Genomic DNA, 54,658 nt, shown 5'->3' on the forward strand with positions numbered 1-54,658 from the left:
GTGGGGTGAGGAATTCGCAACGTGCCGTAAACACGCCGAGTCTGCTTCCTTAACGCGGAGGACGTATACAAGAGTCTGATTCGAGGGTGTTTTCCGCTGTCGCCGAAACTCCTTCCGAAAACGGATCGCGGGTTCGCGGATACGGAAAAGGAAAAGCCCGCCCGGGTGTTCCGGGCGGGCCCTTCGGTGTGGCCGGTTCCGTCGGTCAGACGGTCAGACGGTTTCGGGAAGCTCCTCGAGCCCCTCGGAGACCAGCTTCGCCAGCCGGTCGAGGGCGGCGTCCGCGCCCTCGGCGTCGGAAGCGAGGACGATCTCCTCGCCGCCCTGGGCGCCGAGGCCGAGGACGGCCAGCATGGAGGCCGCGTTGACGGGGGAGCCGTCGGCCTTGGCGATCGTCACCGGGACGCCTGTGGCCGTGGCGGCTCGGACGAAGATGGAGGCGGGGCGGGCGTGGAGGCCCTCGGCCCAGCCGACGTTGACGCGGCGCTCAGCCATGTGATGCTGCCCTTCAGGTGTTCAAGGTTTCATGTTGTCTAGACCAGTCTTGTCTAGACCAGTTTCCCACATCGTGAAGCATGCCGGGACGGCACCGTGCGCCGTCCCGCTGGTCGTCGGACCGCGGCCTCGGCCCGACCTTCCGTCCCCCACAGACTGCCTCGCGCCGTTGCCGTACGCGAGCCGTACTCTGGGGCCCATGCAGACCTCGGACCGGCACGAGTATCCCGCCCACTGGGAGGCCGACGTGGTGCTGCGCGACGGCGGCACCGCGCGCGTCCGCCCCATCACCGTTGATGACGCCGAGCGCCTGGTCAGCTTCTACGAGCAGGTCTCCGACGAGTCGAAGTACTACCGCTTCTTCGCGCCGTACCCTCGCCTGTCCGCCAAGGACGTCCACCGCTTCACGCACCACGACTTTGTGGACCGGGTGGGACTCGCTGCCACCGTCGGCGGCGAGTTCATCGCCACCGTACGCTACGACCGGATCGGCCCCGGTGGAACGCCCGCCGGCGCACCCGCCGACGAGGCCGAGGTCGCCTTCCTCGTGCAGGACGCCCACCAGGGGCGCGGGGTGGCCTCGGCGCTGCTGGAGCACATCGCCGCCGTCGCCCGAGAGCGCGGCATCCGCCGCTTCGCCGCCGAGGTGCTGCCCGCCAACACCAAAATGATCAAAGTGTTCATGGACGCCGGGTACACCCAGAAGCGCAGCTTCGAGGACGGTGTGGTCCGCCTGGAGTTCGGGCTCGAACCGACCGACCGCTCGCTCGCCGTGCAGTACGCGCGCGAGCACCGCGCGGAGGCGCGTTCCGTGCAGCGGCTGCTGCAGCCCGGCTCGGTCGTGGTGGTCGGAACCGGCCGCACGCCGGGCGGGGTCGGCCGCAGCATCCTCGGCAACATCCGGGACGCGGGCTACACCGGCCGGCTGTACGCCGTGAACAACGCCTTCCCCGAAAACCGGAAGGAGATCGACGGGGTGCCCGCGTGCCGCTCGGTGCGCGACATCGACGGACCGGTCGACCTCGCCGTCGTCACCGTCCCGGCCGACCGCGTCCCCGACGTCGTCACCGAGTGCGGCGAGCACGGGGTGCAGGGCCTGGTGGTGATCTCCGCCGGATACGCCGACAGCGGCACCGAGGGACGCGAACGCCAGCGCGCCCTCGTGCGGCAGGCGCGCACCTACGGCATGCGGATCATCGGACCCAACGCCTTCGGGATCATCAACACCTCCGCGGACGTGCGGCTGAACGCCTCCCTCGCCTCCGAGATGCCCCGCACCGGCCGGATCGGCCTGTTCGCCCAGTCCGGCGCCATCGGCATCGCCCTGCTCTCCCGGCTGCACCGGCGCGGCGGCGGAGTCACCGGCGTCACCGGCGTCTCGACCTTCGTCTCGTCCGGCAACCGCGCCGACGTCTCCGGCAACGACGTCCTCCAGTACTGGTACGACGACCCGGAGACCGACGTCGCGCTGATGTACCTGGAGTCCATCGGCAACCCCCGCAAGTTCACCCGCCTCGCCCGGCGTACGGCGGCCGTCAAGCCCCTGGTCGTGGTGCAGGGCGCCCGGCACGGGGGCGTGGCGCCGCAGGGACACGCGGTGCGGGCGACGCGGCTCCCGCACGCGACGGTCTCCGCGCTGCTGAGGCAGGCCGGCGTGATCCGGGTCGACACGATCACCGACCTGGTCGACGCAGGACTGCTGCTCGCCCGCCAGCCACTGCCCGCCGGGCCGAGGGTGGCCATCCTGGGGAACTCTGAGTCCCTGGGACTGCTGACGTACGACGCGTGTCTCTCCGAGGGGCTGCGGCCGCACCCCCCGCTGGACCTGACAACGGCCGCCTCGGCTGACGACTTCCACGCGGCGCTCTCCCGCGCGCTGGCCGACGACACCTGCGACGCGGCGGTGGTGACCGCAATCCCCACGGTGGGGGAGGTGCCGGGGGCGGCCGGTGATGCCGAGCTGGCGGAAGCCCTGCGGTCGGCGGCCGCCGCGGTGCCGACGAAGCCGGTCCTCGTGGTGCACGTGGAGCTGGGCGGCCTCGCGGAGGCCCTGTCCGCGGCGGCGAGTACGGCACCACAGGCGGCCGCGCCCGCCGAGACCCTGCCGAGCCCGGGCGGGCCGGAGCACGCCGGGCCCCAGGCAGCCCCCGCCCCCCACGCCACACCGGCCACCGAGCCCCGGACGCCTCCCACGGCAGGTGCCGCCCGACCCGACGCCCCTACCCAGCCGCCCGCGACCGGACCCGCCACCCCTGCCGCTCCCGCCTACCCCACCGCACCTGCCCCACCAGCCGCCCCGGGCACACCCGCCGCATCGCTCACGCCGCCCACCGACCGCGGCACCCGCCTCATCCCCGCCTACCCCGCCGCCGAACGCGCCGTCCGAGCCCTCGCCCAGGCCGTCTCCTACGCCCAGTGGCGACGCGACACCGCCGACCCCGGCAAGGTGCCGGAGTACGAGGACATCGACGAGAAGGGCGCCGCCGGCCTGATCGCCGGGCACCTCGCGCGCGGGCAGGGACTCACCCTCGGCGACGCGGAGACCTGCGAGCTGCTCGCCAAGTACGGCATCCACGTCCACCGCGCCCTGCCCGCCCCGACGCCCGACGACGCGGTGGCCGCCGCGCGCACCATCGGCTACCCCGTCGCCCTCAAGGCCACCGCTCCGCACCTGCGCCACCGGGCCGACCTGGGCGGCGTACGCCTCGACCTGGCGGACGAGGACCAACTTCGGCGGGCCTACGCGGAATTGACCGAGCTGTTCGGGACTCCCGCGGAGCTGCGCCCGGTGGTGCAGGGCATGGCGCCGCGCGGTGTCGACACCGTCGTACGTGCGGTCATCGACCCGGCGGCCGGCGCCGCGCTCTCCTTCGGGCTCGCCGGGGCGGCCACCCAACTGCTAGGCGACATGGCGCACCGGCTGATCCCGGTCACCGACCGCGAGGCGACCTCGCTCATCCGCTCGATCCGCACGGCGCCCCTCCTCTTCGGCTGGCGCGGCTCGGCCCCGGTCGACTCCGCCGCACTGGAGGAACTGCTGCTGCGGGTCTCCCGGCTGGTCGACGACCATCCGGAGGTCGTCGCGGTCACCCTGGAACCGGTCGTCGTCGCCCCGCGCGGCCTGAGCGTCCTCAGCGCCTCCGTCCGCCTCGCTCCCCCTCCCGCCAGAGACGACCTGGGCCCGCGGACACTGCCCGCTTACTGACCGCGTACCGCCGGGACGGGTGCCGCACAGGCGTCCCGCGCAGTCGGTGGGCCCCCGTAGGATGGACGGCATGGCCAAGACCAGTACGACGACCCAAGGGCTGCGAGCGGCGATCGAGCGCAGCGGCTACTACCCGGCCCTCGTGGCCGAGGCGGTGGAGGCCGCCGTGGGCGGCGAGCCCGTGCGGTCGTACCTGGTCCACCAGGAGACGACGTTCGACCAGAACGAGGTGCGCCGGCACGTGACCGTGCTCGTGCTCACCGGCAACCGCTTCATCGTCAGCCACACCGACGAGCAGGCCGCCGACGACACCTCCCCGACGCCGTACGCCACGACCTCCACGGAGTCCGTCAAGCTCGGCCGGATCTCGTCCATCGTCGTCAGCCGCGTCGTCGCCAACCCGGAGCAGTACAAGCCGGGCACGCTGCCCCGCGAGATCGTGCTCACCATCGGCTGGGGCGCCGTCTCCCGCCTCGACCTGGAGCCCGCCGCCTGCGGCGACCCCAACTGCGAGGCCGACCACGGCTACACCGGCAGCTCGACCGCCGACGACCTGAGCCTGCGCGTCAGCGAGGCCGGGGACGGTCCGGAGACGGTGCGCCAGGCGCTCGCCTTCGCGCAGGCCCTCTCCGAGGCGACGGCGGACTCCCGCTGATGGTCCAGCCCGCCGCCTGGGACACCGACCCCGAACCGCTCCCCGTCGACTCCGCCCCTGTACCCGAGTACGGCACGGGCTCCCTCGCCGACCTGCTGCCCACCCTGGCCGCGGGCCTCGGCGTCCCCGGCGCGACCGCGGGCATCACCGAACTGACCCCCGCCGACCGGAACTGCGTGTTCCTGATCGACGGCCTCGGCTGGGAGCAACTGCGCGCCCACCCCGCGGACGCCCCCTTCATGACCTCGCTCCTGGGCAGCTCGCGCGGTGGCACCGGCCGCCCGATCACCGCCGGCTACCCGGCGACCACCGCGACCTCCCTCGCCTCCGTCGGCACCGGCCTGCCGCCGGGCGCCCACGGCCTGCCCGGATACACGGTGCGCAATCCGGACACCGGCGAGCTGATGAACCAGCTTCGCTGGCAGCCGTGGACGACGCCGGGCGCCTGGCAGCCCTACCCCACCGTCTTCGACCTCGCCCACCGGGCGGGTGTGCACGCCGCCCAGGTCTCCTCCCCGACCTTCGCGAACACCCCGTTGACCAAGGTCGCGCTCAGTGGCGGCACGTTCCACGGCCGGCTGTCCGGCGAGGACCGCATGGACCTCGCCGCCGAGCAGCTGGCCGGCGCCGACCGCGCGCTCGTCTACACGTACTACGCCGAGGTCGACGGCGCCGGCCACCGCTTCGGCGTCGACTCCGACACCTGGCGCGGCCAGCTCGCCCACGTCGACCGGCTCGTCCAGCGCCTCGCCGAGCAGCTGCCGCCGCGCAGCGCCCTGTACGTCACCGCCGACCACGGCATGATCGACGTGCCCTTCGACGAGGATCACCGCATCGACTTCGACGAGGACTGGGAGCTGAAGGCGGGCGTCGCCCTCCTCGGCGGCGAGGGCCGCGCCCGGCACGTGTACGCGGTCCCGGGCGCGCACAACGACGTGCTGACCTGCTGGCGCGAAGTACTCGGCGAACAGTTCTGGGTGGCTTCGCGCGACGAGGCGATCGAGGCGGGCTGGTTCGGCCCCCGCATCGACGACCGGGTGTACGACCGCATCGGCGACGTGATCGCCGCCGCGCGGGACGACGTCCTGCTCATCGCCTCGGAGCGGGAGCCGAAGGAGTCGTCGATGGTCGGCAACCACGGGTCGATGACCCCTGCCGAGCAGCTCGTCCCCCTGCTCGAAGTACGCTCCTGATCCCCTCCGCCATATCGATCTCGCTGTCGAAAGGTGCTCAACCCCTCATGCCCGAGCTGGTCTTCTTCTCCGGAACGATGGACTGCGGGAAGTCGACGCTGGCTCTCCAGATCGAGCACAATCGCTCGGCGCGCGGCCTGGTCGGCATGATCTTCACCCGCGACGACCGTGCCGGCGAGGGCAAGCTCTCCTCACGCCTCGGCCTGGTCACCGACGCGGTCGAGGTCGAGGACGGCCAGGACCTGTACGCGTACGTCGTCGACCACCTCTCCCGGGGCGGACGCGCGGACTACGTGATCGCGGACGAGGCGCAGTTCCTCGCTCCGGAGCAGGTAGACCAACTCGCCCGCGTGGTCGACGACCTCCGCGTCGACGTGTACGCCTTCGGCATCACCACCGACTTCCGCTCCAAGCTGTTCCCCGGCTCCCAGCGCCTGGTCGAACTCGCCGACCGAGTCGAGGTGCTCCAGGTCGAGGCCCTGTGCTGGTGCGGCGCCCGCGCCACGCACAACGCCCGGACGGTCGGCGGGGTCATGGTCGTCGAAGGTGCCCAGGTGGTCGTCGGCGACGTCGCGCAGTCCGCCGACGAGGTCGGCTACGAGGTGCTGTGCCGACGCCACCACCGGCGCCGGATGACGGCGGCGACGTCCCGCGCGGCGGCGCTGTCACAGGACGTGCTGCCGGTGTCCTCCGCGTGACGCTCGGCCTCAGCCGACACGGGCTCCCGCGCCCTCGACCCTGACCCGCCGATCGCCCGCGCGCAACGTCACCGTGAGTTCGCCCGGCCGGCCCAGGTCCTCGCCCTGGTACAGGGTGAGGACGGCGTCGTCGGGCACGAGACCGAGTTCACGGGCGTACGCTCCGAACGCGGCGGCCGCGGCGCCGGTCGCCGGGTCCTCGACGACACCACCGACCGGGAACGGGTCGCGGACGTGGAAGACGGTGGCCGACTCACGCCACACCAACTGGACCGTGGTCAGGTCCAGGCGGTGCATCAGGGTCTCCAGGCGTGCGAAGTCGTACGCCAGGTCCGCGAGGCGGGCTCGCGTCGCCGCCGCGAGCACGAGATGGCGCGCGCCGGCGAACGCGATCCGGGGCGGGAACGTCGGATCGAGATCGGCGGCCGGCCAGTCCAGCGCCGCGAGCGCCTCCGCGAGGTCGGCGTCGGCGACGTCCTCGACGTGCGGCTCGACACTGGTGAGTGTGGCCCGGACCGACCCGCCCTCCTCGGTCACCTCCACCGGCACGGTGCCGGCGCGCGTCGCGAACAGCAGATCCCCCGGCCCGATCCGCTCGGCCAGAGCCACGGCGGACGCGACGGTGGCGTGCCCGCAGAACGGCACCTCGGCCTTGGGACTGAAGTAGCGGATCCCGTACGCCCGCCCCTCCCGGCCGCCGAGCCCCTCCGGGGGCGGGGTCAGGAACGCGCTTTCCGAGTACCCGAGTTCGGCGGCGATGGCCAGCATGTCGCCGTCGTCCAGGCCGGCCGCGTCCAGGACGACACCGGCGGGGTTCCCGCCGTCGGGGGCACTGGAGAACGCCGTGTAGCGAAGGACTTCGGGCCGCGTCGCGTTTGTCGTCATGCTCGCGGCAACAGCGGGTGGAACGGGGCTATTCCGGCCCCGGCCGCACCTGGTCCGTCACCGACGCGGGCGCGAGATCCGCTCGTCCCGCTCGTCCGCGCCCCGGGGCCGTCCGCCCTGCAGCACCGCGAACCGCGCCCCTTCCGGATCCGCCACCATCGCCACCCGGCCGTGCTCGGTGTCCCCGGCCGGCTCGATGACGTGTCCGCCCAGACCGATGACGCGCTCCAGGGACTCCTCCGCGTCGGCCACCTGGAAGTACGTCACCCAGTGCGGCCCCCGGTCGCGCGGCAGGGCGTCGCCGACGCCGCGGATGCCGGCCACGGGGCGTCCGTCCAGGAGCAGGGTCATGTAGTCGACGTCGTCGGTGGTGACATCCGGGACCAGTTCGAAGCCGAACACGGTCTCGTAGAACTTGGCGACGCCCGCCGAGTCGTAGGTCATCAGCTCGTTCCACGCCGGTGTGCCGGGTACTCCCGTGACGGCCGTGCCGAGGTGGGCCGCCGGCTGCCAGACACCGAAGACGGCGCCCGACGGGTCGGAGCCGATGGCCAGGCGGCCGGCCTCGCCCGCGTCCAGCGGGCCCACGCCGATCGTGCCACCGCACAGGCGTACCGTTTCGGCCGTCCGGTTGACGTCGTCCGACGCGAAGTAGGGCGTCCAGGCGAGGGGGAGGTGCCGGTCCGACGGCAGTTGGCCGACACCGGCCACCTCGTGTCCGTCGAGCAGCGCCCGTGCGTAAGGGCCCAGTTGTTGGGGGCCGGGCCGGAACTCCCAGCCGAACAGCGCTCCGTAGAAGTCGTGGGTCGCGGCCGGCCCGTGCACCATCAGGCTCACCCAGCAGGGTGTGCCGGGCGCGCGCCGGGCGTTCGTCTCGCCGTTCCGGCCGGCCGACCCCCGTGCGTCGGTCATCGTCACTCTCTTCTCGGCCCTGCGCGGGCCGTGCGTCCGCTTGCGCTCCGACGGATTCCGTTCCGACGGACCTTCGCGCCGGTGCCGGGCCTTCGGGCTTGCCCGTGGGGCGGTCATGCTGTCCGGGTGGTACAGCATGTGCTCGAACCCGTACGCCTCGTGATCGGTGCTGCCCGGCGGGCAGAGTAGCCCGACATCGGCGCGGCGGCCACTCGGTACGCCAGGATGGGGCCATGAACGCCATCATCTCCGCATCCGAACTCGCGAAAGGACTTGCGGGCGGTGACCCGCCGGTCCTGCTCGACGTCCGCTGGCAGCTGAGCACCGCGGCGGCGGGCGGGGCCCCACCCTTCGACGGCCGGGCCGAGTACGCCGCCGGGCACCTTCCCGGTGCGGTCTTCGTCGACCTGGACGAGGAACTCGCCTCCACGCCCGGCGCCGGCGGCCGGCATCCGCTGCCGGACGTGGCGGAGTTCGGCGCGGTGATGCGCCGGGCGGGCGTGTCCTCGGGCCGGCCGGTCGTCGTGTACGACGGCGGACAGGGGTGGGCGGCGGCCCGCGCCTGGTGGCTGCTGCGCTGGACGGGTCACCCGAACGTGCGGGTCCTTGACGGGGGGTTGACGTCCTGGGAGGCGCCGTTGTCCACGGACGTCGCCGTCCCCGCGGAGGGCGACTTCGCGCCCGAGCCGGGTGGGTCGGGGTTGTTGGACGCCGACGGGGCGGCCGCGCTGGCTCGGTCCGGGGTGCTGCTCGACGCCCGCGCGGGGGAGCGGTACCGGGGTGAGGTCGAGCCGATCGACCCGGTCGGCGGCCACATCCCGGGGGCCGTGTCCGCGCCTACGGCGGAGAACGTGGCGGCGGACGGCCGCTTCCTGCCCGCGGAGGAACTCCGCGGGCGCTTCGAGGCGCTGGGCGCGACGGAGGACGAAGCGGTCGGCGTGTACTGCGGCTCGGGCGTGTCGGGTGCCCATGAGGTGCTGGCGCTGGCGGTGGCGGGCATCCCGGCGGCGCTGTACGTCGGTTCGTGGTCGGAGTGGTCGGCGGACCCGTCGCGACCGGTCGCGACCGGTCCCGAACCCCAGTAGACCCACCACGTGTGTCGGGGCACGCCCACGCGGGCGCGCCCCGACACACATGCACAAGACGTACTGCTCCTGCTACTCCTGCTTCTTCCGCCGCGTCCCGAACACGATCTCGTCCCAACTCGGCACGGCCGCCCGACGGCCCGGGCGTACCCCGTCGGCCTCGGCCTGGCGGTCGGTGGAGCCGGTGAGGCGGTCGCGGTGGCTGCCCACCGAGCGCGGCATGAGCACGTCGGCGTAGGCGGAACCGGCCGACGCGGCGGGGGCCGCCGGCTCCTCCACCTCGGGCTCCTCGATGGGCTCCTCGGCCGGTTCGGGCGCGCGTTCGGGCACCACCAGGTCGCCCCGGAAGCTCGGCACCGCCTCCAGCAGGCTGGTGAGCGAGTCGCGTTCGCGTTCGGCCGAGGCCGTGGCCGCGGTCTCCTCGGCGGGCTCCGACGGCGGTGGCGCGGGCAGGCTCGGCCGCTCCCGCTGCTCCCGGTCGAGAGTGCGGTCCAACGGCCGGTCGCGCGGCAGCCGCGCGATGCGCGGGACGAACGGGAAGCTGGGCTCGGGCGCGGCGAGGTCGTCGGACTCACCGATCAGCGTGCGCGCCTCCGCGTCGACGGCCTGGACGAGGCGCCTGGGCGGGTCGTAGGTCCAGCTCGCCGAGTGGGGTTCTCCCGCGACCATGTAGACCAGCAGCACTTCCCAGGTGCCGTCGTCGCGGCGCCAGGAGTCCCACTGGACGGTGTCCTTGTCGGCGCCGCGCAGCAGCAGCCGCTCCTGGACGGCCTCGCCGAGGGGCGGCCCGGAGTTCTCGCCGGGACGGCGGACGGGGGTCTTGCGGGCCCGTTCCGCCATGAAGGCGCGCTCGGCCAGCACGGGACCCTCGAACCGCCGCACGCGGTCGACGGGGATGCCGGCCATCTGGGCGACCTCTTCCGCGGTCGCACCGGCTCGTATACGCGCCTGGATGTCGCGGGGGCGGAGATGGCTCTCCACCTCGATCTCGATCTGGCCGAGGCGGGGACGGTCGCCGCGTACGGCGGCCCGGAGCCGCTCGTCGATCGGAAGCGTGTACTCCGTGCTGTCCGCAGCCTTCAGCACCAGCCGTGTGCCGTCATTCGAGACGGCCACGACACGCAGTTCGGGCATGGGGACCTCCCGGGTGGTGCCTGCCGACGTCACGTGCGTCGCTGCTTCCGCTCTGTCGAGTGTGGCCTGCCCGGGTGCAGCCTGCCACAACCTTGCCGAGTTGCCCGGCGTGTCGGGCACGGGCCCTGGATCGCCGTTATGGCACGGTTACCTGTTCGCAACGCTGGGTGACGACTTTCGTCACCCTGTGCAACTAGCCCCCTCTCGGCGGTCCTTCACGGTCCCGGGCGCCCTGTCGGGAGACCGGACCCAGGGCTCGCAACAGTACTCCATTCGGGCCACGTGCGTGGATCGGCGCGCCGTCCAACTTCTGGCAAGAGGTGACGCTTGGCCGTCCCTGGCGCGATTCCGCAATCTTGGCGTGGCGTACTTCACGCAATCACCAGAAACGGAACTAATGGATTCGTTCGCACGTCCCTTTCTCGTGCAGTTGATCGATCACGTACGGGAAAGACAGGCAAGGTCCGGGGATGCGTGAAATGTCCGATGATGCAGGTGAGACGGATACGCCGACGGAGGTGGGAGCCAGGCGGATCGACCTGAGCGTGCCCCAGGTCGCGGGCAGCGCCCTGGCCGCGGTGGTGGCGGCCGAACTCGCCTCGTCCTTCGGCGTGTACGGCACCATCCTCGGCGCCGGCCTGATCAGCGTCGTCGCCACCTGCGGAGGCTCGGTCCTCCAGCACTTCTTCAAGCGCACCGGCGAGCAGCTCCGGGTCAAACGCACGGGTGCCGCACGGACCGCACCGGTCGCGGCGTCGGGAGCCGTTCCCGCCAAGACCCCGGGGGAGTTCACCGAGGGCACCGTCTACCGCGCGCGGGCCAAGGGGTGGAAGCGCCCGCTGGTCGCGGCGGCCCTCGTCTTCGGCGTCACCATGGGCGGGATCACCGCGTACGAACTCGTCTCCGGCGAGAACCTGAGCGGCGGCCACAGCACCACCGTCGGCAGTGCCTTCTCCGGCCACGCCAAGTCCTCTCCGGACTCGGGGAAGTCGGGCGAGTCGGATGATTCCGACGACGGCTCCGGGGACTCGCGCAACCAGGACTCCGGCGATTCCGATGACTCCCACGCCCCCGGTTCCGGCGACGACACCCCGACGGCCACCCCGTCCGGGACCGCGAGCGGCACCGGCGGCGGCGACACGTCCTCGGGCGACACCTCCCAGGAGGACGGCGGTACGGCGTCCACCCCGACACCCACCCCGGACGCCACCGGGGACGACGGCTCCGGCGACGCCTCGAGCCCGGCCCCGGACGCCTCGGCTACGGCCCCAGAACCCGGCGCAAGTAGTCGTTCCGGAACAGACGATCAGGGTCAAGACGGTCCCGCAGCGCCGTGAACTCGCCGAAGCGCGGATACACCCGGGAGAAGTACTCGGCGTCCCGGCTGTGCAGCTTGCCCCAGTGCGGCCGCCCCTCGTGCGCCGTGAAGATGCGCTCGGCCGCGGTGAAGTACGCCTGGTAGGGCGTCCCCCTGAACATGTGGACGGCGACGTACGCGCTGTCGCGGCCCGAGGCGGTGGACAGCGTGATGTCGTCGGCCGGGGCCGTGCGCACCTCGACCGGGAAGCTGATCCGAAGCCGCGACCGGTCCACCATCGCCTTCAGTTCGCGCAGGGTCTCCCCGACGGCCTCACACGGAACGGCGTACTCCATCTCCACGAAACGCACCCGGCGCGGTGATGTGAAGACCTTGTAGGGAGTGTCCGTGTACGTCCGCGCGGAGAGCGCCTTGCTGGAGATCCGCGCGATCGCGGGAACGGCGGCGGGCACCGCGCGGCCGACCCAGTTGGCCGCCTGGAAGACGCCGTTGGACAGGAACTCGTCCTCGAACAAGCCCTTCAGCCGTCCCACAGGCTGCTCGGGACCGGCGCTGCGGTTGTTGCGCTTGGTGCTGGTGTTGCCGGTGTGCGGGAACCAGTAGAACTCGAAGTGTTCGTTCTCGGCCCGGAGTCCGTCGAACTCGGCGAGGACCCGCTCGAAGGGCATCGATTCCTCGCGGGCCGTGAGCAGGAAGACCGGCTCGACGGCGAAGGTGATCGCGGTGACGACGCCCAGCGCTCCCAGGCCGATCCGGGCGGCGGCGAAGACCTCGGGGTTCTCCCGTTCGGAGCAGGTCAGCACCGAGCCGTCGGCGGTGACCATCTCCAGGCCTCGGATCTGGGCGGCGATCGACGCCGAGTCGCGGCCCGTGCCGTGGGTGCCGGTGCTGGTCGCGCCCGAGACGGTCTGCTCCATGACGTCGCCCATGTTCGTCAGCGACAGGCCCTCCCGTGCGAGGGCCAGGTTGAGTCGCTTGAGCGGGGTGCCGGCCTCGACCGTGACCGTCATCGCCTCGCGGTCGACCCGGCGGATCCCGGTCATCAGGTCAGGACGTATCAGCACACCGTCCGTCGCCGCTATCGACGTGAAGGAGTGTCCGGTGCCGACGGCCTTGACCCGCAGCCCCTCCTCGGCCGCCTCGCGGACGGCTTCGGCCAGCTCGTCGACGGAGGCGGGAGCGACCTCCCGCGCGGGGCGCACGGAGACGTTGCCGCCCCAGTTACGCCATGTGCGGCTCTTCCCGTTCGCCGTCCCGCTTGCCGTGCGTGTGCTGCGCAACGGTTCCTCCTCGACGCTGAGCCGGCCGCTTGAGCCGGCGGTACCCGAGGAAACCGACCGCAACCGCGACGGCCCCGGCCACCGCCGGAACCCCGTACCCGGCACGCGCCCCGGAGGCGTCGATCACCCAGCCACCCGCGGAGGAGCCGAGTGCGACCCCGACCGCCAGGCCGGTGCTCACCCAGGTCATGCCCTCGGTGAGCTGCGTGCGCGGTACGTGCTGGTCGATGAGGGACATCGTCGTGATCATCGTGGGAGCGATGGACAGCCCCGCAACGAACAGCGCCGCGGCCAGAAACAGCAGGTTCCCGACCAGTAGGAGGGGGATCATACTCACGGCCATCGCACAGACGCCCAGCAGCCAACGCCGCTCGGGCGGCCCGGCGAAGCGCAGCAGCCCGAAGATCATGGCCGCCGTGCACGATCCGGCCGCGTAGAGAGCAAGGACGAGGCTGGCCGCCGCCTTGTGCCCCTCCTCCTCGGCGAAAGCCACGGTGACCACGTCGATGGCCCCGAAGATCGTCCCCGTGGCCACGAAGGTGGCGACCAGGACCTGGAGCCCCCGGGAGGCCAGCGCGGTGCCGCCGCCCTTGTCCTCGCGCGGGTGCGGCTCGGGCTCGGTGGCGCGCTGCGAGGTCAGCCAGAAGACGCCCGTCGCCAGGAAGCAGGCGGCCAGCAGCGGCCCGGCCTCCGGGAACCAGGCCGTGGACAGACCGATGGAGATGATCGGCCCGAAGATGAAGCAGACCTCGTCCACCACGGACTCGAACGAGTACGCGGTGTGCAGCTGCGGGGTGCCCCGGTACAGCGCCGCCCAGCGGGCCCGGACCATCGCGCCGAGGCTCGGCACGCAGCCGATGCCGACGCAGGCCACGAACAGCACCCAGTCCGGCCACCCGTAGTGCGCGGCCGGCAGCAGCACGGCCGCCGCGGTCAGTGACACCAGGGTCGCCGGGCGCAGCACCCGCCGCTGCCCGTACCGGTCGACCAGACGGGAGACCTGCGGTCCGGCCGCGGCGGCGGCGAGTGCGATGGTGGCCGACAGGGCACCGGCCAGCCCGTACCGCCCGGTGAGCTGCGAGATCATCGTCACCACGCCGATGCCCATCATCGACAGCGGCATCCGGCCGAGGAACCCCGCGGTCGAGAAGGCCTTGGTGCCGGGAGCGGCGAACAGGGCGCGGTAGGGACTGGGCAACGCGGTCTCCGGGAACGGCTCAGTGAAGTGCTCGGTAAGGTCCGAACGCAGTCGATACAGATTAGTCGTGCAGGCGTGCGGGAAACAGCCCGCAAGATGCCCGGAATCACGCCCGCGGCCTGTTGTGACGCGCGGCGTGACCCCACCGTTGGTCGGGTGTCAGTGGCGGGTGGCAGGATCGAGACATGCCAGACGTGCTCGATGCCAGCCCCTACGACGCCTTGCTCCTGCTCTCGTTCGGCGGTCCGGAGGGCCCCGACGACGTGGTCCCGTTCCTGGAGAACGTGACGCGCGGGCGCGGCATCCCCAAGGAACGCCTCCAGGAAGTCGGCCAGCACTACTTCCTCTTCGGCGGGGTCAGCCCCATCAACGACCAGAACAGGGCCCTGCTGGACGCCCTGCGCAAGGACTTCGCCGAGCACGGCTTGGACCTGCCGGTCTACTGGGGCAACCGCAACTGGGCGCCGTACCTGACGGACACCCTGCGCGAGATGGTCCGCGACGGACGCCGCCGCATCCTCGTCCTCGCCACCAGCGCCTACGCCTCGTACTCCGGCTGCCGTCAGTACCGCGAGAACCTCGCGGACGCGCTGGCCGCCCTGGAGGCCGAGGGGCTGGAGCTGCCGGAGATCGACAAGCTCCGGCACTACTTCAACCACCCGGGCTTCGTGGAGCCCATGGTCGACGGGGTCGTCCGGTCGCTCGCCGAGCTGCCCGATGAGGTGCGGGAAGGGGCTCACATCGCCTTCTGCACCCACTCGATCCCCAACTCCGCCGCGGACACCTCCGGCCCGGTCGAGGAGCACGGTGACGGCGGGGCGTACGTGCGCCAGCACCTGGACGTGGCGCAGGTGATCGCCGACGCCGTCCGCGAGCGCACCGGGGCCGACCACCCGTGGCAGCTCGTCTACCAGTCGCGGTCCGGCGCCCCGCACATCCCGTGGCTGGAGCCCGACATCTGCGACCACCTGGAGGAGCGGCACGCGGCCGGCGTTCCCGCGGTGGTGATGGCCCCCATCGGTTTCGTCTCCGACCACATGGAGGTCCTGTACGACCTCGACACGGAGGCCACGGCCAAGGCGAAGGAGCTGGGGCTGCCGGTGCGCCGCTCGGCCACCGTGGGCGCCGACCCGCGGTTCGCCGCCGCGGTCCGCGACCTGGTCATGGAGCGGGCCGCCGACGAGCGCGGGCAGGAGGTCGCGCCCTGCGCCCTCGGCGCGCTCGGCGCCAGCCACAACCTGTGCCCGGTCGGTTGCTGCCCCGCCCGAGCCCCCCGCCCCGCCGCCGCGGGCGCCGACAGTCCCTACGCGTGAGGAGCCCCGTGACCGACGTGACGCCCGACCCGTTCCACGCCGAGTTGCTGAAGATCGCCCAGGAGGCCGCCCACCGCGCGGGCGAGCTGCTGCGGGACGGCCGACCGGCCGACCTGGCGGTCGCGGCCACGAAGTCCAGCCCGATCGACGTGGTCACCGAGATGGACATCGCGGCGGAGAAACTGATCACCGGCCTGATCGCCGACCGGCGCCCCGACGACGGCTTCCTCGGCGAGGAGGGCGCGGCCATCGAGGGCACCAGTGGCGTCCGCTGGGTCGTGGACCCGCTCGACGGCACGGTCAACTACCTGTACGGGCTGCCCACCTGGGCGGTCTCCATCGCCGCGGAGCAGGACGGCGAGCGGGTGGCCGGCGTGGTCGTCGCCCCGATGCGGGGCGAGGCGTACCACGCGGTGCTGGGGGGTGGGGCCTGGGCCACGGGGGCCTGGGACGGCGAGCGCCGGCTCGCCCGCCGCGCCCCGGCTCCGCTGGACCAGGCCCTGGTCTCGACCGGCTTCAACTACGTCGCCGACGTCCGGTCCGAGCAGGCCGAGATCGCGCGCCGGCTGATCCCGCTGGTGCGCGACATCCGGCGCGGCGGGTCCGCCGCGATCGACCTGTGCGACGTGGCCGCCGGCCGCCTCGACGGCTACTACGAGCGCGGGCTGCACCCGTGGGACCTCGCGGCCGGGGACCTGATCGCCCGGGAAGCGGGCGCGGTGACCGGTGGACGTCCCGGTGAGCGGCCGTCCGCCGACCTGACGATCGCGGCCACCCCGGAGGTCTTCGAGCCCCTCCAGCGACTCCTGACGGACCTCGGCGCGTAGACCTCCGGCGGCTCGGCGGGGGTGCCGGTCAGTGCCGGGGGGAGCGCCTGCCGGCACGGCCGGCGCTGCATCCGCCGGGCACGCACCTGGTGCCGAGCGGCGGCGAGCTGGGACCGTCGGCTCGGCGCCGACGGCGGACTAGGTGTCGTCGCCGCCCGTGTCCGACCAGCCGGGCGCGTATCTGGTGACCGCGGGCGGTTTCGCGCGGGCGCCGCGTGGGGCGGCCCGGTCGGCTCGGCTCCGTGGCCCGGCCCGGCCGTCGCCCGCGCGGGGCCGGACCGGCCCGCGCTGCCACCCACGCCGCACTGCCCGCGCGCCCGATACTCCCGCCCGCCGCCGAACCGCCCAACCGCCGAAACGGCAACACACACGACGGGGCCCCGGCGCTGGATCCCGCCGGGGCCCCGTCGTTGACGGGCTGGTCAGACGCTGGTCGTGCCGACCTCCACGCCGTGCTCGGCAGCGAGACGGCGCAGGTCGTCGAGCTCTCCCAGCTCCACCTCGACGAGGAACTCGTCCCCCTCGTCGCGGGCCCGGGACAGGTCGGACTCGGTCGTCTTTATGCGCTGCAGAAGTCCTGCGGTGAAAGCGTCCATGCTGCGCCCCCTCGTCCTGGGTCGTGGGTCGATGGCACGGGGGTGTGCCGTTCGGAAGGGGCGATCACGTCTCCGGTGGAGTGCCCAGCGCTGCCCTGCCGGGCGGCGACGGTGCCGGACACCCACGCCCGCTCTGCGGAAGCGGACCGCGGTGTACCGCGCGGTGACGCGGTACAGGCAGAGCGTGATCGCGGGGTGTAAAGCCGTCCTCCCCCCGCGTCCTTCCGCGGAAACCTCAACCACGCGAGAAAATCTCGCATTCCCGCTCGCGCACCGGTGTTCCTCCCGGACCCTCACCCGTCTTACAGCCGACTTATGGCCGAAAAGGGCAGGATGGAGGCAACACACCCCGCCAACCCCTGCCCTCGTGCGCCCCGGAAGCGCTGCGCGGGTGGACACAGGAAGGACAGCGACGTGCGCGTACTCGTCGTCGAGGACGAGCAACTGCTCGCCGATGCGGTGGCCACCGGACTGCGCCGGGAGGCCATGGCCGTCGACGTCGTGTACGACGGTGCGGCCGCCTTGGAGCGCATCGGCGTCAACGACTACGACGTGGTCGTCCTCGACCGCGACCTCCCGCTCGTGCACGGCGACGACGTGTGCCGCAAGATCGTGGAACTGGGCATGCCCACGCGCGTGCTGATGCTCACGGCCTCCGGCGACGTCAGCGACCGGGTCGAGGGCCTGGAGATCGGCGCCGACGACTACCTGCCCAAGCCCTTCGCGTTCAGCGAGCTCATCGCACGCGTGCGCGCCCTGGGCCGGCGGACCAGCGTGCCCCTGCCGCCGGTGCTGGAGCGCGCCGGAATCAAGCTCGACCCGAACCGCCGCGAGGTGTTCCGGGACGGCAAGGAGGTGCAGCTCGCGCCGAAGGAGTTCGCCGTACTGGAGGTACTCATGCGCAGCGAAGGAGCGGTCGTCTCGGCGGAGCAGCTGCTGGAGAAGGCCTGGGACGAGAACACCGACCCGTTCACCAACGTCGTGCGAGTGACCGTCATGACCCTGCGCCGCAAGCTGGGCGAGCCGCCCGTCATCGTCACCGTCCCCGGCTCCGGCTACCGGATCTGATCGACCGTGGCGACGACACCCGCGCCCCCCGGGGCGCCCCCGAAGCCCACCTGGGACCCGCGTTCGGCCACCCCGATGCCGTGGCTGCGGCCCACCATCCGGATAAGGCTCACGCTGCTGTACGGCGGCATGTTCCTGATCGCCGGCATCCTGCTGCTGTCGATCATCTACCTGCTCGCCGCCGAGGCGGTACGCACCGGCAACCAACCGCTCTACAAGATCGTCGACTACCAGGACCTCAAGGTCGCGAGCAACGACTGTCCGGGAGTCGCCAGTGGCGGCCTGTCGCTGTCGGAGTTCAACGCCGCGATCAGCGACTGCATGGACCGCCAGCGCCAGGTCGCCCTGGACCGGCTGCTCAGCCGCTCGCTGCTGGCTCTGCTCGGCCTCGCCGTGATCGCCTTCGCCTTCGGCTACGCCATGGCCGGACGCGTCCTGTCGCCGCTGGGCCGGATCACCCGCACCGCGCGCGCGGTGGCGGGCTCCGACCTCTCCCGGCGGATCGAGCTGGACGGTCCGGACGACGAGCTCAAGGAGCTGGCGGACACCTTCGACGACATGCTGGAGCGGCTGCAGCGGGCCTTCACCGCCCAGCAGCGCTTCGTCGGCAACGCCTCCCACGAGCTGCGCACACCGCTGGCGATCAACCGCACCCTGCTGGAAGTGCACCTGTCCGATCCGGGCGCCCCGGTGGAACTGCAGCAGCTCGGCAAGACGATGCTGGCCACCAACGAACGCAGCGAGCAGCTCGTCGAGGGCCTGCTGCTGCTCGCCCGCAGCGACAACCAGATCGTCGAGCGCAAGCCGGTGGATCTCGCGGAGGTGGCCGGTCAGGCCATCGACCAGGTGCACGCCGAGGCAGACGCCAAGGGCGTGGAGATCCGCGGCGTCCGGGAGCCCGCGGTGGTCCAGGGCAACGGCGTCCTGCTGGAGCGGATCGCCCTGAACCTCGTCCAGAACGCCGTGCGCTACAACGTGGCGGAACAGGGCTGGGCCGAGGTCACCACCTCGGTCGAGAACGGCCAGGCGGTCCTGGTGGTCACCAACACCGGCCCCGTGGTGCCGGCGTACGAGATCGACAACCTCTTCGAGCCGTTCCGCCGCCTGCGCACCGAGCGCACGGGGAGCGACAAGGGGGTCGGCCTCGGTCTGTCCATCGCGCGGTCGGTGGCCCGGGCGCACGGCGGGCACATCTACGCGCAACCGCGCGAAGGCGGAGGGCTCGTGATGCGCGTGACGCTCCCCGTCTGAGATCATGACCCCGACATCTCACCGACACCCGAGGATGTTCGCTTTGAGCGGAATTTCCAGGCCGAAGGCCCAGGAGTTGCCTGTGTGATCGATCACAGCATGGGCCTTCTCGCCACCTACTCTCCGTGATCATGCACACCGTCGGAAGGCCGGGAAAGTCCTGGTTTTCAGGGGCCCTGATCACGGGAAGTACACGGTGAGGCGCCTTTGAAGTGCGACATTCGGACCGTGTACGGTCCCCATCGCCATCCAAGCCGATCACTCATGAGGAGTCCGGTTGGGTGTCGATTGAGTAACAGACCTTGATGTGAGGCAAAATCTCCGCCTCGGGTCGGGCACAAGTCCGGCCTCTCACGCGTTACGTGCGCTGGAGACACCGCAGACACCCAGAGGGGGAGAGCGACCATGGCAACCGATTACGACACTCCACGCAAGACCGACGACGACGTCGACTCGGACAGCCTCGAAGAGCTGAAGGCCAGGCGGAACGACAAGTCCGCCTCGGCCGTCGACGTCGACGAGTTCGAGGCCGCGGAAGGCCTCGAGCTTCCCGGCGCCGATCTCTCGAACGAGGAACTGGCCGTCCGTGTACTGCCCAAGCAGCAGGACGAGTTCACCTGCATGAGCTGCTTCCTGGTGCACCACCGCAGCCAGCTGGCCCGGGAGAAGAACGGCCAGCCCATCTGCCGCGACTGCGACTGAGGCGGGGTCGGCCGTGACTGGCTCGACCCCTCCCTGGAAGCGCCGCTTCCACAGGCGGGAAGCGGACCAAGGGCCGCTCGACGGCCCCTTCAGTGCGCGTGACGACGAGCGGGGCCCGACCGATACGGGGACGGCCCCGCTCGACTCAGTGGCCGACCGGGGTGACCTCCCGGCGACCGCGCGGACGCCGGCACCCGCTGCCCGGCGCCGGGCAGCGGCGTTCCGGCGCAAGGCCGGACAGGGCGTCCGCAACGGCGGCCAGCGCGCCAGGGCCGCCCTGGGGCACCTCGCCGACCGGATCATCGAACTGGCGCCGCGCGTGCCCGTACGAGATCTGGCGACGCTGCGCAGGCAGTTCCCCGGCCTCGGCCCCGAGGAGCTCGCCGACCGGCTGGTGGCCGGCGCGGCCAAGGGCACGGCCACCGTCGGCGCGGGAATCGGCGCGGCCGCGATGATGCCCGTACCGCCCGCGATGCCCACCGAGCTGGCCGCCGAGGTCACCGGTGTGGCCGCGATCGAGCTGAAGCTGATCGCCGAGCTGCACGAGGTGTACGGCGTGCGTCCGCCCGGCACCCTCGCGCAGCGCAGCACGGCGTACCTGAACTCGTGGTCGGACGAGCGCGGCGTGGACGTGGTCAAGCCGTCGACCCTCGGCTCGGCGATGAACAGCCACATGAAGCGCCAGCTGCGTCAGCAGATCATGAAGCGGATGGTGCGCAATCTGCCGAACCTCATGCCGTTCATGGTCGGCGCCGCCGTGGGCGCCGTGATGAACCGCCGCGACACCAGAAAGCTGGCCGACAGGATCAGGGTGGACCTGCGCAAGAAGCAGGTGCCGTGGAGCGCCCTGGACGAGCTACCGCCCTTGGAGGGGCCGCGGGACGCGCTGGACATGGGCGCCCTCACCAAGGAGCTCGGACCGAAGGGGTCCGGCCGCCCTCCCGGCGGGGACGGCGGCCACTGACACTCGCCCGCCCGGCGTCATGCCGCCGCCTTCGCCGCCTTCAGCGCCTCGACCAGCCGCTCGGGCTCGCGGGTCGACAGGTACAGGTACGGAGTCGGGTCCTCCGGGTCCGTGACCAGCACGCGCACCGCCCGCGGGATATAGGCACGCAGCAGCAGGAAGGCACGGGTGTCGGCCTTGTGCGTGCGCCAGGCGCGGGCCTCCTCCGGGTCCAGGATCTCCGCCTCGCCCAGGGCGGAGAGCGGCACCTTCGCCTCGCCCGCGATCAGCGAGTCCCCCACGACGCGGATGCGGACCGCGCCGTACGAACTGGCCGCCACCGCGGCCACCGCCGTTCCGCCGGCCAGGCCGCCCAGCATCGGCAGCGTGCCGAAGGGCAGCAGGATCAGGGCGAACGAGAGCCCCACCAGGAAGGACCCCAGCCACCAGGAGCGGGGCGCGGTGAGGCGTTCTTCGTAAGGGGCGGTGGAGAGCTGCATGCACCAAGCTTGGCACGGTATCGGTGTTCGGCCGACGCGCGGGTAAGGTCTGCGCCTGTGAGTGGTACTTCCCCTGGTCTCCAGCCCCCCGCCGATGCCGTGAAACCCGTACGGCACCCCGACGCGCCCGCCCCCGGCGAGCCGCTCGGTGCCCACTACGGCCAGTGCTTCGGCTGCGGCGGCGACCAGCCCCACGGGCTGCACCTCGAGGCGCGCGCCGGTGAAGGCGTGTCGATCACCGCCGAGTTCACCGTGCGACCCGCCCACCAGGGCGCCCCCGGCCTGGCGCACGGCGGCGTGCTGGCCACCGCGCTGGACGAGTCCCTGGGCTCGCTGAACTGGCTCCTGCGCACGATCGCGGTGACCGGGCGGCTGGAGACCGACTTCCTGCGGCCGGTGCCCGTCGACACCACGCTGTACCTGGAGGCCGAGGTGACCGCGGTGGCCGGCCGGAAGATCTACTCCACCGCCACCGGCCGGATCGGCGGACCCGACGGCCCGGTGGCCGTACGCGCCGACGCCCTCTTCATCGAGGTCAAGGTCGAACACTTCGTGAACCACGGCCGCCAGGAGGAGATCCGCGCCGCCATGGACGACCCCGACCAGCTCCGCCGCGCCCGCGCCTTCGAGGTGAACCCGTGAGCCTCCCCGACCCCGGACACCGTGAGCCCCGACCGGACCTCGAGGTCCTGATCCGCCGCGTCGACCCCGACGTACCGCTCCCGGCGTACGCGCAGCCCGGTGACGCCGGCGCGGATCTGCGGACCACCGTCGACTGCGAACTCGCGCCCGGCGACCGAGCCGTACTGCCCACGGGCGTGTCTGTGGCGCTCCCGGAGGGGTACGCGGCCTTCGTGCACCCGCGATCCGGTCTCGCGGCCCGCTGCGGCGTCGCCCTCGTGAATGCCCCGGGGACGATTGATGCCGGGTACCGTGGGGAGATCAAGGTGATCGTGGTGAATCTCGATCCGCGCGAGAGCGTGCGGTTCGAGCGCTTCGACCGGATTGCCCAACTGGTCGTCCAGCAGGTCGAGAGGGTCCGCTTCCGACAGGTCGCGGAGCTTCCCGACTCGGCGCGGGCCGAGGGGGGCTTCGGGTCCACCGGCGGCCACGCCGGGACGGACCGGGCAAGCGGCACAAGCGGTCAGGTCGCCGATGGTGGCCCGACGGGTGGGAATCGATACGCTTCGGTCGTATCCGACCGGGAAGGACAGTGACGTGTTCGGACGTCGCAAGAAGAGGGATGCCGCCGAGGACGCGGCCGGCGAGGCCGAGCAGGTCGTCGACAGCGTCGACACCGAGGCGGACGGGGAGCGCGAGCGCGTGAGGCTCGAGCCCGAACCGCGGCCCGACGGGCCCTGGGACAGCGCCGAGGTCCGCGACCCCGCCGAGGGCCGGGTGGACCTGGGCGGTCTCTTCGTACCCGGAGTCGAGGGCATGGAGCTGCGGGTGGAGGTCGCGGGCGACGCGATCGTCGCCGCGACCGTCGTGCTGCGCGACAGCGCCATCCAGCTGCAGGGCTTCGCCGCGCCCAAGCGCGAGGGCATCTGGGGCGAGGTGCGTGAGGAGATCGCCTCCGGCATCACCCAGCAGGGTGGCATCATCGAGGAGGTCGAGGGCCCGCTGGGCTGGGAGCTGCGGGCGCAGGTCCCGGTGCAGCTGCCGGACGGCACGGGCGGCTTCCAGGTCGTGCGGTTCGTCGGCGTCGACGGTCCCCGCTGGTTCCTGCGCGGAGTGATCTCCGGACAGGGCGCGGTGCAGCCGCAGGCCGCCGGGCTGCTGGAGCAGATCTTCCGGGACACGGTCGTGGTCCGAGGCGAGGGCCCGATGGCCCCCCGCGACCCGATCGTCCTCAAGCTCCCCAACGACGCGCAGATGGTCCCCGAGGGCGTCCAGCAGGAGGAGGGCTCCCGCTTCTCCGGCGGCATGGGCCAGCTCCAGCGCGGCCCGGAGATCACCGAGGTCCGGTAGGCGAGGACTCGGTACGGATTCCCGTACGTGACGCAGGGGCCGCATCCCGGGGTGCGGCCCCTGCGGCGTGCGGGCGTGTTCCGGGGGCACGGGGCGGGCAGGGCCGTTGAACCCTCCCGGACTCCTCGCGATACCGGCGCCCGGTGCACGGCGGCTCATGAGTCGGGTGGTCACCGGGGCCATGGTGCGTGTGGAGGGCGTGCGCAAGGCGTACGGTCACGGCGCCGCCGCCGTACACGCCCTGCGCGGCGTCTCCTTCGAGGTGCCGCGCGGTGAGCTCGTCGCCCTGAAGGGGCGGTCGGGTTCGGGGAAGACCACGCTGCTCAACATCGTCGGCGGGCTGGACGCGGCCGACGCCGGGCGGGTCCGGGGCGACGGCCACGAACTCGCGGACCTGGACGAGGACGGGCTGCTGACCCTGCGCCGGGACCGCGTCGGCTTCGTCTTCCAGTCCTTCGGGCTCATCCCTGTCCTCACGGCCGCCGGGAACGTGGGCGTCCCGCTGCGACTGCGCCGGACCCCACCGCGCGAACGCGAGGAGCGCGTCGCACTGCTCCTCTCCCTCGTCGGCCTCGCCGACCACGCCGCCCAGCGGTCCGGTGAGCTGTCCGGCGGGCGGCAGCAGCGGGTCGCCGTCGCCCGCGCCCTCGCCAACGACCCGGCGCTGCTGATCGCCGACGAGCACCGGTCAGCTGGACGCGGAGACCGGGCACGCCGTGATGGAGCTGCTGCGGGCCGTACGCAGCGAACGGGTCACCGTCCTGGTCGCCAGTCACTGCGCGACGATCTCCCCGTCCCGGAGCTTCAGCACCCGGTCGGCGAGGTCCAGCAGGGTGGCGTCGTGGGTACCGGGGCGTCAGGGTTCCGTCAAAGAGCACCGGCGTCCCGTATTCCGACCTGATTCGTCGGGATTGCTGGCCGTAAGGTCGACGCTGCGCAGCCAGCGCTGACCGGAAGACAATGAGGCCATGGGACGCGGCAAGCTTCGGATCTACCTCGGTGCGGCACCGGGCGTCGGCAAGACGTACGCGATGCTGTCCGAGGCGCACCGCCGCGTGGAGCGGGGCACGGACTGCGTCGTGGCCTTCGTCGAGCACCACGGCAGGTCGCGCACCGAAGTCCTGCTGCACGGTCTGGAGCAGGTGCCGCGCCGGGAGCTGGTGCACCGCGGCGCCGTCTTCACCGAACTGGACCTCGACGCGGTGCTGGCACGCGGCCCCGGGGTCGCCCTGGTGGACGAACTGGCGCACACCAACGTCCCCGGCGCCCGCAACGCCAAGCGGTGGCAGGACGTGGAGGAGCTGCTGGCCGCGGGCATCGACGTGATCTCGGCCGTCAACATCCAGCACCTGGAGTCCCTCGGCGACGTCGTCGAGTCGATCACGGGCGTACGGCAGCAGGAGACCGTGCCGGACGAGGTCGTACGGCGGGCCGACCAGATCGAACTCGTGGACATGTCGCCCCAGGCACTGCGTCGGCGCATGGCCCACGGCAACATCTACCAGCCGGACAAGGTCGACGCGGCCCTGTCCAACTACTTCCGCCCCGGCAACCTCACCGCCCTGCGCGAGCTGGCCCTCCTGTGGGTGGCGGACCGGGTCGACGAGTACCTGCAGCAGTACCGCAGCGAGCACCGCGTCTCGAAGATCTGGGGCTCGCGCGAGCGCATCGTGGTCGGCCTCACCGGCGGCCCCGAGGGGCGGACCCTGATACGCCGGGCCGCGCGCCTCGCGGAGAAGGGCGCGGGCGGCGAGGTGCTGGCCGTCTACATAGCCCGCAGCGACGGGCTCACCGCGGCCTCCCCGAAGGAGCTGGCGGTGCAGCGCACCCTGGTCGAGGACCTCGGCGGCACCTTCCACCACGTGCTAGGCGACGACATACCGGCCGCCCTGCTCGACTTCGCGCGCGGCAGCAACGCCACCCAGATCGTCCTCGGCTCCTCACGCCGCAAGGCCTGGCAGTACGTCTTCGGCCCCGGCGTCGGCGCGACGGTGGCCCGCGAGTCCGGCCCCGACCTGGACGTCCACATCGTCACGCACGAGGAGGTCGCCAAGGGCCGCGGACTGCCCGTGGCCAGAGGCGCACGGCTCGGCCGCTCCCGGATCGTCTGGGGCTGGCTCACGGGCCTCGGCGGACCGGTCCTGCTGACGCTGCTGCTGAACACCGTCCACCTGGGCCTCGCCAACGACGTCCTGCTCTACCTGGCACTGACCGTGGCAGCCGCACTGCTCGGCGGCCTCTACCCGGCGCTCGCCTCGGCCGCGGTCGGCTCCCTCCTGCTCAACTGGTTCTTCACGCCCCCGGTCAACCGGATCACCATCGCCGACCCCCGGAACATGCTTGCGCTCGCCATATTCGTGGGCGTCGCGCTCTCCGTGGCCTCCGTAGTCGACGTCGCCGCCCGCCGCACCCACCAAGCCGCCCGCCTGCGCGCCGAGTCGCAGATCCTCTCCTTCCTGGCCGGCGACGTCCTGCGCGGCATGACCAGCCTGGAGACCCTGCTGGAACGGGTGCGCGAGTCCTTCGGCATGGAGTCGGCCGCCCTGCTGGAACGTGAGGGCGACGTGGAGCCCTGGACCTGCGCCGGCCGCGCCGGTACGGGCCCGCCGGTGCGGCGCCCGGAGGACGCCGACGTGGACATGCCAATCGGGGACCACATGGCCCTCGCGCTCACCGGCCGCGTGCTGCCCGCCGAGGACCGCCGGGTGCTGGCCGCGTTCGCCGTCCAGGCCGCCGTCGTCCTGGACCGGCGGCGCCTGCGCGAGGAGGCCGACCGGGCCCGCGCGCTGGCCGAGGGCAACCGCATCCGCACGGCGCTGCTGGCCGCCGTCAGCCATGACCTGCGTACGCCGCTCGCCGGGATAAAGGCGGCGGTCACCAGTCTGCGTTCCGACGACGTTGCGTGGTCCGATGAGGACCGGGCCGAACTCCTGGAGGGCATCGAGGAGGGCGCCGACCGCCTCGACCACCTCGTCGGGAACCTGCTCGACATGTCCCGCCTCCAGACCGGCACGGTCACGCCGCTGATCCGCGAGATCGACGTCGACGAGGTCGTGCCGATGGCCCTCGGCGGGGTGCCCGACGGAAGCGTCGAGCTGGACGTGCCCGAGACGCTGCCCATGGTCGCCGTCGACGCCGGGCTGCTGGAGCGGGCGATGGCCAACCTGATCGAGAACGCCGTCAAGTACAGCCCCGCCGGCCGGACCGTCCTGGTCGCCGCCAGCGCCCTCGCGGACCGCGTCGAGGTGCGGGTCGTCGACCGGGGGCCGGGCGTGCCGGACGACGCCAAGGAATGCATCTTCGAGCCCTTCCAGCGGTACGGCGACGCCCCGCGCGGCGCCGGAGTGGGCCTCGGCCTCGCCGTGGCCCGGGGCTTCGCCGAGGCGATGGCCGGCACCCTGAACGCCGAGGACACCCCCGGCGGCGGCCTCACCATGGTTCTCACCCTCCGCGCGGCGGGCTCACCCGCCGGTACTCCCCCCTTCGCGACCGCGGGAAGCGCGACAGCAGAAAGGCAGGCCGCCCGATGACCCGGGTGCTCGTGATCGACGACGAACCGCAGATCGTGCGCGCGCTCGTGATCAACCTAAAGGCCCGGCACTACGAGGCCGATGCCGCCCACGACGGCGCCACCGCCCTCCAGCTCGCCGCCGCCCGCCACCCCGACGTCGTCGTGCTGGACCTGGGCCTGCCCGACATGGACGGCGTCGAGGTGATCCGGGGCCTGCGCGGCTGGACCCGGGTGCCGATCCTGGTGCTGTCCGCCCGGCACTCCTCCGACGAGAAGGTCGAGGCGCTCGACGCGGGCGCCGACGACTACGTCACCAAGCCCTTCGGCATGGACGAACTGCTCGCCCGCCTCCGCGCCGCCGTCCGCCGGGCCGAGCCCGTCCCGGGCGGTGAGGACGACGTGATCGTCGACACCGCGGGGTTCACCGTCGACCTGGCCGCGAAGAAGGTGAACCGGGACGGCAGGGACGTACGGCTGACGCCCACCGAGTGGCACCTGCTGGAGGTGCTGGTGCGCAACACCGGCCGCCTGGTCAGCCAGAAGCAGCTGCTGCAGGAGGTGTGGGGACCGTCGTACGGGACGGAGACGAACTACCTGCGGGTCTACATGGCGCAGTTGCGCCGCAAGCTGGAAACGGACCCGGCCCACCCGCGCCACTTCATCACGGAGCCGGGCATGGGGTACCGCTTCGAGAGGTGAGCGGGCGGGGAGCGAAAGGTGAGCCTCGCGATACCGGCCCGAGAGGGGTGCATGGCTGTCGGTCCGCCCCGGTACGCTTCTGATATGAGTGCTGCTCCGCGTTCCGACAAGCCGGTGGGCCGGTTCCGGCGCATGTTCGACCGGCTCTCCTCGTCGCAGGAGGACCTGGAGTCCGAGGAACTGCGCGAGGACGCCGACACCGCCGGCTGCACCCGCATCGGGGACTGCCAGGACCGTCAGATCGTCTCGGTTACTGGTACCTTGCGCACGGTCACCCTGCGACCGCGCGCGGGCGTCCCGGCCCTGGAGGCCGAGCTGTTCGACGGCTCCGCCGCCCTGGACGTCGTGTGGCTGGGCAGACGCTCCATCGTGGGCATAGAGCCGGGGCGCAAGCTCATCGCATCGGGCCGGATCTCCATGAGCCGGGGCCGCCGGGTGCTCTTCAACCCGAAATACGAACTGAGACCCCTCGGACGGGAGTAGCCGGTGACGTCGCTCGACAAGCCGACCGAAGACACCCAGGACACGGAAGCGGACAACGCCCGAACGGTGACGGAGGCCGCGCTCTTCGAGGCGTTCGGCGGCGTGCGGGGCATGGTCGAGACGGTGCTGCCGGGCCTGCTCTTCGTCACCATCTTCACGCTCAACAGCGACCTGCACATGTCGGCGATCGCGGCGCTGGCCGTGTCGCTGGTGCTGGTCGTGGTCCGGCTGGCGATGAAGGACACCGTCAAGCACGCCTTCAGCGGTGTCTTCGGCGTCGCCTTCGGCGTGGTTTTCGCGATGATGACCGACAACGCCAAGAACTTCTATCTGCCGGGCATGCTCTACACCCTGGGCCTGGCCCTGGCGTACATCGTCACCTCGCTGGCCGGCGTGCCGCTGATCGGCCTGATCCTCGGCCCGGTCTTCAAGGAGAACCTCTCCTGGCGCACCCGGAACCCGGGCCGCAAGAAGGCCTACACCAAGGCCAGCTACGCCTGGGGCTTCATCCTGCTCGCCAAGTCGGCGATCCTCTTCCCGCTGTACTGGTGGGCGGACACCGAGCAGCTCGGCTGGGTCCTGGTCACCCTGAAGATCCCGCCCTTCCTGCTCGCCGTCTGGCTGACCTGGGTTTTCCTGGCGAAGGCACCGGCGCCCATCGACGTGTTCGCGGAGATGGAGGCGGCGGAGCAGGCCGAGAAGGAGCAGAAGGCACGCGAGAAGGCCGAGCGCGAGGCACGGGGCGAGGACGCCCAGGACCCGGCGCCCGGCGGCAGGCACCGCAGCGGCTGACGGCACCGCGAGGACCGACGGACCCCGAGAGACGACGTACTGCGGGGAGTGACGGCACACGACGGTGGGGGCGCCCGGAAATCTCCGGGCGCCCCCACCGTCGTATGGCGGGCCGTGCGGCCCTGCGCCGGATCAGCGCGCCGTACTGCCCTTCCGCGCCGACAGCAGGTCCTCGAGCTGCTCCTCGCGGGCCTGCGCCGCCACGAACAGCAGCTCGTCGCCGGCCTCCAGGGAGTCCTCCCGGGACGGCGTCAGCACCCGGGTGCCGCGGATGATCGTGACCAGCGAGGTGTCCTCGGGCCACTCCACGTCGCCCACCTGGGTGCCGGCCAGGGCCGACTCCTCCGGCAGGGTCAGCTCCACCAGGTTGGCGTCGCCGTGGCTGAAGCGCAGCAGCCGGACCAGGTCGCCGACGCTCACCGCCTCCTCCACCAGGGCCGACATCAGCCGCGGCGTGGAGACGGCGACGTCCACGCCCCAGGACTCGTTGAACAGCCACTCGTTCTTCGGGTTGTTCACCCGGGCGACAACGCGCGGAACGCCGTACTCCGTCTTGGCCAGCAGGGAGACGACCAGGTTGACCTTGTCGTCGCCCGTCGCGGCGATCACGACGTTGCAGCGCTGGAGCGCCGCCTCGTCCAGGGACGTGATCTCGCACGCGTCCGCGAGCAGCCACTCCGCCATCGGCACCCGCTCGACCGAGATCGCGGTCGGCGCCTTGTCGATCAGCAGCACCTCGTGGCCGTTCTCCAGCAGCTCGCCCGCGATCGAACGGCCGACCGCACCGGCTCCGGCAATGGCGACCCTCATCAGTGACCGCCCTCCTCTTCGGGACCCTTGGCGAACGCCGCCTCGACCTTGTGGACCTCGTCGGTGCGCATCATCACGTGCACCAGGTCACCCTCCTGCAACACCGTCTGCGACGACGGCAGGATCGCCTCCCCGAGCCGGGTGAGGAATGCCACCCGCACCCCGGTCTCGTCCTGCAGTCGGCTGATCTTGTGGCCGACCCAGGACGCCGAGGTGTGCACTTCCGCGAGCTGGACGCCGCCGGTGGGATCGCGCCACAGCGGCTCGGCGCCCGAGGGGAGCAGCCGGCGCAGCATCTGGTCGGCCGTCCAGCGGACGGTGGCGACCGTGGGGATGCCCAGGCGCTGGTAGACCTCGGCGCGGCGGGGGTCGTAGATGCGGGCGGCGACGTTCTCCACGCCGAACATCTCGCGGGCCACCCGGGCGGCGATGATGTTCGAGTTGTCGCCGCTGGAGACGGCGGCGAAGGCGCCCGCCTCCTCGATGCCGGCCTCCCGCAAGGTGTCCTGGTCGAAGCCGATGCCGGTGACCCTGCGGCCGCCGAACGTGGAACCGAGGCGGCGGAAGGCGGTGGGGTCCTGGTCGACCACGGCGACCGTGTGCCCCTGCTGCTCCAGGTTCTGCGCGAGGGCCGAGCCCACGCGCCCGCAGCCCATGATGACGATGTGCATCGCCTCACACCCCGCTCTCTGCGGGCCCGCCGGCCTCTGTGGATGTCCTGCTCATGTCTCTCTTTCGGCTCGCCTGGCGACACGTCGCGGCCGGTGTGCGGCCGCAGGGGAACATCATGCCGGTGAGCACCGGCCCTGACGCCTCTCGGGGCCCGGGGAAGTCCGGAACCCGAGCGGAAGCTCGGATTCCCCCATCGTCCGCCCCCAACGTAGCGGCATGCCTCGGGGGGCCGCATGGGCCCGCTCACCCTCCGGCCGAGGACCTCCGCCGGCCGATGCTGCGGATGCTGGCAAGAGTCAGGATTCCGAGGCCGACGAGCGTGGCGCCGCCGCCGATCAGCTCTGCGCTCAGGTCGCTCAGATGCATGGGACCTCCAGGGGGCGGTGCAACAGTGGGGGAGCGGTCGGCAATCGGGCGGCGTTCCTCATACAGGCAGACATTCAGGCACGCCGCCCGCACGACCTGCGGAATCCGCAGCCCTACGGGTATCCGAGTTCACCCGTAGAGCAGAGGGCGTGCCGCTCGGGGGTGGCGGTTGGGCGGGCGCCCGTTCGAAGGCTTACGATCCTCTGTTGTGTCCAAACTGACCGACGTGCCCAAACGGATCCTGATCGGGCGCGCACTGCGCAGTGACCGGCTGGGGGAAACGCTCCTGCCGAAGCGCATCGCCCTCCCCGTCTTCGCCTCCGACCCGCTGTCCTCCGTGGCGTACGCGCCCGGCGAGGTGCTGCTGGTGCTGTCCATCGCGGGCGTGTCGGCGTACCACTTCAGCCCCTGGATCGCGGTCGCGGTCGTGGTGCTGATGTTCACCGTGGTCGCCTCCTACCGACAGAACGTCCACGCCTACCCGAGCGGCGGCGGCGACTACGAGGTGGCGAACACCAACCTCGGTCCCAAGGCCGGTCTGACGGTCGCCAGCGCCCTGCTGGTCGACTACGTCCTGACCGTCGCCGTCTCCATCTCCTCCGGCATCGAGAACCTCGGCTCCGCGATCCCCTTCGTGGTCGAGCACAAGGTCCTCTGCGCGATCGCCGTCATCCTGCTGCTGACCCTGATGAACCTGCGCGGCGTCAAGGAGTCGGGCACGCTCTTCGCCATCCCGACGTACGTCTTCGTCGCGGGCGTCTTCATCATGATCGCGTGGGGCGCCTTCCGCGGCCTGGTCCTGGACGACACCATGCGCGCCCCCACCGCCGACTACGAGATCAAGCCGGAACACGGCGGCCTGGCCGGCTTCGCCCTGGTCTTCCTCCTGCTACGCGCATTCTCCTCCGGCTGTGCCGCGCTCACCGGCGTCGAGGCGATCTCCAACGGCGTCCCGGCCTTCCGCAAGCCCAAGTCGAAGAACGCGGGCAACACCCTCGCGATGATGGGCCTGCTCGCCGTCACCATGTTCTGCGGCATCATCGCGCTGGCCGCCGCCACCGACGTCCGCATGTCGGAGAACCCGGCCAAGGACCTCTTCCACGACGGCGTCCCGCTCGGCGCGGACTACGTGCAGCACCCGGTGATCTCGCAGGTCGCCGAGGCGGTCTTCGGCGAGGGCAGCTTCCTGTTCATCGTCCTGGCCGCCGCCACCGCGCTCGTCCTCTTCCTGGCCGCCAACACCGCGTACAACGGCTTCCCGCTGCTCGGCTCGATCCTCGCCCAGGACCGCTACCTGCCCCGCCAGCTGCACACCCGCGGCGACCGCCTGGCCTTCTCCAACGGCATCGTGCTCCTGGCCGGCGCGGCGATGCTCCTGGTCTTCGTCTACGGCGCCGACTCCACGCGCCTGATCCAGCTCTACATCGTCGGCGTCTTCGTCTCCTTCACGCTCAGCCAGATCGGCATGGTCCGCCACTGGAACCGCCACCTGGCCACGGAGAAGGCCCCGGCCGCCCGCCGCCGCATGATCCGCTCCCGCGCGATCAACGCCTTCGGCGCCTTCTTCACGGGCCTGGTCCTGGTCGTCGTACTGGCCACCAAGTTCACGCACGGCGCCTGGGTCGCCCTGCTCGGCATGTGCATCTTCTTCGCGACGATGACGGCCATCCGCAAGCACTACGACCGCGTCGCCGAGGAGATCGCCGCCCCCGAGGGCCCCGAGGCGGCCCAGAGCGACGACATGGTGCGCCCCTCCCGCGTCCACTCGGTGGTCCTGATCTCAAAGATCCACCGCCCGACCCTGCGCGCGCTCGCCTACGCCAAGCTGATGCGCTCCGACACTCTGGAGGCGCTCAGCGTCAACGTCGACCCGGCCGAGACCAAGGCCCTGCGCGACGAGTGGGAGCGCCGCGGCATCGCCGTACCGCTGAAGGTGCTGGACTCGCCCTACCGCGAGATCACGCGGCCGGTCATCGAGTACGTCAAGAGCCTGCGCAAGGAGTCCCCGCGCGACGCGGTCTCGGTCATCATCCCCGAGTACGTGGTCGGCCACTGGTACGAGCACCTGCTCCACAACCAGAGCGCCCTGCGCCTCAAGGGCCGCCTGCTCTTCACCCCCGGCGTCATGGTCACCTCGGTGCCTTACCAGCTCCAGTCCTCCGAGGCGGCCAAGCGGCGCGCCCGCAAGCGGCAGGACTGGAACGCGCCGGGTGCGGTGCGGCGAGGACCGGCGCAGTCCGACCGGGCGAAGGAGTCCTCCTCTTCGTCGTAGACTGGACGGCTGTTGTCCTACGGCGTACGTCTTCCGGCGTGCGTCCCCGTGCCGTCCCGTTCTCTGGAGTCACCCCGCCATGCACGCAGAACAGAAGAAATCGCAGGCGGAGTCCCCGGCGGTCTCGCTGGTGGGTGAGGAGTACGAGGTCGAGATCGGCCCCGTCGCCCACGGCGGCCACTGCATCGCCCGCACGTCCGAGGGCCAGGTGCTGTTCGTCCGGCACGCGCTGCCCGGCGAGCGGGTCGTGGCCCGCGTCACGGAGGGCGCGGAGGGAGCCCGCTTCCTGCGTGCCGACGCCGTCGAAATCCTGGACGCCTCCAAGGACCGCATCGAGGCCCCCTGCCCCTTCGCCGGTCCCGGCCGCTGCGGCGGCTGCGACTGGCAGCACGCCAAGCCGGGTGCCCAGCGCCGGCTGAAGGGCGAGGTCGTCGCCGAGCAGCTGAAGCGCCTCGCCGGCCTCACTCCCGAGGAGGCCGGCTGGGACGGCACGGTGATGCCGGCCGAGGGTGACAAGGTGCCCGCCGGCCAGGTCCCGTCGTGGCGCACCCGGGTCCAGTACGCCGTTGACACCGAGGGCCGCGCGGGCCTGCGCAAGCACCGCTCGCACGAGGTCCAGCCGATCGACCACTGCATGATCGCCGCGGAGGGCGTCAGCGAGCTTGGCATCGAGCAGCGGGACTGGACGGGCATGGAAACCATCGAGGCGATCGCGGCGACCGGCTCCCAGGACCGGCAGGTCATCCTGACCCCGCGGCCGGGCGCGAGGCTCCCCATCGTCGAGCTGGACCGCCCGGTCTCGGTGATGCGGGTCGGGGAGAAGGACGGCGGCGTCCACCGCGTCCACGGCCGCCCGTTCGTCCGCGAGCGCGCCGACGACCGCACCTACCGGGTGGGCGGCGGCGGCTTCTGGCAGGTCCACCCGAAGGCCGCCGACACCCTGGTCAAGGCGGTCATGCAGGGCCTGCTCCCGCGCAAGGGCGACATGGCCCTCGACCTGTACTGCGGGGTCGGCCTCTTCGCCGGCGCCCTGGCCGACCGGGTCGGGGACAAGGGCGCCGTCCTCGGCATCGAGTCCGGCAAGCGCGCGGTCGAGGACGCCCGGCACAACCTCGCCGACTTCGACCGGGTGCGGATCGAGCAGGGCAAGGTGGAGTCCGTCCTGCCGCGCACGGGCATCGACGAGGTCGACCTCATCGTCCTGGACCCGCCGCGCGCGGGGGCGGGGCGCAAGACGGTGCAGCACCTGTCGTCGCTGGGGGCACGGAGGATCGCGTACGTGGCATGCGATCCGGCGGCGCTGGCGCGGGATCTGGGGTACTTCCGGGACGGGGGGTACCGGGTGCGGATGCTGCGGGTGTTCGATCTGTTTCCGATGACGCATCACGTGGAGTGCGTGGCGATTCTCGAGCCTGCTGGCAAGGGGGCCTGACCTGCGCTTTTGTTGTCCGGTGGGTTGCTCGACCTGTTTCCCTCCGCCGCCAGCTCGAAGGCTTCAACCGTGGCGCGGCGGTCGCAGGACTCCCCGGCCGAGCCCTCGGAACGTCTCCTGGACCCAGCCCGGACCAACTGCTTCGCGTAGCCGTCGCCTTCCGGCGCGCCCGGGCACACATGAAGGTCCTGGGCCTGACCAGCTGGCACGAGTTTTTCCAGTGCGTCACGGCGGCTGCCCGCCTCTGCCCGGGAGCCAGGCCGGCACCGGCAGCAACGGCCTGATGGCCGCCCACTCCGCGTCCGTCATGTCCGACGGATACCGGCGTTCCCGGTCGGGATGGTCGGCCGTATTGCCGTACACGTGCGCGAGGCAATCACGCGATGGCGCAGCCGAGTTGAACTGGACGGGCTCGGGCGAGTACAGCAACGACCTCAGGGCCTCCCGGCAATGCTCGGTTGGATTCACATCCCCGAGCTACCGAGAGGCCCTGTCTTCATGCGCGCACAACGGGAAGAGCACCCCGGCGAGAAACCCGTTCGACCCGCACGTTCCATGACCGGTTGCGATACGGCTTCTGACGGGTGGACCTCAGGCGGTCAACTGGCGGCGGGCCAGTCGGCCGGGAGGCCGGACTGCTTGAGGAGATCGGCGAGGTTGTAGTAGTCGCTGTTGGAGGCAATGCGTTCGCCGCGGAGTTTCATGATGGTGGTGGCGGGGACGGCGAACGGCTTCGTTGCGCCGGGCATCACGCCGGAGAAGGTCCATTCGATCGCAATCCGGTTGCCGCTGCGGAACGAGGAGTGGACCTTGACCTTGGTGTTCTTGATGCTGGCGTGCGTTTTGGTGACCCAGTTGCCGATCTCGGTCCGGCCGTGCCATGCGGCGCCGAAGGCGTGGTCGATGTAGACGCCGTCGCGGGTGAACAGGGCGGCCATCTCGGCGGGCTGCTTTTCGTTCCAGGCGGTTTCCCACTGGGAGACGATGGCCCTGGAGTTGTGCTGCGAGCCCCAGTGCACGGGCCCGGCAGAGCTGACGGTGCTCACCGAAGCCGTCGTCGACGATGCCGGTGCCTGAGCGTTCGCCGGGGCGACTGCCGCGAAGGTCGCGACACCTGCGGTAGCGATCGAGACTGTCAGTGCGGCGATGATCGGATTCTTCCTCATGACTGCTTCCAAGTTGTTCGGTGGTGGCGTGGCCCATTACTTTACGGGTGTTAACTTACACGGTCAGTTAACCGGTGTAAAGTGATTGCATGACGACTTCGAAGGGACGTGTCCGCAACAAGCGAGGTGAAGGCGCGCAGCTACGCGACGAGATCGTCAGCGGCGCGACCAGGCTGCTCGTCCAAGGCGGGGAGCACAGCGTCACGCTGCGCGCCGTGGCACGGGAGGTCGGGATCTCGGCGCCGGCCATCTATCAGCACTTCGCCGACCGGGACGCGATCCTGTTCGCGGTCGCCGAAGTCGCCTTCGCCGAGCTGGAACATGCACTGAACGATGTGGGTGACCATGCCGACCCCGCTGACAGGCTGCGAGCGGTTGCCGTGGCCTATCTGACATTCGCCAAGCACTCGCCTACCCGCTACCAGATCATGTTCGGCGGGGTCTGGGATGCGAGCAAGTCGCTGCAGCGCACACCTTCGATGGCCGCCGATCTCGCGGAACTCGGCCTCGGCGCCTTCCGAATCATCAGCCGGGCCATGGCTGACTGCATCGAGGCAGGTTGCTCCACCGGGACTGATCCGCACGCCGACGCAACCGCGTTGTGGGCCGGCCTGCACGGACTCGCTCAGCTGCAGGTGGCGACGCCCTTGTTTCCTTGGCCTTCCGGGCTGCAGTCGACGCTCATCGATCGACTGGCATTGCTGCGAGGCTGACCGGCGAAAGGTGCCCGGCCATCTGTGCTGCTGGTTGGGGCCAGGTGCTGCCGTCCTGCTGTCGTGGACCATGTGCCGACGGGTCGACTGGTGCCCGGTTGAGTGACTCTCATCTTTGCGGTCACTCCGCCGACGCCACCTCGGCCGGTCCTTCCGGGATCAGATACGAGATGAGGTCGCGGGTCAGATTTCCTGCGTCCGGCGGATGTCCGACGGCGGAATCGCGACAGCACCGGCCCCCAGCACGATGCCGTCGGCTGACCGGAACAGCGTGATGGGCGTGTGATGGCCGGCGACCTGCGCGAATGACCTTTCGTTTCCTTCACGCTCGTGCCGGTTGGGTCGGTCACCGGTGAAGTCGCCGGGACGGCCGTCGACTCGGCGCGTACTTCCGGGGTGCAGGCATCAGAGCCGTGCTTCCCATCTGCCGGGCCAATCACGGCCGGTTTCAGGGCCGCTACGAGAACCGGCTCAGCTCAGTCCGGGCCGTGCCGCGGGAGGCGTTCCCCGACGACGGCTGTACCGGCCGGCATTCCTCGACGGCCGACGCGGCGGCGGCCTGGACCGGGGTCACGGTCGCGGTCGTGAACCTATACGCCACCACGTCGGCCGAGGTCAGTCGGTGGCCGCGCCCCCGGCTTTGGCGATGAGCATGTCCAGAAGCGAGAGCAGCGCACCGCGCGCGTCGTCACGGGAACGGGCATCGACCAGGTGAATGGGTGTGTTCGGGTCACGCAGATGCAGCGCCGCCCTGATCTCCTCGATGGTGTAGGGCTGTTCGCCGTGGAAACAGTTCGCGGCGACCACGAACGGAACCCCTCGGTTCTCGAAGAAGTCGACGGCCGGAAAACTGCGGTCGAGGCGTCGTGTGTCGACGAGGACAATCGCCCCGAGTGCCCCGTTCAGCAGGTCGTCCCACATGAACCAGAAGCGCTCCTGGCCAGGGGTGCCGAACAGGTAGAGCACGACCTGTGCATCGGTGAGGGTGATGCGGCCGAAGTCCATCGCGACGGTGGTAACCGCCTTGGACTCGATGCCGTCGAGGTCATCGACGCCGACGCCCGCGCTCGTCAGCCGCTCCTCGGTACGCAACGGCTCGATCTCGGAGACCGTCTCGACCAGGGTCGTCTTGCCGACGCCGAATCCCCCAGCGATGAGGATTTTGACGGGGTGCGCTTCCTGGGCTGGGGTGTCATATCCCGGCAAGGTTGTCCCTGATTCTCATGAGCAGGTGGACATTGGTGGTCTCGGCCCCTTCCAGGGGTGGCCGGTGCTCGATCAGCCCCCGATCAGCGAGTTCGCCGAGAAGAAGCGTCATGGGAGTGAGGCGGATGTGCATGCGCGCCGCGATCTCGGCGACCGCCAGGCCGCCCGGTGGCGAGCACATCGCGAGGATGGCCTGCCACTCGCTGGGCAGGCCGCCGTGGCCGTCCGCGACGGCCACGGCCGTGATCGTGGTGTCCATGGTCAGGGCGGTGTGTGCAGCCGCCGTACGTCCATCGGTCAGCGCGTACAGCCGCGTCCGGCGGTGGCCTCCCTCTCGCGGCCTGGGCTCGTCCGCCATTACGACGGCTGTGCCTGGCCGCGATCAGGCGTGCTCAGCCACTCACCGAGCGCCTGGGCGGTGCGCACGGCTTCACCGCCCAGCTCCCCCAGCCGCGCCTTGCGGGACGTCACCACGATGAGCGTGCTGCCCTCGCCGCATCCGACGATGCAGAGATAACAGTCGTCCATCTCGACCAGCTGGCGGATCACCCGGCCGCCGTCGACCTCCCTGGATATCGCCTTCATGGTGGAAGCGATGCCGGAGGACGCGGCGGCTATGCGCTCCGCCTGGTCCCGTTCCAGCTCGTACGAGCTGAGCTTGATCCCGTCGTTGGACAGGAGCACGGCTCCCTGGATGCCGGCGATCCTGCTCAGGTTGTTGTCCAGGACGCTGTAGATCATGTCGTTCGTTGTCGTCATGGCTGATCCCGTCGGAGTTCTTCTTCCACTGTCTGAGTCCCGTGTTCGTAGTCCGCCCAGGCGTCGGCCACTTCTTCGGGTGTTGCCGCATCCTGATGGACGCCGGTTTCCGGTGCGTGCGGCGCGCGGAGCTGCTCGGCGATGTGAGCCTGTGGGATCCGCTCGGGGAGGGCCGGCTTCGCGTCACCGTTCCGTCTCAGGGAAGGAACCGACGGCTTCCTCTCCACCGGCCGCCCGGGCGAGCGCTCCGGCTTCCTACGGCCGGCCGACCCGGTCCTCGCGTGCAGGACCAGCTCGGGCTTGCGTTCGTCGAACGGGCCCGGTACCGGGGCGGGCATCGCCGCCGCGCGCGACGCTTCCTTCCCCGCCCGGACCGGTTCGGTCGGCACGAGGAGTTCCTCGGGAAGGATTACCACGGCCGAGGTCCCCCCGTACACCGAGCGGCGCAGCGTCACCGTGGCCCCGAGCTGTTCGGCGATGTGGCCGACCACGAAGAGTCCGAGCCGGTGCGCGTTCTCCGCCAGGACGGAATACGGCGGGGCCGAGTGCAGACGCCCGTTCATCTCCTCGTAGGCTGCGGCGGTCACCCGAGGCCCGCGGTCCTCGATGTCGACCAACAGCCCGTCTGTCACCAGTTCGGCACGGATGACCACCTTCGACTGCGGCGGGGAGAACCGGGTGGCGTTGTCCAGGAGTTCTGCCAGGAGGTGGCTGATCTCGCTGACAACCCGCGGTGCCACGCTGATCTCGTCCAGGGCCTGGCGCTCGATCCGCCGGAAGTCCTCGACTTCCGCGGCGGCTTCGCGCAGCAGGTCGGCGACGCGCATGGGCTCGGTGTGCGGATCGGGGATCTCCCCACCTGCCAGGATGAGCAGGTTCTCGATCTGCCGCCGCATTCCCACCGTCAACTGGTCGGATCGCATCAACCGGGCGAGAAGCTCCTCGTCGTGCCCGAAGGCGTCCTGCAGTTCGTCGGTGAGGGCCAACTGGCGGCTGACCAGGTTTCCGGTGCGCGAGGCGATGCCCGCGGCGAACATACCGAAACCCTGACGCTCGGCCGCGAGCCGCGCATGCCCGTCGACGGATACGGAGACGACCCGGGCGAACGCGTCGCTGATACGTCCGACCTCGTCCCGGTCTCCGCTCACCGCGGGCAGCGCATCGTCGTCGACGGGCTGCCCGCGCTGGAGCCGGGCAACGACATCCGGCAGCGTGTCCTCGGCAATGGCCACCGTACGTCGGTGCAGACCGCGCAGGCGGCGGAGCACGGAGCGCGTGGTGAGCACGATGACGGCCGCGACGGCGAAGACGGCTGCGCCGTTTCCGACGATCAGCCAGATGACCTCGTTCTCCAACTGCGTGGCCTTGGCGTCGGCGTGCACGAGCAGTGCTCGCCCCTGTTTCGCGTCGAGCGCGGCAAGGCGCGACGCGAACGTGTCGTACGCGGCCTGCCAGGCGTCAGCTTCCTTGGGTAGCTCGATGCCGGACGCGGTGTTCTGGTGGTCGGAGATGACCGCGTCCTCGATACGGACCTTCGTCTTCCAGCCGTCCGAGGCGAAGACCTGGTCGTAGGCCGCCTTGTCCTCGGCCGTCAGGTACGGCGCGACCCACTCGTCGTACTGGTACCGCTGGGATCCGACGGAGTTGACGAATTCGGCGAACCCGGAAGGGCTCAGACGCCTGGACGGCCCGGCCATGGCGAGGATGGTGGTCTCGCGTGCCACCATCTCCGACACCGTGAACACCGTGACGACCAGGCCGCTTTCCTGGATGAGCTCGGCGTCTTCCGCATGGCTGAACTCGTTCTGGTACACCCGGATGATGCGGTCGACGAGGTCGGAGTAGTAGCCGATCGTCCGATCCGCGTCCCCGCTGCGGGCGTCCGCGCGCTCGCGGAACGCGGCCAGATCCGCGAGGCCGTGCTTCAGCTCCGCGACGTAATGATCGTCCTCGCGCCCGGTCGCCGCCAGAGCTCCGTCCATCGCCCGGCGAAACTCGTCCGCGGCCCGGTCCGTGGCCGCGCGCTGCTCGCGCAGCTCCTTCTCGGAAACGGAGTCGCTCGCCCACCGTGTGGCGGTCATCGTCCGCTCAGCCTGCAGTTCGACCATCAGCCTGGTCAGGGGTACATCGGTCCGCTCACCGACTGCCACGTCAGCGCGTAGTTGCTTTGACTGGTGTATCAGCGGCTGTGCGGTCATGGCCACTTGGACACTCATCGCCACAATAGGGACGATCGCCAGCCACATGAGCAGCGTACGCAGGCGCAGAGTCCGCCGCCGACGAGTCGCCGGCTGCCCTCGTGTGCCTTCGGGTTCTATGGGAGACATCAGTCCTCGGAGAGCGGGGAACCAGGGGGGACGGCCCGACCGCCGAGACCAGACGCAGTCCTGGGTTCAGGGCTGGGGGAAGTCCGGTTCGGCTTTGACGCGACGTGAGGTACCGATCATAACCAGCCACGCCGGAGAAGCGGAGAGATGACTTCCGTTGGTCACATGCGGTAAAGGCGACGAAGCACTGCACATCGGGCGTTGGCGTACATCTGACGCCTGGGCGCAGGCGTGCTCGTGCGGACAGGGCGACCCGCTTTCCCGGCCGCACGTCTTGGACCGACTGGCGCATGGGTCACTTGAGTCCCGGGCCGGTGGGCTCGTCCATCCGGGAAAGTCTGTTGGGGAATCTCGTGTCGCGCCCTCACCTGTTGACGGCCTGGCCCGTGGTAATCGACAGACATGCCTGAAGAGTCCCCCGAGGTCGCGGACCGTTCGTACCGGTTCGGGCGGCTGCGCCGCGCCGTCATTCGTTCGCCGGTCGGGCGCGGACGGCGACGGGGCGTGCACATGGAGCTGGGGTCGCGTTCGCTGAGCTTTTCGGCGCTGGGATTGCTCACGCTGGTGCCTTTGTTGATCATCGTCTCCTCTGCCGATCCCGAGCACAGTCGGGGGTTCGCGCAGTGGTTGGGGGAAGGGCTCGGCGTCTCGACGGCCGCCAGGGAGCAGGTCGATAGGTTGTTCGCTCGGCCCGGCCAGGCGCTGCGGAGCACGACCGTGTTCGGTATCGCCGCCCTCGCCCTGTTCGGCCTGGCTTTCGGGGCCGCGGTGCAGACCGGCTACGAAAAGGTCTGGGACCTGCCGCCGGCCCGCTGGTGGGCCAGGTGGCGGCACGTGGTCTGGCAGGCGGGGCTGTCGCATCGCTGAGCGCCGTCCTGTTCCTCTGGTGGTCCCAACACCTGCTGCTCGGGGGGCGGATCCGCTGGCGCGCGCTGCTGCCGGGCGCCGTGGCCACCGTGGTCGGGCTGCTCGGTCTGAGGATCTTCTCCGCCCTCGTCTTCTCGCCACTGATCGCATCCAACGCCGTCGCCTACGGACCCGTCGGAACCGTGTTGGTCGTCGAGTCCTGGCTGCTCGGCGTGGGAGTCGTGATCTTCGGTGGCGCACTGGTCGGCCGATTGTTCTACGAGGAGACCCCCCCGCGTGACACGCACATGGAAACGACGCAGGTGAGGACGGCGCACCAGACGCTCGCCTCGCCCGGGGCACACGATCGGACCTGAGCCCAGTCGAGGCCTAACGCCGTCCCGACACCGGGTGGGCGGACGATCAGTGGCGCCCGGGCTCCTGACCGGTGTGTTCGGTCGCCCGGCTGGACTCCAGCCACGAACGGGCGGGCTCTGCCGCGCGGGTGGTGTCCACGGTGAGTTCGAGACGGGTGCCGCCCTCGCCGTTCGCCGGATAACTGCGCTGTTCGGTGGCTGCGAAGCAACGACGGAGAACTTCCGCCACCCGTCGTGCGTCCTCGGGCGACGCGGCGACGACGTGAACCTCGGCATACCCGGCCGAGGGTGCTTCCTGGGACTCCATGGCGACCTCACTGCGCGGCTGGATGCGATCGGACCAGAGCGCCGATCACTCTAGTCGCACACATCACCCGCCTCGGACCTCGACGCATCGACTCGAACCCGGTGGGTCCGGGGAACACCGGGCGGGGGAGTACCCCAAGGGCCGGGGCGAGTGCTGACGTCCGTGTCCCCGTCGGTGCCGGGACCGGGTGGCCGCGGACGCGAAGCGGGGACGCGTCCCACAGCACGGAGCTGGCTTCATGGGCATCGGCGGCGGGCGGTCCGCGGCCGCGCCGCCCGTTCGGGTGGTTCGGGGAGTACGGTATGGAGTACCGAGAATCCTAGGGGCACCGGCACCGTACCCGTGTCGTTTTCGGCGATCGAATACGCCGGGCCGGTTACGACCGGTCCGGGGCAGGGTCCGCGTCATGACTGTGACCATCTCCCGCCCGACGACGTCCGAAGAGCAAGCGGCCCCATCTCGTCCGCGCCTTGACCCCGCACCGGCCGGCTCCGTGCCGGCACTGCTGGACGGCGCCTGGCGGCCGCGCTCGCCCGACCTCCTCGCCGAACTGCCCGCACCGGCGGCCGTGCTTGCGCAGTGGGGACGGATCACCCGGATCACGAAGAACCCAGCCCCGTGGCCGGTGACCGAGGGCGACCGGACCGCACAGGCGGCCTGGGTGTGCGGAGGCAACCCCGAACCCACGGCTCCGGCTGTTCGCGCACCGGGCCGGACGGTCGGTGCTGTGCCGGCGGACCGGTCGACGAGGGTGTCGGAACCCTTGACGTCCTCGTGCCCGTGATCGCGCTCGCGGTGGTGACGACTGCGTACGTCCCTCACCCACGGCCGGTTCTGTCCGTCGCTCGGTGTCTTTGAACGGATCCTCAAGAACGAGGAGACATGTCCCCTCCACCGCTTGACGTCCTCCGCCGGGAGCGCGGTCCGCACGCTCTGGTCGCCCTCTCGGGAGAGATCGACCTGACCACCGTCCCGCTGGCGCGCAGCGCCCTGCTCCAGTGTCTCGACGAGCGCGCCCGCACCGTCGACATCGACCTCTCCGCAGTCACCTTCTGTGATGTCAGCGGGCTCAACCTCTTCCTGGAGATGGCGCGGCTCACCGAGCGCTCGGGAGCACCCATGTGCCTGCACCAGCCCCCGCGGTCCCTGGTGCGTCTCACCGAAATCACCGGCTCCGGTGATCTGCTCCCTTTCGTCCGCCCCGCCCCGAGATCGTCGCACGCCGGGCAGGCCGCCGTGGAGAGGGTGCGGTGAGCTGAGCGCTCGATGACGAGCACGAGCCATGAAGTCCGAGGCAGGCGCTCCGTTGATGCCCCTGACCTGATCAGAAGGGGGCTTCGGCGGACCGGGGCACCCGCGGCCGCGTGAGCCGCGGACGCCCTGCGAGTTCCTAGGCGGGGACGCGCTTGTGCCGGAGGGGTGCTCCGGCCTGATGGAGGCTGGTGAGCGCCTGCCGGTAGGAGGCGATCAGCCCGGTCTCCAGGTAATCCACGCCCAGTTCCTCGCAGTAGCGCCGGACGAGGATGCGTGCCTTGCGCAGGTTGGGGCTGGGCATGCTGGGGAAGAGGTGGTGTTCGATCTGGTGATTCAGGCCGCCCAGGGCGATGTCGGTGAACCATCCGCCGTTCACGTTGCGTGAGGTGAGCACTTGGCGGCGGAGGAAGTCCGGGCGGTCGTCGCCTCTCAGGATCGGCATGCCCTTGTGGTTGGGGGCGAAGAGAGAACCGAGGTAGAGGCCGAACAAGCCCTGGTGGACGGCGAGGAAGGCGATTGCCATGCCGGGCGGCAGGACCCAGAACAGGGCGGTCAGGTACACCACGCAGTGCATGGACAACAGAACGCCGTCGAGGACCCGGTGCTTGAGTGCGCGGTTGGCGACCGCCCTCCCGCTTGACACGTGCAGGTTGAAACCCTCCAGCGTGAGGAGGGGAAAGAACAGGAACGCCTGCCAGCGGCCGATGAGGCGGGGGAGCCCGGTGGCGGCGCGGGCCTGATCCTGGGACCAGACCAGCAGGTCGGGGGTGACGTCGGGGTCGAGGTCCTCGTTGTTGGGGTTGGCGTGGTGACGGGTGTGCTTGTCCTGCCACCAGCCGTACCCCATCCCGATGCTCGCTCCGGCGATCCGTCCGGACACCTCGCTGGCCCTGCGCCGGCGGAACACTTGGCGGTGGGCCACGTCATGGGCGACCAAGGCCACCTGCCCGAAGACGACAGCCAGGAAGGCTGCGACCGCCAACGTCCACCATGAGTCGCCGACGAGTGCGAAGGCGATCCATCCGGTGGCGTAGAGCCCGGCCACCGCGGTGATCCGGAGCGTGTAGTAGCCGGGGCGGCGCCCCAGCAGTCCGGCATCCGCGATCTTCCTCGACAGCCGGGCGAAGTCGCTGCCGGAACTCTCGGGACGCGGAGCGCGGACCGTGACACTTGTCATGATTGGTGAAACTCTCTGCTAGCTGTGCAGGCGCCTCCGGGCCGCCGCCCGACAAGGGTGGGGGGCGGTCGCGGACGCCGGCCGGAGGCGCGCCGCCCGCAGCGTCGGCCGTCGTGACGCTGCTCCGGGACCGGCCGGGTTCCCGGCCGGGCAGGTCCTATTCGGTCGGGGGCGGTCTTCCCGCGAACATTCCCCGAGCAGCAGGTGGACGGAGCGTCGGCTGCGGGGTTCGGATGCCCCCCTTCGGCGCCGAATCGGAAACCGTCCGGCGCCATCATGTGGAGCGCGTGCGGTCCCCGAGTCAGCTGGTAGAAGTGTCTGTCCCGTGGTTCTGTGGCCGGGGAGGGGCGCTCGGCCTGTCTCTCTCCGTACGTAAGTGCGAACGGACGGTGTCCCCCCCGCAACCATTTTGACCTGCGCGTACATGGAGACATGGCATCGGGGGGCGCCGTCAGCTGCTAGTCAGCCCGGTTTCATGGCTGCATGGCGATGACACTCGACTCCCCGACGACCTCGACGCGAAGCTCACCGAGAGGGCAGCTGACGGGCGCGACCTCGTTCTCCATCGCGTGACGTCCGATGTCGTGCGGTGGGGGACGGAAACGGGTTCCGACAGGAGCACGCAGCTTCAACGCTGCTCGGTCCGTACGGTCCTCGGCTCCGGCTCGTCGCCCCGGCCGCTGTGCTGGTTCAGCACGCGCAACGCGTCCGCGGAGGTCGCGTCGTTGGGGGTGTAGATCTCGACGCGGTGGTCGGGGCTGTCGGGCTGAAGCCACACCTGGTAGTCCACGCTCACCGCTCCGACGGTGGGGTGCTGCACATGCATGGTCCCCGTCGTGCAGTCGGAGACGTCCCCCGTCGCCCACATCGCGCCGAAGTCCGGGCTGTGTATGAGGAGTTCGCCGATCAGCCCGGCGAGCCGGGCGTCCGTGGGGTAGCGGCCCGCGGTGAGGCGCAGATAAGCGACGTGGATTTTGGCGAGATCCGGCCAGTTGCGGTACATGTCGCGGGTGTGGGGGTCGAGGAAGAACATCCTGGGGATGGACGGACGCCCCTCCGGATCCCGTGGCGCCTCGAAGGGAATGTGCTCGGCGGCCAGCGCGTGCCCGGTGCGGTTCCACGCGAGGACGTCGCCGCGCCTGCCGAGCACCACCGCGGGCGTGGCCTCGCCCAGTGACTCCAGGAGGGCCAGTACCCGCGGGTGGGGCTCCTCGCGGGGCGGTTCGCCCAGACCGGGCTTCACCGACTGCCGGGCGAGGTTGTGCAGATGGACGGTCTCCACCTGGTCGAGCCGGAGCACCCGGGCGAGCGCGTCGAGCACCTGCCCGGAGGCGGTCTCGGCCTGCCCCTGCTCCAGACGCGTGTAGTACCCCGCGCTCACCCCCGCGAGCTGGGCGAGTTCTTCCCGTCGGAGACCGGGGACCCGGCGGGAGGCGCCGTAGGTCACCAGACCGATCTCAGCCGGAGTGACCCGGTCACGACGGCTCTTCAGGAACGTTCCTAGGCTCTCCATGCTTACGAGCCTAGGGTGCACGCCCGCTCCGTGGGTGTACCTGTCGGGTGTACCCACGCCATGGGGATGGCTGTCGGCCACGCCGTACCCGAGTGTCGGCACCATGACTCGACAGCATGCGAACAACGCTCCCGGACTGCGGGCCTGGCTGGGGCTCGCGGTGGTCCTCGGCCCGGTCCTCCTCGTCTCCATGGACGGATCGATCCTGTTCCTGGCCATGCCCCGGATCAGCCAGGCCCTCTCGCCCACTGCCGACCAGGCGCTGTGGATTCTGGACATCTACGGCTTCGCCGTCGGTTCCCTGCTGGTCGCCTTCGGCAGCATCGGTGACCGCTACGGCCGGCTGAGGCTCCTGGTGATCGGCGCGACCGTGTTCGGACTCGGCTCCGCCGGGGCGGCGTTCGCACCGACCCCCGAACTCCTCATCGCCTGCCGAGCGCTCATGGGCGTGGCCGGGGCGACCCTGCTGCCCTCGGCGCTGGCCGTACTGAGCGAGCTGTTCCCCGACTCCCGGCGCAGGGCCCAGGCCATCGGCATCTTCGCAGCGGCCTTCGCGGCCGGTTTCGCCATCGGCCCGGTCATCGGGGGCGCCCTCCTCGGCCAGTTCTGGTGGGGCTCGGTCTTCCTCGTCAACCTCCCCGTCATCGTCGCGTTCCTGGGGTTCGCGCCGGTCCTCCTCCGAGAGGTCCGGTCGGGCGGGACGGGCCGCGTCGATCCGCTCAGCGTCGTGACCTCCGCCGGGGGCCTGCTGCTCACGATCTACGGCATCAAGCACCTGGCCGCCGACGGGATCTCGGCTCTTCCGATCGGCACGATGATCGTCGGCTTCGCCGTACTGGCCTTCTTCGGCCTGCGCCAACGGCACCTCGACAACCCGCTGATCGATTTTTCCCTCTTCCGCGACCGCGTCTTCGCCATCGCCGTCATCACCGGTCTCCTGCCGCTGGCCGCATGGTCGGCGGCGGCGTACCTGTCCGGCATCTACCTCCAGTCGGTACTGGACCTGAGCGTCCTGCACGCTGCGCTCCTGGCCCTCCCGGGCGCGGCGGCCCTCACCATCTCCTGCATCGTCACACCGGCCGTCGTCGAACGCATCGGGAAGCGGGCCGCACTCCTCGTCTGCCACTTCTCCATCGCGGGCGGCCTGTTGCTGCTGCTCCCCACCACGGTCACCGGCGGGATCGGCTGGTACGTCGCCTCGACCGTGATCGCCGGCTTGGGGTACGGCATCTCCTTCGCCGTCGTCGCGGACACCGCGGTCGGCGCGGTCCCCGCGGAGCGTGCCGGCTCGGCCGGAGCGATCGCCGAGACCAGCAACGAGATCGGGAACGCCCTTGGCATCGCGATCCTCGGCTCGCTCGCCGCGCTGCTCTTCCGCATCCAGGGCCCGGACCTCGCCCCCACCCTCGACGAGACCCTCCAGGTGCCTTCACTGCTCCCGTCCGTGGTCCAGGACGCGAAGTCCGCGTTCGTCACCGGCCTGCACGTCGTCGTGCTCGCGGCGAGCCTTCTGCACACCGCCCTCGGAGCGGCAGCCCTGCGCTGGCTCCCCAAGCCGGCGCCGGAGGAGCAGGCCACCGAGGTCCACGAAGAGCCCGGAGGAGCGCGTTGCGAACAGGCCGTGGCGGAGCAGGTCTGACGGGAGGGGCCGGCGAAGTGTCGCCGCCAGGCCGGCCGGAACCGGGTGAGGAACCCGTCTTCGCCGTCAGGGCCCGCATGCTTCCTGGCCGCCGTCCCGCCCGAGTGGCCCGCGCCGATTCCCCGGTTGGACAGGCCCTCGCCGACCGGCCTCCCCGCCCGCCCCGAAGGACGCCCAAGGTCCTTGAGCCCGGCGGTGCGGCCGCTAGGGCAGGCGCGCCTCCGGGCCGTCGCGAGAAACGCGGAACGGGCGGGATGGTTCGGTCGGCCCCAAAGAGCGCGCGTCACCGTCGCGGGCGCGCCATGGAGCAGCAGCCTCGACCGGCACCACCGCGGCGCCTCACATGACGAGGCATGGCCGATCGGCGCCCTCTCCTCCTCCCGCCGGTGGTTCCACCCTGGAGGAACAGGTCGGGCCGGTGGCGTTCGGTGGTCGGTATCTCGTCCGGCGGTGGTGGCGCCGCCCCGCGTACGCCCCGTCCCGGTGGTTCGGTGGGGCCGGTGTGGAGCCGGGGCAGGTCCGAGGCGGTCGCCGGGGCGGGCCCGGCTTGCGCTCGGGGCGTGGACCTCTGCGAGCTCCTCGTCGAGAGGGCGGCGGGGAGCAGACGACGTGCGGACGCCGGTTGACCTTGACACGTTGTTAAGGTGTGACCTGGGCGCAGGAGGTGGTCCCCATCAACACCACAGACGGAACCTCGCACACCGCCCGCGTGGCCCGCGCCCTGAGCGCCGAGGCCAGTTCGGTCCGGCTTCAGGCGGCCCTGGCGGCCGGCTCGAACCCCGACCCTGACTTCCTGGAGACGCTCGTCGAGCGGTGCGCGGTCGAGCCGGACTTCTTCGTGCGGGACATGCTCTCCTGGGCGCTGACCCGGCTCCCACCGGAGGCCACCCTGCCCCGGATCCGGCGGGAACTCGGCTCCGGGCGCGCGCAGGCCCGCAGCCAGGCGCTGCACACGCTGTCCAAGATCGGGAGCAGGAGCGCGTGGGCGTTCATCACACGCGGGATGCTGCGCGACGCCGACGACGAGGTCGCGCGGACCGCGTGGCGCGTCGCCGTCGTCCTCGTGCCCGAAGAGGAGAAGGAGGACCTGGCCGGCGAGCTGGCCCGACAGCTCGGCCGCGGTGACCGCGAGGTGCGGCTGAGCCTGAGCCGGGCCCTCATCGACCTCGGTGACGTGACCGGGCCCGCCCTGGAGAAGGCGGCGGCGCGCCCCGATCCGGTGGTGGCCGCGCACGCCCGTGCCACCGAACTGCTCAGGCAGAACCCGGAGGCCGGCTTCGACGCGGCCGTCGAGGAGGCGAAGCGAGTCGTCGCGCTCGGTCCCGAACGCGCCGCCGCCTCCGTCGCAGAAGCCGGAGCCGAAGAAGCCGCGGGAGCCGGAGAAGCCGTGGAGATCGCGAAGGCCGGGGAGACGCGGAGTGCTGATCGGTGAAGTGGCCCGCCGCTCGGGGGTGAGCCCCCGGATGCTGCGGCACTACGACGCCCTGGGCCTGGTGCGGCCGACCGGTCGCACCGTCGGCGGCTACCGCGAGTACTCGGCCGAGGACGTCCGCAGGATCTTCCACGTGGAGAGCCTGCGGTCCCTCGGGCTGTCCCTCAAGCAGATCGGACGCGCGCTGGAGGATCCGGCCTTCTCGCCGTCCGCCCTGGTCGGCGACCTCATCCGGTGGACGCAGGACCGCCTGGAACGGGAGCAGGAACTGCTGGAGCGGCTCCGCGCGATCGAAGCGTCGGCGCCCGCCGGCTGGCGGGACGTCCTGCACGTCGTCGAGCTCATGCGCGGACTCGACTCGACCAGCGCCGCGCGCAGGCAGCGCACCGTCCTGGTACGTCCGGAGGGTGCCGCAGTGCCTGCCGAACTGCTGGCCGGGGCGGTGCTGTCCGAGCCCGACCCCGTCGTCGCGGGCGCCCTGCGATGGGCGCTGGCCCGGTCGGACGGCGACGGCCTCGCGACCCTGGTGGCGGGCCTGCACTCGGACGACACCGGCGTCCGGCGGCGTGCCGTCCTGGCGATCGCCGCGATGCCAGATGCTCCGGGGGTGGCCGAGGTGCTCACGGACGCGCTCGGGGACGCGGACCCGACGGTGCGCAGACACGCCGCGCTGGCGCTGGGCGGGCGAGGCGCGACCGCGGCCGTGCCGACGCTCGTGGGCATGGTGGTCGAGGGGACCAATGACGTCGAGGCGGCGGAAATCCTGGGGACGCTGTCCCGGGACCCCGAGTGTGCGGAGCGGATCACGGCCGCCCTGGTCGACGAACTCGCGGCGCCCACCGCCGACTCCGCGACGCGGATCCGCCTCGCCCAGGCGCTGGTGGAGCTGTCGGGGGACGGCCCGTCGGCGGTCCTGCGCCGGCTGGCCCGGGACGACGACCGCGCCGTCGCCCTCGTCGCGTCGGCCTTCGTGGGGCTCCTGGAGGAGCGCTCCTCCGAAGACCGGGCGTGATCCACTGATCGTGGACCCGGAGGGTGACGCACAATCGAGTGACGCCCGGGGAGAGGTACGCGCCGATGGTGGACGCCGACGCCGCGGTGCTCGACGACCCGGTGGGGCAGTCGCTCCACGGGCGCCACGCGAGACCCGCCCGTCGGTGCGGCCGGGCCGGCGGGTACCTGCCGGAAGTCGCAACCTTCTCGGCGCTGTCCGTGGCCGGGGCGCGACGGCGGGGGCGGAGACGGACGCCACGGCGTGGGCCGACCTCGCCCGGCCGCTCGGGCCGGGGCAGGTCGCCGACATGTTCAGTTCGCCGGCGACCCCACCGCCGGACCGGAAGCCGGTCTTCGAGTCCGAGATGGAGGGCCGTCAGATGATCCGGCCCGGTACCGGACGGTTCGCCCGGACGGAGGATGAGACCGGCATGGTCGAACGGGGCGCGGACGACGTGCCGGAGATACTCGGACTCGTCGACGGGACTGGGCCGGGACCGTTCTGGGCGCGCACCCGCGAACTGCACCTACCCGGGCATCCGGCACGAGGGCACGCTGGTGGCGATGGCGGGCGAACGGCTGCGGCCTGAGGGGTGGACGGAGATCAGCGCCGTCTGCACCGCTCCGGAAGCACGCGGGCGTGGCTACGCCGCCCGGCTGGTCGGTGCGCTCGCGGCGCGCGTCACGGCGCGCGGCGAACGGCCCTTCCTGCACGTGGCGGAGGCGAGCACCGCCGCGATCGCCCCCTACGCAGGGCTGGGGTTCGAGACCCGCGCGGAAGTGACCTACCGGGGGTTCCGCGCTCCGTGACGGCTGCCCCTCAGCGGCCGACCGGCTCCCCGGACCGCCCGGTGTTCAGCGGCCGATCAACTCCGCGAACCGCCTCGCGTCGACGTTCCCTCCCGAGGCGATGACGCCGACCCGGCGCGGGCGGTGTTCCAGGCGCCCGGCCATGAGCGCGGCCAGGGCGGTGGCGCCGCTCGGTTCGAGGACGATCTTCAGGCGTTCGAAGGCGAAGCGCATGGCCGCGACGATCTCGTCGTCGCCGACGAGGGCGATCGCGTCGACCAGGCGCCGGTTGACGGTGAAGGTGATCTCGCCGGGGGTGGGCAGGGCCTGACCGTCGGCGATGGTGCGGGGGACGGGAATGGTCACGCGTTCGCCCCGGTCCAAGGAGCGTTTGGTGTCGTCGCCCGCCTCCGGCTCCACGCCGACCACCCGGATACCGGAATGGAGGGCCTTGGCGGCGGTGGCGCTGCCGGCGACGAGTCCGCCGCCGCCGACGGGGACCACGAGGGCGTCGAGCGCGCCGGTCTCCTCGAGGAGTTCCAGGGCGGCGGTGCCCTGGCCGGCGATGACGTGCGGATGGTCGTACGGCGGGATGAGGGCGAGGCCCCGTTCATCGGCGAGGGCTTCGCCGAGGGCGGTGCGGTCCTGGGTGTAGCGGTCGTAGGTGACGATCTCCGCGCCGTAGCCGGCGGTGGCCTCCCGCTTGGCGCGCGGGGCGTCCTCGGGCATGAGGACGACCGCCGTCGTGCCCAGCTCCCGGGCGGCCAGCGCGACCGCCTGGGCGTGGTTCCCGGAGGAGTACGCGGCGATACCCCTGGCCAGCTGCCCGGCGGGGAGCCGGGAGGCGGCGTTGTAGGCCCCGCGGATCTTGAAGGCGCCGACGCGCTGGAAGTTCTCGCACTTGACGAACACCTCGGCGCCGACCAGGGCGTCGAGGGTGCGGGAGGTGAGGACCGGGGTGCGGTGTGCGATGCCGGCGAGACGTGCGGCGGCGTCCTGGACGTCGGCGAAGGCGACGGGCAGTGCGGCGGTCATGGTCGGGTCCCTAGGGTCGGTGGGAGCGGCGGACGGGTCGGGGCCGAGGCCCTTCTCGGGAGGAGGCCGGTGCCCTCCCGGTGCGCTGGCGCAGGAACGCTGCCGGATGCGCGTTGAGCGCCATCGCAGCGCCGTAGGCGCGGGCGAGCCGGGCGTCGGCGGTGAGCCGGGCGAAGTCGCGGCGGATGGTGGAGGCGGTCACCCCGAGGTGCCGGGACAGCTCCTCCACGCTGGCCAGGCCGGTCGTGGTGGCGAGTCTGAGGATCTCCTCGCGCCGAGCCTGGGATCCGATGGGCGGCATCAAGTGTCCTTCGCGGTACGTGAGTCAAGTGCCCTTCGCTGAACGGGGTTTCAGCGAGCGGTGGACGGCCTGCCGCAGCGCCTCGATCATGCTACCGGGCTCGGCCTTGCCCGTACCGGCGATGACGAAGGCCGGGCCGTGGTCCACGGATGTGGGGTCACCGGGAGGCCGGCGGTGAGACTGACGCCCGCCTCGATGCCGAGCACCGTGTGGCCCGCCTTCTTCCTCCGGGTCCAGTCGCCCGTGCCGACGGTGCAGATCGGCGGCGGCGTCTTCCTGCTGGTCGTGGTCTCGCCGTCCGGCGCCCGCGGCACACCGGAGTGGCGGCTCGCTTCCACACCGATTTCGTGGCTGACCGACGCGCTCGTCGTCAGCAGCGCCGCGATCCTGTACGTCGGCGTCTACCGAGTACTGGAGACGGTCGGCGTGGTGACGGAGTGACGCTCCGGGGCCCTAAGGCTTGCTTCCCGCCGTACGGGAAACCTGAGGCGCCATGGCGAGACTCGAAACCCGACCCCCGGCGGACACCCCCGGCAGTCCCGCGCTCAAACGCGCGCTGACCACTCCGCTGCTGTACTTCTTCATCCTCGGCGACGTCCTCGGCGCCGGCGTCTACGTCCTGGTCGGACAGGTGGCCGCCGACGCCGGGGGAGCGGTGTGGGTGCCGCTGGCCGTCGCGCTGCTGCTGGCGATGCTGACCGCCGCCTCCTACGCCGAGCTGGCGACGAAGTACCCCCGCGCGGGCGGCGCCTCCCACTACGCCACCCGCGCCTTCGGGCCGTTCGCCGGGTTCGTCGCAGGCTTCTGCATGCTGGCCGCCGGCATCGTCTCCGTGGCCGCGCTGGCCCGCGGCTTCGGCGGCGACTACCTGTCGGAGTTCGTGACCCTGCCCGTGGGCCTCGTCGCCGTGCTGTTCCTCGCCGTGCTGGCGCTGGTCAACGCCCGGGGCATCAAGGAGTCCACCCGGGCCAACGTCGCCGCCACCGTCGTCGAGGTCGGCGGCCTCCTGGTCATCGTCGCCCTCGGTGGCTGGCTGCTGCTGCGGGGTGACGGCGACGTGGGGCGGCTGGGACAGCTGGGCACACCGGAGAAGGGGGCCGCGGCGGCCGTACTGAGCGGTTCCGTGCTGGCGTACTACTCCTTCGTCGGCTTCGAGACCTCGGTGAACGTCGCCGAGGAGACGCGCGACCCCCGCCGCTCCTACCCGCGTGCCCTGTTCGGCGCCCTCGCCACCGCCGGCGCCGTGTACGTGCTGGTGGGCGTCGCCGCGTCGGTCGCCGTCCCGACGGCCCGGCTGGCGGGGTCGAGCGGACCGCTGCTGGAGGTCGTCGAGGAGGCCGGCGGTGTGTCGACCCGCTTGTTCAGCGCCATCGCCCTCGTCGCGGTGGCGAACGGGGCGCTGCTCACCGGCATCATGTCCTCCCGCCTGGCCTACGGCATGGCCAAGGACGGGTTGCTGCCCGCCGCGCTGACCAAGGTGCTGCCGGGCCGCCGCACGCCGTGGGCCGCGATCGCGGTCACGACCCTGCTGTCGATGCTCCTCGCCCTCACCGGCAGCGTCGCCACCCTGGCGTCCACCCTGGTCCTCCTGCTGCTCGTGGTCTTCCTCATGGTCAACACGGCCGTACTCGTCCTGCGCCGCGACGACCGCGGCGAGGCGGACCACTTCCGGGCGCCGACCGTGCTCCCCGTGCTGGGCGCGGCCTCCTGCGTCGCGCTCGCCACGCAGATCGAGGCGGAGGTGTGGCTGCGCGGACTGCTGGTGGTGGCCGTCGGAACGGTGCTGGCCGCACTCGCCGCCGTACGGCGGGGCGGACGGGCGCGCGGGGGCGGGCGCGAGTAGCCGGGCGGCGGCGAGAGGCTGGACGTCGTTGCGCCGTGCCGTGCCGTTCAGCCGGCCTGGACGACGCAGCCCAGCGCGAGCGGCGCGAGGATTGCCTCGAAGCCGCCCGTCACTCGGCCGCCGCGGTCAGCGCGGCCAGCTCCTCGGCGGTGCGCGGGCCCGCCGCCGAGTCCGCCAGCAGCCCCCGCGCGCGCAGCACCCGGGCCGCCGCCACGCCCCACGGCAGGCGCAGCCCGGCCCGCCGCAGCGACTCGGTGCGGGCAAGCGTCGAGGCCGTCGGGCCGGTGTGCACGCCGGTCGGGGTGAGCAGCGCGGCGTCGTCGGACCAGCGCAGGGCGAGGTCGACGTCGTGGGTGGCCATCACCACCGTGGTGCCGCCCGCGCGCAGCCCGTCCAGGGTGGCGAGCAGCCGCTCCTGCCCGTCCGGGTCGAGCCCGGCGGTCGGCTCGTCCAGGATCAGCACCCGGGGCCGCATCGCCACCGCACCGGCGATCGCGGCCCGCTTGCGCTGCCCGTAGGACAGCAGGTGGGTGGGCCGGTCGGCCAGCGCGGTGATGTCCAGCGCGGCGAGCGCGTCGTCCACCCGGGAGCGGACCTCCGCGTCGGACAGGCCCAGGTTCAGCGGCCCGAAGGACACGTCCTGCGCCACGGACGCCGCGAAGAGCTGGTCGTCCGGATCCTGCACCACCAGCTGCACGGTGGTCCGCAGCCGGGT

The 54,658-nt window shown here is 71.5% G+C and carries 53 protein-coding genes and 4 pseudogenes (2 of these 57 only partly in view); 33 read left to right on the plus strand and 24 right to left on the minus strand.

What is annotated here, in order from left to right; all coding sequences use genetic code 11:
* Positions 1–53 (plus strand): annotated as a pseudogene (locus tag IE142_RS24585) (GntR family transcriptional regulator); it begins 642 nt to the left of the window's first position.
* Positions 54–213: 160 nt separating this feature from the next.
* Here the strand turns inward: IE142_RS24585 and IE142_RS24590 are convergent.
* Entirely contained in the window at positions 214–495 is a 282-nt protein-coding gene (locus tag IE142_RS24590; protein WP_019325837.1) for an HPr family phosphocarrier protein, read from the minus strand.
* 199 nt (positions 496–694) lie between these two features.
* Here IE142_RS24590 and IE142_RS24595 point away from each other — a divergent pair, with 199 nt between their 5' ends.
* The 4 genes from IE142_RS24595 to IE142_RS24610 all read left to right on the plus strand — a co-directional run bounded on the left by IE142_RS24595 (position 695) and on the right by IE142_RS24610 (position 6,246).
* Positions 695–3,700: a bifunctional acetate--CoA ligase family protein/GNAT family N-acetyltransferase gene (locus IE142_RS24595; protein ID WP_191887780.1), complete on the plus strand. Its 3,006-nt coding sequence runs from the start codon at positions 695–697 to the stop codon at positions 3,698–3,700.
* Positions 3,701–3,761: 61 nt separating this feature from the next.
* Positions 3,762–4,355, plus strand: coding sequence for a DUF5998 family protein (locus IE142_RS24600; RefSeq protein WP_191887866.1), 594 nt, complete (start codon positions 3,762–3,764; stop codon positions 4,353–4,355).
* A complete protein-coding gene (locus IE142_RS24605; RefSeq protein ID WP_191887781.1) occupies positions 4,355–5,548 on the plus strand; it encodes an alkaline phosphatase family protein in 1,194 nt (397 codons plus the stop codon). The genes IE142_RS24600 and IE142_RS24605 overlap by 1 nt, the downstream gene beginning before the upstream one ends.
* Positions 5,549–5,595: 47 nt before the next feature.
* Positions 5,596–6,246 (plus strand): thymidine kinase, encoded by a 651-nt coding sequence (locus IE142_RS24610; protein WP_191887782.1) that lies wholly within the window; start codon positions 5,596–5,598, stop codon positions 6,244–6,246.
* 9 nt (positions 6,247–6,255) lie between these two features.
* Here IE142_RS24610 and IE142_RS24615 read toward each other — a convergent pair whose 3' ends face one another.
* Positions 6,256–7,131: a PhzF family phenazine biosynthesis protein gene (locus IE142_RS24615; RefSeq protein ID WP_191887783.1), complete on the minus strand. Its 876-nt coding sequence runs from the start codon at positions 7,129–7,131 to the stop codon at positions 6,256–6,258.
* 57 nt (positions 7,132–7,188) lie between these two features.
* Positions 7,189–8,043, minus strand: coding sequence for a VOC family protein (locus tag IE142_RS24620; protein WP_191887784.1), 855 nt, complete (start codon positions 8,041–8,043; stop codon positions 7,189–7,191).
* Between the two features lie 233 nt (positions 8,044–8,276).
* Here IE142_RS24620 and IE142_RS24625 point away from each other — a divergent pair, with 233 nt between their 5' ends.
* Positions 8,277–9,128 (plus strand): sulfurtransferase, encoded by an 852-nt coding sequence (locus tag IE142_RS24625; protein ID WP_191887785.1) that lies wholly within the window; start codon positions 8,277–8,279, stop codon positions 9,126–9,128.
* Positions 9,129–9,200: 72 nt separating this feature from the next.
* Here the strand turns inward: IE142_RS24625 and sepH are convergent, their stop codons facing one another.
* On the minus strand, positions 9,201–10,262 hold the full coding sequence (gene sepH, locus IE142_RS24630; RefSeq protein WP_191887786.1) for a septation protein SepH: 1,062 nt from the start codon (positions 10,260–10,262) through the stop codon (positions 9,201–9,203).
* Positions 10,263–10,732: 470 nt separating this feature from the next.
* Here sepH and IE142_RS24635 point away from each other — a divergent pair, with 470 nt between their 5' ends.
* A complete protein-coding gene (locus IE142_RS24635) occupies positions 10,733–11,599 on the plus strand; it encodes a hypothetical protein (protein WP_191887787.1) in 867 nt (288 codons plus the stop codon).
* Here IE142_RS24635 and IE142_RS24640 read toward each other — a convergent pair.
* Together IE142_RS24640 and IE142_RS24645 are read right to left on the minus strand one after the other, a co-directional pair.
* Positions 11,523–12,860 carry a D-arabinono-1,4-lactone oxidase gene (locus IE142_RS24640; RefSeq protein ID WP_191887788.1) on the minus strand — a complete coding sequence of 446 codons (1,338 nt, stop codon included), beginning with the start codon at positions 12,858–12,860 and terminating at the stop codon, positions 11,523–11,525. The genes IE142_RS24635 and IE142_RS24640 overlap by 77 nt on opposite strands.
* On the minus strand, positions 12,802–14,058 hold the full coding sequence (locus IE142_RS24645) for an MFS transporter (protein WP_191887789.1): 1,257 nt from the start codon (positions 14,056–14,058) through the stop codon (positions 12,802–12,804). Before IE142_RS24645 ends, IE142_RS24640 begins: the two co-directional genes overlap by 59 nt.
* 185 nt (positions 14,059–14,243) lie before the next feature.
* On the opposite strand from IE142_RS24645, the gene IE142_RS24650 reads away from it, so the two are divergent.
* Together IE142_RS24650 and IE142_RS24655 are read left to right on the plus strand one after the other, a co-directional pair.
* Entirely contained in the window at positions 14,244–15,371 is a 1,128-nt protein-coding gene (locus IE142_RS24650) for a ferrochelatase (RefSeq protein WP_191887790.1), read from the plus strand.
* Between the two features lie 8 nt (positions 15,372–15,379).
* The gene (locus tag IE142_RS24655) at positions 15,380–16,198 is read left to right on the plus strand and encodes an inositol monophosphatase family protein (protein ID WP_191887791.1); all 819 of its coding nucleotides are present in this window, start codon (positions 15,380–15,382) and stop codon (positions 16,196–16,198) included.
* Positions 16,199–16,620: 422 nt separating this feature from the next.
* Here the strand turns inward: IE142_RS24655 and IE142_RS24660 are convergent, their stop codons facing one another.
* Positions 16,621–16,794 (minus strand): hypothetical protein, encoded by a 174-nt coding sequence (locus IE142_RS24660; protein WP_019325850.1) that lies wholly within the window; start codon positions 16,792–16,794, stop codon positions 16,621–16,623.
* A 414-nt stretch (positions 16,795–17,208) separates the two neighbouring features.
* On the opposite strand from IE142_RS24660, the gene IE142_RS24665 reads away from it, so the two are divergent.
* The 4 genes from IE142_RS24665 to IE142_RS24680 all read left to right on the plus strand — a co-directional run bounded on the left by IE142_RS24665 (position 17,209) and on the right by IE142_RS24680 (position 20,779).
* Positions 17,209–17,862, plus strand: coding sequence for a response regulator transcription factor (locus IE142_RS24665; protein ID WP_003993508.1), 654 nt, complete (start codon positions 17,209–17,211; stop codon positions 17,860–17,862).
* A gap of 6 nt (positions 17,863–17,868) precedes the next feature.
* Positions 17,869–19,113, plus strand: a complete 1,245-nt coding sequence (locus tag IE142_RS24670; protein ID WP_191887792.1) for a sensor histidine kinase — start codon at positions 17,869–17,871, stop codon at positions 19,111–19,113.
* Positions 19,114–19,518: 405 nt separating this feature from the next.
* On the plus strand, positions 19,519–19,815 hold the full coding sequence (locus IE142_RS24675) for a DUF4193 domain-containing protein (protein WP_003993510.1): 297 nt from the start codon (positions 19,519–19,521) through the stop codon (positions 19,813–19,815).
* Between the two features lie 13 nt (positions 19,816–19,828).
* The gene (locus IE142_RS24680) at positions 19,829–20,779 is read left to right on the plus strand and encodes a hypothetical protein (protein ID WP_191887793.1); all 951 of its coding nucleotides are present in this window, start codon (positions 19,829–19,831) and stop codon (positions 20,777–20,779) included.
* A gap of 17 nt (positions 20,780–20,796) precedes the next feature.
* Here IE142_RS24680 and IE142_RS24685 read toward each other — a convergent pair whose 3' ends face one another.
* Positions 20,797–21,258 (minus strand): DUF3093 domain-containing protein, encoded by a 462-nt coding sequence (locus tag IE142_RS24685; protein WP_100047205.1) that lies wholly within the window; start codon positions 21,256–21,258, stop codon positions 20,797–20,799.
* Between the two features lie 57 nt (positions 21,259–21,315).
* Here IE142_RS24685 and IE142_RS24690 point away from each other — a divergent pair, with 57 nt between their 5' ends.
* The 8 genes and pseudogenes from IE142_RS24690 to IE142_RS24725 all read left to right on the plus strand — a co-directional run bounded on the left by IE142_RS24690 (position 21,316) and on the right by IE142_RS24725 (position 28,714).
* Positions 21,316–21,900, plus strand: a complete 585-nt coding sequence (locus IE142_RS24690; RefSeq protein ID WP_191887794.1) for a PaaI family thioesterase — start codon at positions 21,316–21,318, stop codon at positions 21,898–21,900.
* Complete coding sequence (dut, locus tag IE142_RS24695; RefSeq protein ID WP_191887795.1) at positions 21,897–22,475, plus strand: dUTP diphosphatase; 579 nt, start codon at positions 21,897–21,899, stop codon at positions 22,473–22,475. Before IE142_RS24690 ends, dut begins: the two co-directional genes overlap by 4 nt.
* A gap of 1 nt (position 22,476) precedes the next feature.
* Positions 22,477–23,229: a DUF3710 domain-containing protein gene (locus IE142_RS24700; RefSeq protein ID WP_191887796.1), complete on the plus strand. Its 753-nt coding sequence runs from the start codon at positions 22,477–22,479 to the stop codon at positions 23,227–23,229.
* 157 nt (positions 23,230–23,386) lie between these two features.
* Positions 23,387–24,179: pseudogene (locus IE142_RS24705) on the plus strand (ABC transporter ATP-binding protein).
* An 18-nt stretch (positions 24,180–24,197) separates the two neighbouring features.
* Positions 24,198–26,759 (plus strand): DUF4118 domain-containing protein, encoded by a 2,562-nt coding sequence (locus IE142_RS24710; RefSeq protein WP_191887797.1) that lies wholly within the window; start codon positions 24,198–24,200, stop codon positions 26,757–26,759.
* The gene (locus IE142_RS24715) at positions 26,756–27,439 is read left to right on the plus strand and encodes a response regulator (RefSeq protein ID WP_043378957.1); all 684 of its coding nucleotides are present in this window, start codon (positions 26,756–26,758) and stop codon (positions 27,437–27,439) included. The genes IE142_RS24710 and IE142_RS24715 overlap by 4 nt, the downstream gene beginning before the upstream one ends.
* A gap of 84 nt (positions 27,440–27,523) precedes the next feature.
* The gene (locus IE142_RS24720; protein ID WP_071528847.1) at positions 27,524–27,922 is read left to right on the plus strand and encodes an OB-fold nucleic acid binding domain-containing protein; all 399 of its coding nucleotides are present in this window, start codon (positions 27,524–27,526) and stop codon (positions 27,920–27,922) included.
* Positions 27,923–27,925: 3 nt separating this feature from the next.
* Positions 27,926–28,714, plus strand: coding sequence for a DUF3159 domain-containing protein (locus IE142_RS24725; protein WP_191887798.1), 789 nt, complete (start codon positions 27,926–27,928; stop codon positions 28,712–28,714).
* A gap of 132 nt (positions 28,715–28,846) precedes the next feature.
* Here the strand turns inward: IE142_RS24725 and IE142_RS24730 are convergent, their stop codons facing one another.
* From IE142_RS24730 to IE142_RS37390, 3 genes are all read right to left on the minus strand, one after another.
* On the minus strand, positions 28,847–29,524 hold the full coding sequence (locus IE142_RS24730) for a potassium channel family protein (RefSeq protein WP_100047212.1): 678 nt from the start codon (positions 29,522–29,524) through the stop codon (positions 28,847–28,849).
* Positions 29,524–30,195 (minus strand): potassium channel family protein, encoded by a 672-nt coding sequence (locus tag IE142_RS24735; protein ID WP_043378948.1) that lies wholly within the window; start codon positions 30,193–30,195, stop codon positions 29,524–29,526. The genes IE142_RS24730 and IE142_RS24735 overlap by 1 nt, the downstream gene beginning before the upstream one ends.
* A 244-nt stretch (positions 30,196–30,439) precedes the next feature.
* Positions 30,440–30,562 (minus strand): hypothetical protein, encoded by a 123-nt coding sequence (locus tag IE142_RS37390; RefSeq protein WP_268252972.1) that lies wholly within the window; start codon positions 30,560–30,562, stop codon positions 30,440–30,442.
* A 208-nt stretch (positions 30,563–30,770) separates the two neighbouring features.
* Here IE142_RS37390 and IE142_RS24740 point away from each other — a divergent pair, with 208 nt between their 5' ends.
* Positions 30,771–32,834, plus strand: a complete 2,064-nt coding sequence (locus IE142_RS24740) for an APC family permease (protein WP_191887799.1) — start codon at positions 30,771–30,773, stop codon at positions 32,832–32,834.
* A 79-nt stretch (positions 32,835–32,913) separates the two neighbouring features.
* Entirely contained in the window at positions 32,914–34,266 is a 1,353-nt protein-coding gene (locus tag IE142_RS24745) for a class I SAM-dependent RNA methyltransferase (RefSeq protein ID WP_191887800.1), read from the plus strand.
* A gap of 231 nt (positions 34,267–34,497) precedes the next feature.
* Here the strand turns inward: IE142_RS24745 and IE142_RS38805 are convergent.
* Together IE142_RS38805 and IE142_RS24755 are read right to left on the minus strand one after the other, a co-directional pair.
* Positions 34,498–34,575 (minus strand): annotated as a pseudogene (locus IE142_RS38805) (transposase); the annotation flags it as partial.
* A 290-nt stretch (positions 34,576–34,865) separates the two neighbouring features.
* The gene (locus tag IE142_RS24755) at positions 34,866–35,432 is read right to left on the minus strand and encodes a nuclear transport factor 2 family protein (protein ID WP_191887801.1); all 567 of its coding nucleotides are present in this window, start codon (positions 35,430–35,432) and stop codon (positions 34,866–34,868) included.
* An 89-nt stretch (positions 35,433–35,521) separates the two neighbouring features.
* Between IE142_RS24755 and IE142_RS24760 the strand changes: the two genes are divergently transcribed.
* On the plus strand, positions 35,522–36,145 hold the full coding sequence (locus IE142_RS24760) for a TetR/AcrR family transcriptional regulator (protein ID WP_191887802.1): 624 nt from the start codon (positions 35,522–35,524) through the stop codon (positions 36,143–36,145).
* 615 nt (positions 36,146–36,760) lie between these two features.
* Here the strand turns inward: IE142_RS24760 and IE142_RS24765 are convergent.
* From IE142_RS24765 to IE142_RS24780, 4 genes are read right to left on the minus strand one after another with little or no spacing between them, the layout of a single operon-like run.
* Positions 36,761–37,351, minus strand: a complete 591-nt coding sequence (locus IE142_RS24765) for a GTP-binding protein (protein ID WP_052412242.1) — start codon at positions 37,349–37,351, stop codon at positions 36,761–36,763.
* Complete coding sequence (locus tag IE142_RS24770) at positions 37,338–37,709, minus strand: DUF742 domain-containing protein (RefSeq protein ID WP_043378839.1); 372 nt, start codon at positions 37,707–37,709, stop codon at positions 37,338–37,340. Before IE142_RS24770 ends, IE142_RS24765 begins: the two co-directional genes overlap by 14 nt.
* Positions 37,709–38,110, minus strand: a complete 402-nt coding sequence (locus IE142_RS24775) for a roadblock/LC7 domain-containing protein (protein WP_030826382.1) — start codon at positions 38,108–38,110, stop codon at positions 37,709–37,711. Before IE142_RS24775 ends, IE142_RS24770 begins: the two co-directional genes overlap by 1 nt.
* Complete coding sequence (locus IE142_RS24780; RefSeq protein ID WP_191887803.1) at positions 38,107–40,437, minus strand: nitrate- and nitrite sensing domain-containing protein; 2,331 nt, start codon at positions 40,435–40,437, stop codon at positions 38,107–38,109. Before IE142_RS24780 ends, IE142_RS24775 begins: the two co-directional genes overlap by 4 nt.
* A gap of 402 nt (positions 40,438–40,839) precedes the next feature.
* Between IE142_RS24780 and IE142_RS24785 the strand changes: the two are divergent.
* Positions 40,840–41,660, plus strand: a pseudogene (locus IE142_RS24785) (ribonuclease BN).
* Between the two features lie 46 nt (positions 41,661–41,706).
* On the opposite strand, the gene IE142_RS24790 reads toward IE142_RS24785, so the two are convergent.
* Complete coding sequence (locus tag IE142_RS24790) at positions 41,707–41,967, minus strand: hypothetical protein (protein WP_191887804.1); 261 nt, start codon at positions 41,965–41,967, stop codon at positions 41,707–41,709.
* Between the two features lie 406 nt (positions 41,968–42,373).
* Here IE142_RS24790 and IE142_RS36945 point away from each other — a divergent pair, with 406 nt between their 5' ends.
* Together IE142_RS36945 and IE142_RS24795 are read left to right on the plus strand one after the other, a co-directional pair.
* Complete coding sequence (locus IE142_RS36945; protein WP_229830850.1) at positions 42,374–42,751, plus strand: DUF5994 family protein; 378 nt, start codon at positions 42,374–42,376, stop codon at positions 42,749–42,751.
* Between the two features lie 98 nt (positions 42,752–42,849).
* Positions 42,850–43,221 (plus strand): STAS domain-containing protein, encoded by a 372-nt coding sequence (locus tag IE142_RS24795; RefSeq protein ID WP_191887805.1) that lies wholly within the window; start codon positions 42,850–42,852, stop codon positions 43,219–43,221.
* A 136-nt stretch (positions 43,222–43,357) separates the two neighbouring features.
* On the opposite strand, the gene IE142_RS24800 is transcribed toward IE142_RS24795, so the two are convergent.
* Together IE142_RS24800 and IE142_RS24805 are read right to left on the minus strand one after the other, a co-directional pair.
* Positions 43,358–44,398, minus strand: a complete 1,041-nt coding sequence (locus IE142_RS24800) for a fatty acid desaturase family protein (protein WP_191887806.1) — start codon at positions 44,396–44,398, stop codon at positions 43,358–43,360.
* A gap of 628 nt (positions 44,399–45,026) precedes the next feature.
* Positions 45,027–45,911: a helix-turn-helix transcriptional regulator gene (locus IE142_RS24805; protein WP_191887807.1), complete on the minus strand. Its 885-nt coding sequence runs from the start codon at positions 45,909–45,911 to the stop codon at positions 45,027–45,029.
* A gap of 103 nt (positions 45,912–46,014) precedes the next feature.
* On the opposite strand from IE142_RS24805, the gene IE142_RS24810 reads away from it, so the two are divergent.
* The 4 genes from IE142_RS24810 to IE142_RS37395 all read left to right on the plus strand — a co-directional run bounded on the left by IE142_RS24810 (position 46,015) and on the right by IE142_RS37395 (position 50,785).
* Positions 46,015–47,550 carry an MFS transporter gene (locus IE142_RS24810; protein WP_191887808.1) on the plus strand — a complete coding sequence of 512 codons (1,536 nt, stop codon included), beginning with the start codon at positions 46,015–46,017 and terminating at the stop codon, positions 47,548–47,550.
* Between the two features lie 646 nt (positions 47,551–48,196).
* Positions 48,197–48,982: a HEAT repeat domain-containing protein gene (locus IE142_RS24815; RefSeq protein WP_229830852.1), complete on the plus strand. Its 786-nt coding sequence runs from the start codon at positions 48,197–48,199 to the stop codon at positions 48,980–48,982.
* Positions 48,969–49,994 carry a MerR family transcriptional regulator gene (locus IE142_RS24820; RefSeq protein ID WP_191887809.1) on the plus strand — a complete coding sequence of 342 codons (1,026 nt, stop codon included), beginning with the start codon at positions 48,969–48,971 and terminating at the stop codon, positions 49,992–49,994. Before IE142_RS24815 ends, IE142_RS24820 begins: the two co-directional genes overlap by 14 nt.
* A gap of 401 nt (positions 49,995–50,395) precedes the next feature.
* Complete coding sequence (locus IE142_RS37395) at positions 50,396–50,785, plus strand: GNAT family N-acetyltransferase (protein WP_268252973.1); 390 nt, start codon at positions 50,396–50,398, stop codon at positions 50,783–50,785.
* A 45-nt stretch (positions 50,786–50,830) separates the two neighbouring features.
* Here the strand turns inward: IE142_RS37395 and IE142_RS24830 are convergent, their stop codons facing one another.
* From IE142_RS24830 to IE142_RS37680, 3 genes are read right to left on the minus strand one after another with little or no spacing between them, the layout of a single operon-like run.
* Positions 50,831–51,799: a threo-3-hydroxy-L-aspartate ammonia-lyase gene (locus IE142_RS24830; protein WP_191887810.1), complete on the minus strand. Its 969-nt coding sequence runs from the start codon at positions 51,797–51,799 to the stop codon at positions 50,831–50,833.
* Between the two features lie 10 nt (positions 51,800–51,809).
* Positions 51,810–52,100: a DeoR family transcriptional regulator gene (locus IE142_RS24835; RefSeq protein WP_229830854.1), complete on the minus strand. Its 291-nt coding sequence runs from the start codon at positions 52,098–52,100 to the stop codon at positions 51,810–51,812.
* Between the two features lie 24 nt (positions 52,101–52,124).
* Positions 52,125–52,247, minus strand: a complete 123-nt coding sequence (locus IE142_RS37680; RefSeq protein WP_368857241.1) for a hypothetical protein — start codon at positions 52,245–52,247, stop codon at positions 52,125–52,127.
* A 27-nt stretch (positions 52,248–52,274) separates the two neighbouring features.
* Between IE142_RS37680 and IE142_RS24845 the strand changes: the two genes are divergently transcribed.
* On the plus strand, positions 52,275–52,541 hold the full coding sequence (locus IE142_RS24845; protein ID WP_191887869.1) for a hypothetical protein: 267 nt from the start codon (positions 52,275–52,277) through the stop codon (positions 52,539–52,541).
* Positions 52,542–52,593: 52 nt separating this feature from the next.
* A complete protein-coding gene (locus IE142_RS24850; RefSeq protein ID WP_191887811.1) occupies positions 52,594–53,943 on the plus strand; it encodes an APC family permease in 1,350 nt (449 codons plus the stop codon).
* A 109-nt stretch (positions 53,944–54,052) separates the two neighbouring features.
* Here IE142_RS24850 and IE142_RS24855 read toward each other — a convergent pair whose 3' ends face one another.
* A protein-coding gene (locus tag IE142_RS24855; RefSeq protein WP_191887812.1) for an ATP-binding cassette domain-containing protein crosses the window boundary here: on the minus strand, positions 54,053–54,658 show its 3' portion. Its footprint extends 255 nt past the window's final position; 606 of the gene's 861 nt are visible here — the last part of the coding sequence; its start codon lies off the right edge, out of view — the gene reads right to left on this strand; the stop codon is at positions 54,053–54,055.

It is taken from the genome of Streptomyces mutabilis (assembly GCF_014649815.1).
Lineage (GTDB): Bacteria > Actinomycetota > Actinomycetes > Streptomycetales > Streptomycetaceae > Streptomyces > Streptomyces mutabilis.

What these genes read in the sequence shown, in the direction of transcription:
- IE142_RS24620 (WP_191887784.1), bottom strand. Translation starts at nt 8,043, where the DNA reads ATGACCGACGCACGGGGGTCGGCCGGCCGGAACGGCGAGACGAACGCC.
- IE142_RS24850 (WP_191887811.1), top strand. Translation starts at nt 52,594, where the DNA reads ATGGCGAGACTCGAAACCCGACCCCCGGCGGACACCCCCGGCAGTCCC.
- IE142_RS24780 (WP_191887803.1), bottom strand. Translation starts at nt 40,437, where the DNA reads ATGTCTCCCATAGAACCCGAAGGCACACGAGGGCAGCCGGCGACTCGT.
- IE142_RS24805 (WP_191887807.1), bottom strand. Translation starts at nt 45,911, where the DNA reads ATGGAGAGCCTAGGAACGTTCCTGAAGAGCCGTCGTGACCGGGTCACT.
- IE142_RS24660 (WP_019325850.1), bottom strand. Translation starts at nt 16,794, where the DNA reads ATGGACGCTTTCACCGCAGGACTTCTGCAGCGCATAAAGACGACCGAG.
- IE142_RS37395 (WP_268252973.1), top strand. Translation starts at nt 50,396, where the DNA reads ATGAGACCGGCATGGTCGAACGGGGCGCGGACGACGTGCCGGAGATAC.
- sepH (WP_191887786.1), bottom strand. Translation starts at nt 10,262, where the DNA reads ATGCCCGAACTGCGTGTCGTGGCCGTCTCGAATGACGGCACACGGCTG.
- IE142_RS37390 (WP_268252972.1), bottom strand. Translation starts at nt 30,562, where the DNA reads ATGCATCTGAGCGACCTGAGCGCAGAGCTGATCGGCGGCGGCGCCACG.
- IE142_RS24795 (WP_191887805.1), top strand. Translation starts at nt 42,850, where the DNA reads ATGTCCCCTCCACCGCTTGACGTCCTCCGCCGGGAGCGCGGTCCGCAC.
- IE142_RS24710 (WP_191887797.1), top strand. Translation starts at nt 24,198, where the DNA reads ATGGGACGCGGCAAGCTTCGGATCTACCTCGGTGCGGCACCGGGCGTC.
- IE142_RS24650 (WP_191887790.1), top strand. Translation starts at nt 14,244, where the DNA reads ATGCCAGACGTGCTCGATGCCAGCCCCTACGACGCCTTGCTCCTGCTC.
- IE142_RS24720 (WP_071528847.1), top strand. Translation starts at nt 27,524, where the DNA reads ATGAGTGCTGCTCCGCGTTCCGACAAGCCGGTGGGCCGGTTCCGGCGC.
- IE142_RS24770 (WP_043378839.1), bottom strand. Translation starts at nt 37,709, where the DNA reads ATGGCGGACGAGCCCAGGCCGCGAGAGGGAGGCCACCGCCGGACGCGG.
- IE142_RS24590 (WP_019325837.1), bottom strand. Translation starts at nt 495, where the DNA reads ATGGCTGAGCGCCGCGTCAACGTCGGCTGGGCCGAGGGCCTCCACGCC.
- IE142_RS24635 (WP_191887787.1), top strand. Translation starts at nt 10,733, where the DNA reads ATGCGTGAAATGTCCGATGATGCAGGTGAGACGGATACGCCGACGGAG.
- IE142_RS24775 (WP_030826382.1), bottom strand. Translation starts at nt 38,110, where the DNA reads ATGACGACAACGAACGACATGATCTACAGCGTCCTGGACAACAACCTG.
- IE142_RS24735 (WP_043378948.1), bottom strand. Translation starts at nt 30,195, where the DNA reads ATGCACATCGTCATCATGGGCTGCGGGCGCGTGGGCTCGGCCCTCGCG.
- IE142_RS24835 (WP_229830854.1), bottom strand. Translation starts at nt 52,100, where the DNA reads ATGCCGCCCATCGGATCCCAGGCTCGGCGCGAGGAGATCCTCAGACTC.
- IE142_RS24605 (WP_191887781.1), top strand. Translation starts at nt 4,355, where the DNA reads ATGGTCCAGCCCGCCGCCTGGGACACCGACCCCGAACCGCTCCCCGTC.
- IE142_RS36945 (WP_229830850.1), top strand. Translation starts at nt 42,374, where the DNA reads ATGACTGTGACCATCTCCCGCCCGACGACGTCCGAAGAGCAAGCGGCC.
- IE142_RS24745 (WP_191887800.1), top strand. Translation starts at nt 32,914, where the DNA reads ATGCACGCAGAACAGAAGAAATCGCAGGCGGAGTCCCCGGCGGTCTCG.
- IE142_RS24800 (WP_191887806.1), bottom strand. Translation starts at nt 44,398, where the DNA reads ATGACAAGTGTCACGGTCCGCGCTCCGCGTCCCGAGAGTTCCGGCAGC.
- IE142_RS24610 (WP_191887782.1), top strand. Translation starts at nt 5,596, where the DNA reads ATGCCCGAGCTGGTCTTCTTCTCCGGAACGATGGACTGCGGGAAGTCG.
- IE142_RS24675 (WP_003993510.1), top strand. Translation starts at nt 19,519, where the DNA reads ATGGCAACCGATTACGACACTCCACGCAAGACCGACGACGACGTCGAC.
- IE142_RS24600 (WP_191887866.1), top strand. Translation starts at nt 3,762, where the DNA reads ATGGACGGCATGGCCAAGACCAGTACGACGACCCAAGGGCTGCGAGCG.
- IE142_RS24810 (WP_191887808.1), top strand. Translation starts at nt 46,015, where the DNA reads ATGACTCGACAGCATGCGAACAACGCTCCCGGACTGCGGGCCTGGCTG.
- IE142_RS24755 (WP_191887801.1), bottom strand. Translation starts at nt 35,432, where the DNA reads ATGAGGAAGAATCCGATCATCGCCGCACTGACAGTCTCGATCGCTACC.
- IE142_RS24595 (WP_191887780.1), top strand. Translation starts at nt 695, where the DNA reads ATGCAGACCTCGGACCGGCACGAGTATCCCGCCCACTGGGAGGCCGAC.
- IE142_RS24685 (WP_100047205.1), bottom strand. Translation starts at nt 21,258, where the DNA reads ATGCAGCTCTCCACCGCCCCTTACGAAGAACGCCTCACCGCGCCCCGC.
- IE142_RS24730 (WP_100047212.1), bottom strand. Translation starts at nt 29,524, where the DNA reads ATGAGGGTCGCCATTGCCGGAGCCGGTGCGGTCGGCCGTTCGATCGCG.
- IE142_RS24760 (WP_191887802.1), top strand. Translation starts at nt 35,522, where the DNA reads ATGACGACTTCGAAGGGACGTGTCCGCAACAAGCGAGGTGAAGGCGCG.
- IE142_RS24790 (WP_191887804.1), bottom strand. Translation starts at nt 41,967, where the DNA reads ATGGAGTCCCAGGAAGCACCCTCGGCCGGGTATGCCGAGGTTCACGTC.
- IE142_RS24830 (WP_191887810.1), bottom strand. Translation starts at nt 51,799, where the DNA reads ATGACCGCCGCACTGCCCGTCGCCTTCGCCGACGTCCAGGACGCCGCC.
- IE142_RS24615 (WP_191887783.1), bottom strand. Translation starts at nt 7,131, where the DNA reads ATGACGACAAACGCGACGCGGCCCGAAGTCCTTCGCTACACGGCGTTC.
- IE142_RS24625 (WP_191887785.1), top strand. Translation starts at nt 8,277, where the DNA reads ATGAACGCCATCATCTCCGCATCCGAACTCGCGAAAGGACTTGCGGGC.
- IE142_RS24715 (WP_043378957.1), top strand. Translation starts at nt 26,756, where the DNA reads ATGACCCGGGTGCTCGTGATCGACGACGAACCGCAGATCGTGCGCGCG.